This window comes from Parabacteroides sp. D25 (assembly GCF_000307475.1).
Lineage (GTDB): Bacteria > Bacteroidota > Bacteroidia > Bacteroidales > Tannerellaceae > Parabacteroides > Parabacteroides distasonis.
This window is the reverse complement of the sequence record NZ_JH976504.1, coordinates 301157-358827: the sequence shown is the minus strand read 5'-3', so window position 1 is coordinate 358827 and position 57671 is coordinate 301157. Positions and strand designations below refer to the sequence as shown.

At 42.8% G+C, this 57671-nt stretch carries 60 protein-coding genes (1 of these 60 cut by a window edge); 48 read left to right on the top strand and 12 right to left on the bottom strand.

Annotation, left to right across the window (positions count from 1 at the left end; genetic code table 11):
- The 11 genes from HMPREF0999_RS14300 to HMPREF0999_RS14250 form a co-directional block, all read left to right on the top strand.
- Positions 1-634, top strand: partial view of a RagB/SusD family nutrient uptake outer membrane protein gene (locus tag HMPREF0999_RS14300; RefSeq protein ID WP_005859287.1) — the final stretch only. Its footprint begins 1241 nt before the window's first position; only the last 634 of its 1875 coding nucleotides appear in the window; its start codon lies beyond the left edge, outside the window; it ends in the stop codon at positions 632-634.
- Between the two features lie 126 nt (positions 635-760).
- Complete coding sequence (locus tag HMPREF0999_RS14295) at positions 761-1483, top strand: MBL fold metallo-hydrolase (protein WP_008779243.1); 723 nt, start codon at positions 761-763, stop codon at positions 1481-1483.
- 47 nt (positions 1484-1530) lie between these two features.
- The gene (locus HMPREF0999_RS14290; protein WP_005859283.1) at positions 1531-1908 is read left to right on the top strand and encodes a VOC family protein; all 378 of its coding nucleotides are present in this window, start codon (positions 1531-1533) and stop codon (positions 1906-1908) included.
- Between the two features lie 168 nt (positions 1909-2076).
- Positions 2077-3063 (top strand): ROK family protein, encoded by a 987-nt coding sequence (locus tag HMPREF0999_RS14285; RefSeq protein WP_005867650.1) that lies wholly within the window; start codon positions 2077-2079, stop codon positions 3061-3063.
- A gap of 103 nt (positions 3064-3166) precedes the next feature.
- Positions 3167-3685, top strand: coding sequence for an NUDIX domain-containing protein (locus tag HMPREF0999_RS14280; protein WP_005859279.1), 519 nt, complete (start codon positions 3167-3169; stop codon positions 3683-3685).
- A 246-nt stretch (positions 3686-3931) separates the two neighbouring features.
- Entirely contained in the window at positions 3932-6931 is a 3000-nt protein-coding gene (locus tag HMPREF0999_RS14275; protein WP_009276215.1) for a tetratricopeptide repeat protein, read from the top strand.
- A gap of 9 nt (positions 6932-6940) precedes the next feature.
- Positions 6941-8725 (top strand): TonB-dependent receptor, encoded by a 1785-nt coding sequence (locus HMPREF0999_RS14270; RefSeq protein ID WP_008772738.1) that lies wholly within the window; start codon positions 6941-6943, stop codon positions 8723-8725.
- A 19-nt stretch (positions 8726-8744) separates the two neighbouring features.
- Positions 8745-9845 (top strand): sensor histidine kinase, encoded by a 1101-nt coding sequence (locus tag HMPREF0999_RS14265; protein ID WP_008779246.1) that lies wholly within the window; start codon positions 8745-8747, stop codon positions 9843-9845.
- Positions 9846-9860: 15 nt separating this feature from the next.
- Positions 9861-10991: a sensor histidine kinase gene (locus HMPREF0999_RS14260; RefSeq protein ID WP_009276213.1), complete on the top strand. Its 1131-nt coding sequence runs from the start codon at positions 9861-9863 to the stop codon at positions 10989-10991.
- Positions 10992-10993: 2 nt separating this feature from the next.
- On the top strand, positions 10994-11845 hold the full coding sequence (locus HMPREF0999_RS14255) for a sensor histidine kinase (RefSeq protein WP_005867658.1): 852 nt from the start codon (positions 10994-10996) through the stop codon (positions 11843-11845).
- Between the two features lie 11 nt (positions 11846-11856).
- A complete protein-coding gene (locus tag HMPREF0999_RS14250; protein WP_008772735.1) occupies positions 11857-13029 on the top strand; it encodes a PP2C family protein-serine/threonine phosphatase in 1173 nt (390 codons plus the stop codon).
- A gap of 149 nt (positions 13030-13178) precedes the next feature.
- On the opposite strand, the gene HMPREF0999_RS14245 is transcribed toward HMPREF0999_RS14250, so the two are convergent.
- From HMPREF0999_RS14245 to HMPREF0999_RS14230, 4 genes are all read right to left on the bottom strand, one after another.
- A complete protein-coding gene (locus HMPREF0999_RS14245) occupies positions 13179-13823 on the bottom strand; it encodes a hypothetical protein (RefSeq protein ID WP_008772734.1) in 645 nt (214 codons plus the stop codon).
- An 11-nt stretch (positions 13824-13834) separates the two neighbouring features.
- Complete coding sequence (locus HMPREF0999_RS14240) at positions 13835-14248, bottom strand: hypothetical protein (protein ID WP_009276212.1); 414 nt, start codon at positions 14246-14248, stop codon at positions 13835-13837.
- 50 nt (positions 14249-14298) lie between these two features.
- Positions 14299-15087, bottom strand: coding sequence for a DUF6261 family protein (locus HMPREF0999_RS14235; protein ID WP_009276211.1), 789 nt, complete (start codon positions 15085-15087; stop codon positions 14299-14301).
- Positions 15088-15361: 274 nt separating this feature from the next.
- A complete protein-coding gene (locus HMPREF0999_RS14230) occupies positions 15362-15625 on the bottom strand; it encodes a tetratricopeptide repeat protein (RefSeq protein ID WP_005859264.1) in 264 nt (87 codons plus the stop codon).
- A gap of 161 nt (positions 15626-15786) precedes the next feature.
- Here HMPREF0999_RS14230 and topA point away from each other — a divergent pair, with 161 nt between their 5' ends.
- Positions 15787-18135, top strand: a complete 2349-nt coding sequence (topA, locus tag HMPREF0999_RS14225; protein WP_008772731.1) for a type I DNA topoisomerase — start codon at positions 15787-15789, stop codon at positions 18133-18135.
- Between the two features lie 76 nt (positions 18136-18211).
- On the opposite strand, the gene HMPREF0999_RS14220 is transcribed toward topA, so the two are convergent.
- The 3 genes from HMPREF0999_RS14220 to HMPREF0999_RS14210 form a co-directional block, all read right to left on the bottom strand.
- Entirely contained in the window at positions 18212-19090 is an 879-nt protein-coding gene (locus tag HMPREF0999_RS14220) for a VIT1/CCC1 transporter family protein (protein WP_005867660.1), read from the bottom strand.
- 9 nt (positions 19091-19099) lie between these two features.
- Positions 19100-20893: an arginine--tRNA ligase gene (gene argS / locus HMPREF0999_RS14215; RefSeq protein WP_009276209.1), complete on the bottom strand. Its 1794-nt coding sequence runs from the start codon at positions 20891-20893 to the stop codon at positions 19100-19102.
- Positions 20894-20995: 102 nt separating this feature from the next.
- Positions 20996-21268, bottom strand: a complete 273-nt coding sequence (locus HMPREF0999_RS14210) for an HU family DNA-binding protein (RefSeq protein WP_005859256.1) — start codon at positions 21266-21268, stop codon at positions 20996-20998.
- 186 nt (positions 21269-21454) lie between these two features.
- On the opposite strand from HMPREF0999_RS14210, the gene HMPREF0999_RS14205 reads away from it, so the two are divergent.
- The 3 genes from HMPREF0999_RS14205 to HMPREF0999_RS14195 are packed head-to-tail and all read left to right on the top strand — an operon-like array spanning position 21455 to position 24143.
- The gene (locus HMPREF0999_RS14205; protein ID WP_005859254.1) at positions 21455-22177 is read left to right on the top strand and encodes a rhomboid family intramembrane serine protease; all 723 of its coding nucleotides are present in this window, start codon (positions 21455-21457) and stop codon (positions 22175-22177) included.
- On the top strand, positions 22158-23036 hold the full coding sequence (locus HMPREF0999_RS14200; RefSeq protein WP_008777894.1) for a rhomboid family intramembrane serine protease: 879 nt from the start codon (positions 22158-22160) through the stop codon (positions 23034-23036). Before HMPREF0999_RS14205 ends, HMPREF0999_RS14200 begins: the two co-directional genes overlap by 20 nt.
- 9 nt (positions 23037-23045) lie before the next feature.
- Positions 23046-24143 (top strand): endonuclease/exonuclease/phosphatase family protein, encoded by a 1098-nt coding sequence (locus HMPREF0999_RS14195; RefSeq protein WP_009276208.1) that lies wholly within the window; start codon positions 23046-23048, stop codon positions 24141-24143.
- Between the two features lie 10 nt (positions 24144-24153).
- Here the strand turns inward: HMPREF0999_RS14195 and HMPREF0999_RS14190 are convergent, their stop codons facing one another.
- A complete protein-coding gene (locus HMPREF0999_RS14190) occupies positions 24154-24708 on the bottom strand; it encodes a DUF4468 domain-containing protein (protein WP_005859247.1) in 555 nt (184 codons plus the stop codon).
- Between the two features lie 20 nt (positions 24709-24728).
- Entirely contained in the window at positions 24729-25703 is a 975-nt protein-coding gene (locus tag HMPREF0999_RS14185) for a DUF4468 domain-containing protein (RefSeq protein WP_009276207.1), read from the bottom strand.
- 172 nt (positions 25704-25875) lie between these two features.
- Here HMPREF0999_RS14185 and secDF point away from each other — a divergent pair, with 172 nt between their 5' ends.
- The 4 genes from secDF (at position 25876) to HMPREF0999_RS14165 (ending at position 31909) form a co-directional block, all read left to right on the top strand.
- The gene (secDF, locus tag HMPREF0999_RS14180; RefSeq protein ID WP_005859243.1) at positions 25876-28875 is read left to right on the top strand and encodes a protein translocase subunit SecDF; all 3000 of its coding nucleotides are present in this window, start codon (positions 25876-25878) and stop codon (positions 28873-28875) included.
- 97 nt (positions 28876-28972) lie between these two features.
- Complete coding sequence (locus tag HMPREF0999_RS14175; protein WP_005859241.1) at positions 28973-29905, top strand: tyrosine-type recombinase/integrase; 933 nt, start codon at positions 28973-28975, stop codon at positions 29903-29905.
- A 503-nt stretch (positions 29906-30408) separates the two neighbouring features.
- On the top strand, positions 30409-31506 hold the full coding sequence (locus tag HMPREF0999_RS14170; protein WP_005859239.1) for a hypothetical protein: 1098 nt from the start codon (positions 30409-30411) through the stop codon (positions 31504-31506).
- A 13-nt stretch (positions 31507-31519) separates the two neighbouring features.
- Complete coding sequence (locus HMPREF0999_RS14165) at positions 31520-31909, top strand: hypothetical protein (RefSeq protein WP_008779262.1); 390 nt, start codon at positions 31520-31522, stop codon at positions 31907-31909.
- On the opposite strand, the gene HMPREF0999_RS14160 is transcribed toward HMPREF0999_RS14165, so the two are convergent.
- The 3 genes from HMPREF0999_RS14160 to HMPREF0999_RS14155 are packed head-to-tail and all read right to left on the bottom strand — an operon-like array spanning position 31906 to position 32976.
- On the bottom strand, positions 31906-32316 hold the full coding sequence (locus HMPREF0999_RS14160) for an N-acetylmuramoyl-L-alanine amidase (RefSeq protein ID WP_008779263.1): 411 nt from the start codon (positions 32314-32316) through the stop codon (positions 31906-31908). The genes HMPREF0999_RS14165 and HMPREF0999_RS14160 overlap by 4 nt on opposite strands.
- Entirely contained in the window at positions 32313-32456 is a 144-nt protein-coding gene (locus HMPREF0999_RS22750) for a hypothetical protein (protein ID WP_010182156.1), read from the bottom strand. Before HMPREF0999_RS22750 ends, HMPREF0999_RS14160 begins: the two co-directional genes overlap by 4 nt.
- A gap of 31 nt (positions 32457-32487) precedes the next feature.
- On the bottom strand, positions 32488-32976 hold the full coding sequence (locus tag HMPREF0999_RS14155) for a hypothetical protein (protein ID WP_005859232.1): 489 nt from the start codon (positions 32974-32976) through the stop codon (positions 32488-32490).
- Between the two features lie 133 nt (positions 32977-33109).
- On the opposite strand from HMPREF0999_RS14155, the gene HMPREF0999_RS14150 reads away from it, so the two are divergent.
- The 29 genes from HMPREF0999_RS14150 to HMPREF0999_RS14010 form a co-directional block, all read left to right on the top strand.
- Positions 33110-33541, top strand: a complete 432-nt coding sequence (locus tag HMPREF0999_RS14150; RefSeq protein WP_009276205.1) for a hypothetical protein — start codon at positions 33110-33112, stop codon at positions 33539-33541.
- 131 nt (positions 33542-33672) lie between these two features.
- Complete coding sequence (locus HMPREF0999_RS14145; RefSeq protein WP_008779265.1) at positions 33673-33909, top strand: hypothetical protein; 237 nt, start codon at positions 33673-33675, stop codon at positions 33907-33909.
- The gene (locus HMPREF0999_RS14140; protein ID WP_008779266.1) at positions 33906-35840 is read left to right on the top strand and encodes a polysaccharide biosynthesis protein; all 1935 of its coding nucleotides are present in this window, start codon (positions 33906-33908) and stop codon (positions 35838-35840) included. Before HMPREF0999_RS14145 ends, HMPREF0999_RS14140 begins: the two co-directional genes overlap by 4 nt.
- Before the next feature lie 108 nt (positions 35841-35948).
- A complete protein-coding gene (locus HMPREF0999_RS14135) occupies positions 35949-36173 on the top strand; it encodes a hypothetical protein (RefSeq protein WP_009276204.1) in 225 nt (74 codons plus the stop codon).
- 159 nt (positions 36174-36332) lie between these two features.
- Positions 36333-36566 carry a nucleotide-binding protein gene (locus HMPREF0999_RS23350; RefSeq protein ID WP_009276203.1) on the top strand — a complete coding sequence of 78 codons (234 nt, stop codon included), beginning with the start codon at positions 36333-36335 and terminating at the stop codon, positions 36564-36566.
- Positions 36567-36706: 140 nt separating this feature from the next.
- Complete coding sequence (locus tag HMPREF0999_RS14125; RefSeq protein ID WP_008779268.1) at positions 36707-38524, top strand: Coenzyme F420 hydrogenase/dehydrogenase, beta subunit C-terminal domain; 1818 nt, start codon at positions 36707-36709, stop codon at positions 38522-38524.
- An 18-nt stretch (positions 38525-38542) separates the two neighbouring features.
- Positions 38543-38776 (top strand): acyl carrier protein, encoded by a 234-nt coding sequence (locus HMPREF0999_RS14120; RefSeq protein WP_005859218.1) that lies wholly within the window; start codon positions 38543-38545, stop codon positions 38774-38776.
- Positions 38773-39750: a 3-oxoacyl-ACP synthase III family protein gene (locus HMPREF0999_RS14115; protein WP_009276202.1), complete on the top strand. Its 978-nt coding sequence runs from the start codon at positions 38773-38775 to the stop codon at positions 39748-39750. The genes HMPREF0999_RS14120 and HMPREF0999_RS14115 overlap by 4 nt, the downstream gene beginning before the upstream one ends.
- 41 nt (positions 39751-39791) lie before the next feature.
- Positions 39792-41306: an amino acid adenylation domain-containing protein gene (locus HMPREF0999_RS14110; protein ID WP_009276201.1), complete on the top strand. Its 1515-nt coding sequence runs from the start codon at positions 39792-39794 to the stop codon at positions 41304-41306.
- A complete protein-coding gene (locus HMPREF0999_RS14105; RefSeq protein ID WP_005859211.1) occupies positions 41299-42105 on the top strand; it encodes a GNAT family N-acetyltransferase in 807 nt (268 codons plus the stop codon). Before HMPREF0999_RS14110 ends, HMPREF0999_RS14105 begins: the two co-directional genes overlap by 8 nt.
- 37 nt (positions 42106-42142) lie before the next feature.
- The gene (locus tag HMPREF0999_RS14100) at positions 42143-42376 is read left to right on the top strand and encodes a hypothetical protein (RefSeq protein ID WP_008779271.1); all 234 of its coding nucleotides are present in this window, start codon (positions 42143-42145) and stop codon (positions 42374-42376) included.
- Between the two features lie 41 nt (positions 42377-42417).
- On the top strand, positions 42418-43959 hold the full coding sequence (locus HMPREF0999_RS14095) for a membrane protein (protein WP_005859206.1): 1542 nt from the start codon (positions 42418-42420) through the stop codon (positions 43957-43959).
- A 29-nt stretch (positions 43960-43988) separates the two neighbouring features.
- Complete coding sequence (locus tag HMPREF0999_RS14090) at positions 43989-44894, top strand: hypothetical protein (protein ID WP_009276200.1); 906 nt, start codon at positions 43989-43991, stop codon at positions 44892-44894.
- Between the two features lie 2 nt (positions 44895-44896).
- Positions 44897-45730 carry an SDR family NAD(P)-dependent oxidoreductase gene (locus tag HMPREF0999_RS14085; protein WP_008779273.1) on the top strand — a complete coding sequence of 278 codons (834 nt, stop codon included), beginning with the start codon at positions 44897-44899 and terminating at the stop codon, positions 45728-45730.
- A gap of 103 nt (positions 45731-45833) precedes the next feature.
- Positions 45834-46157 carry an acyltransferase family protein gene (locus tag HMPREF0999_RS14080; RefSeq protein ID WP_009276199.1) on the top strand — a complete coding sequence of 108 codons (324 nt, stop codon included), beginning with the start codon at positions 45834-45836 and terminating at the stop codon, positions 46155-46157.
- A 407-nt stretch (positions 46158-46564) separates the two neighbouring features.
- Complete coding sequence (locus HMPREF0999_RS14075; protein ID WP_008779275.1) at positions 46565-47569, top strand: polysaccharide pyruvyl transferase family protein; 1005 nt, start codon at positions 46565-46567, stop codon at positions 47567-47569.
- Positions 47570-47634: 65 nt separating this feature from the next.
- The gene (locus HMPREF0999_RS14070) at positions 47635-48732 is read left to right on the top strand and encodes an EpsG family protein (protein ID WP_232306309.1); all 1098 of its coding nucleotides are present in this window, start codon (positions 47635-47637) and stop codon (positions 48730-48732) included.
- 12 nt (positions 48733-48744) lie between these two features.
- Positions 48745-49710, top strand: coding sequence for a glycosyltransferase family 2 protein (locus tag HMPREF0999_RS14065; protein ID WP_198286129.1), 966 nt, complete (start codon positions 48745-48747; stop codon positions 49708-49710).
- Between the two features lie 48 nt (positions 49711-49758).
- Complete coding sequence (locus HMPREF0999_RS14060; RefSeq protein ID WP_009276196.1) at positions 49759-50388, top strand: acetyltransferase; 630 nt, start codon at positions 49759-49761, stop codon at positions 50386-50388.
- A 19-nt stretch (positions 50389-50407) separates the two neighbouring features.
- A complete protein-coding gene (locus tag HMPREF0999_RS14055; protein ID WP_008779279.1) occupies positions 50408-50638 on the top strand; it encodes an acyl carrier protein in 231 nt (76 codons plus the stop codon).
- Positions 50638-51387 carry an SDR family NAD(P)-dependent oxidoreductase gene (locus HMPREF0999_RS14050; RefSeq protein WP_008779280.1) on the top strand — a complete coding sequence of 250 codons (750 nt, stop codon included), beginning with the start codon at positions 50638-50640 and terminating at the stop codon, positions 51385-51387. Before HMPREF0999_RS14055 ends, HMPREF0999_RS14050 begins: the two co-directional genes overlap by 1 nt.
- A gap of 5 nt (positions 51388-51392) precedes the next feature.
- Positions 51393-52151 carry an SDR family NAD(P)-dependent oxidoreductase gene (locus HMPREF0999_RS14045; protein ID WP_008779281.1) on the top strand — a complete coding sequence of 253 codons (759 nt, stop codon included), beginning with the start codon at positions 51393-51395 and terminating at the stop codon, positions 52149-52151.
- A 14-nt stretch (positions 52152-52165) separates the two neighbouring features.
- A complete protein-coding gene (locus HMPREF0999_RS14040) occupies positions 52166-53563 on the top strand; it encodes an AMP-binding protein (protein ID WP_009276195.1) in 1398 nt (465 codons plus the stop codon).
- 12 nt (positions 53564-53575) lie between these two features.
- Positions 53576-53815, top strand: coding sequence for an acyl carrier protein (locus HMPREF0999_RS14035; protein WP_008779283.1), 240 nt, complete (start codon positions 53576-53578; stop codon positions 53813-53815).
- 11 nt (positions 53816-53826) lie between these two features.
- On the top strand, positions 53827-54885 hold the full coding sequence (locus HMPREF0999_RS14030; RefSeq protein ID WP_009276194.1) for a 3-oxoacyl-ACP synthase III family protein: 1059 nt from the start codon (positions 53827-53829) through the stop codon (positions 54883-54885).
- A gap of 38 nt (positions 54886-54923) precedes the next feature.
- Entirely contained in the window at positions 54924-55391 is a 468-nt protein-coding gene (locus tag HMPREF0999_RS14025; RefSeq protein ID WP_008779285.1) for an acyltransferase, read from the top strand.
- A 27-nt stretch (positions 55392-55418) separates the two neighbouring features.
- Positions 55419-56063 (top strand): sugar transferase, encoded by a 645-nt coding sequence (locus tag HMPREF0999_RS14020; protein WP_008779286.1) that lies wholly within the window; start codon positions 55419-55421, stop codon positions 56061-56063.
- The gene (locus HMPREF0999_RS14015; protein ID WP_009276193.1) at positions 56038-56736 is read left to right on the top strand and encodes a WbqC family protein; all 699 of its coding nucleotides are present in this window, start codon (positions 56038-56040) and stop codon (positions 56734-56736) included. Before HMPREF0999_RS14020 ends, HMPREF0999_RS14015 begins: the two co-directional genes overlap by 26 nt.
- Before the next feature lie 4 nt (positions 56737-56740).
- Positions 56741-57671, top strand: a 931-nt coding sequence (locus tag HMPREF0999_RS14010) for a hypothetical protein (protein WP_232306308.1), incomplete at its 3' end; no start/stop codon positions are given.

Below are 57671 nucleotides of genomic sequence, written 5' to 3'. Positions count from 1 at the left end.
TCGTGATTTGGCGAATGGCGGTCCGTTCTTGAATAAGAAGAACCTGCCGAAAAAGGCGGATAAGGGAGGCTTGAGCTTGACTACAACCGGTGGCTCAACTGCCAAGAACTTCCACTTGATGCGTGTAGCTGAGCTTTACCTGCTTTATGCTGAGGCTTGTATAGAAACGGGTGATATCAATACTGCCAGAGAATATATCAACAAAGTTCGCGCACGTGCCGCACAAAGTTGTATCATGGCTGCCGACGCGAATAACAATATGGCTTTAACTTCTTCTCCATATGTATTGGAGGATAAGGTGAGCGGAAATACCATTGCTAATACGGCGGCTAATTATCGCATCGGCTTGTATCCTGCGAGTGGCTGGACAGTGGATAAGGCGATAAAAGCCTTGCGTTTCGAGCGTAGGATCGAGTTGGCGATGGAGGGGCATCATTGGTATGATCTTGTGCGCTGGAATGCGGCTTCTGAGGAGCTGGGTAATAAAGGTTCGGGCTTCTTGGCTTATGAAAAGAGATATTTGCTGAAGTACCAATCGGCTACGTATCCGGATAGATTAGTGACACTTCCGATCCCTAACGATGAAATTGTCACCATGGAAGGCGTATTAGTCCAGAATGAGAACTGGAAATAAATTGTAAGTTGATAATCATTGTGGGCCGGGCATGTGATATGTCCGGCCTTTTGTATATTTGTACCGTGAATTCAACAACCCGGTGAGGTTCGGTGTTCTTAAGATAAACAATAAATGAGGATCATTATGAGATTGGTGTATATTTATCATAGCGGATTCGCTTTGGAAGCGGATGGCTTTTCGATCTTGATCGATTATTTCAAGGATAGCGATCCGGACCCGGCCAAGGGATACGTGCGTAGCGAACTCTTGAAGCGTGCGGGCACATTATATATATTAGCGTCGCATTTTCATCCGGATCATTTTCATCCGGAAGTATTGAAATGGAAAGAGCAGAAGCCGGATATCAAATATATCTTTTCCAAGGATATATTGAAGCGTCGGAGGGCCAAGGCTGATGATGCTATTTATTTGAAGAAGGGGGATGCCTATCAAGATGAACTTCTGACCATCAAGGCATTTGGTTCCACGGATGTGGGGATCTCTTTCCTGATAGAGACAGAAGGCAGACGGATCTTCCATGCCGGCGACTTGAATAATTGGCATTGGAAAGACGAGTCCACCCCGCAAGAGGTAGCCGAGGCTGAGGGTAATTACTTGAAGGAACTGGATATAATAGCGAAAGAAACCTCTGTGATGGATCTCGTCATGTTCCCGGTCGATCCTCGTTTGGGTACCGATTTCATGAGGGGCGCCCAGCAATTTATCGATCGTATAAAAACAAGCGTATTTGTCCCGATGCACTTTTGGGAACGTCCGGCGGAGGTTATGGCTTTCGGCCCTTACGCCGAATCGAAAGGATGTCGTTATATCGTATTGTCTGTTCCGGGAGAAGGGACGGATATATAATATATTATTAATGTATAGGTTATTTTAAACGCATAAATTTATTAGGTATGGAAGTTAAAGGTAGATTTGACCATTTCAATATTAATGTATTGGATTTGGATAAGAGTATCGCTTTTTATAATAAAGCGTTGGGATTGAAAGAGCACCATCGTAAGGTAGCGGAAGACGGTTCGTTTATCTTGGTTTATCTAACGGATGAGCAAACCGGTTTCTTGATGGAGCTGACTTGGCTGCGTGACCGGAAAGAACCTTATGAGCTAGGCGACAATGAGAGCCATCTTTGTTTCCGGGTAGCCGGCGATTATGAGGAGGTACGTAAATACCACAAGGAAATGGGAGCGGTTTGCTTCGAGAATACCAAGATGGGATTGTATTTTATTAATGATCCGGATGACTATTGGATCGAGATATTACCGTTGCGATAATTCTCCATTATTATATAACAATGTTGCTTAACATAAGTTTTCGAAAAAAGAAGATAAAATGACAGGAATCTGTAAAATTTTCTTCAAATCGTATTGCAACTTGTGTTAAACCTCTTATATTTGCTACCTAGAAAGAGGAAAATCATTATTAATCCTAAATATAAAATCATGGAGAAGCCTTATGTAGTAGGTATCGATATAGGTGGTACCAACACTGTTTTTGGTGTAGTTGACGCAAGAGGAACAATCTTGTATAGTGGATCAATTAAGACTGGTAAATATGCAGACGTTAATGACTATGTAGCGGAATTAGCTAAAGGTCTGAAGTCTGTTATTGATCAGGCTGGTGGTCCGGATAAGATTAAAGGTGTGGGTGTAGGTGCTCCGAACGGAAACTTTTTCAACGGATGTATCGAATTCGCTCCGAACTTGCCTTGGAAAGGTAAGATTCCTTTGGCTCAATTGATCAGCGAACAGATCGATGGTATTCCTGTTGCTTTAACAAACGACGCCAACGCTGCCGCTATCGGTGAGATGACTTATGGAGCCGCTCGCGGTATGAAAGATTTTATCGTGATCACTTTGGGTACTGGCGTGGGTAGCGGTATCGTAATCGGTGGTAACTTGGTATACGGACATGACGGTTTTGCCGGTGAGTTGGGCCACGTTATCATGCGTCGTAACAACGGTCGTCAGTGTGGTTGCGGTCGCCAAGGATGTCTGGAGGCTTATGCTTCAGCTACCGGTGTGGCTCGTACGGCTCGTGAATATCTGGAAATCCGTAAGGACGAGAGTGTTCTTCGCGACTTGGATCCGGATGAAATCACTTCAAAAGACGTATACGACGCAGCTATGAAGAATGATAAGATCGCTCTTGAGATTTTCGAGGCTACCGGCTCTATGTTGGGAGAGGCTTTCGCTGATTTCGTAGCATTCTCTAGCCCGGAGGCTATCATTTTGTTTGGCGGTCTTACGAAAGCTGGCGATTTGATCATGAACCCGATTAAACGTTCAATGGAGAAAAATATGTTGAAGGTTTACGCAGGTAAGACTAAATTATTATTCTCTCAATTGAAAGAGAGCGACGCTGCCGTATTAGGAGCAAGTGCTTTGGGTTGGGAAGTAAGAGACCAAAGCGCTGGTTTGGAAGTCTAAATCCGGTTTTACGTATAACGAAAAGACATTTGCGAAATAAGGCAAGCCGCATCTATATTTAGGTGCGGCTTGTTGTTTTTAATTGAATTATAAATCATAAAGTATGAGACATCCGTTGTATCAATTTCAGTTTTGCCCGGTTTGCGGGGCAAAAGCTTTCGTGGAACATAACGAGAAAGCGAAAAAATGTATGGCGTGCGGTTTTGTTTATTATTTCAACCCGTCGTCGGCTGTCGCTTGTTTCATAAAGAACGCTAAGGGGGAGTTATTGCTGGTTCGCCGAGGAAAAGAGCCGGCTAAAGGTACATTGGATTTGCCCGGTGGCTTCGTCGATATGTTTGAGTCGGGGGAGGAGGCCGCTCGCCGGGAAGTAAGGGAGGAGACGGGGTTGCATATCCAGAATTGCCGTTATTTGTTTTCCTTGCCTAATTTATATATGTATTCCGGCTTTGAGGTGCATACGCTGGATATGTTTTATGAGTGCTTGGTAGATGATTTCAATAACGTGCATGCGGAAGATGATGCCGCCGAGATCGTGATCCTTCGCCCGGAGAATGTGAATCCGGAAGACTTCGGTTTAGACTCTATCCGAAAGGCGGTACCAGCCTATCTTAGAAAATAACAATTAGGAAAATTGTACGAAAATGAAAGATGATATATCTTATCGTTGCAACATGATACATCTTGTCGTTGTAAGATAATACATCTTCTCCCTATAAGGTGTATCATCTTCCATAGAGATAATTTTAGAACGTGTTGTCCTAAATATTAATAGAACTTGCCTTCTGTTTGGCGCATATTACTTATATTTGCGAATTAGAACGAATAGGCACTGAAGTAAGTGCTTGTATTAAAAAGCAAATGAGTGATGAAAAGAATACTTATTCCGCTGTGTCTGGTAGTAGGCAGCCACATGGCAAGCGGGCAGAGATCGTATCAATTTGATGCGCCGAACCGTTTGTTTGTCGAAGGCAAGGAGTTGTTTAGTTTGAAGAATTATTCAGGTTGCATCGATAAGCTGGAGGCGTATAAACAGCATTCCACGGATGCCGACTTGATTCAAGAAGCCGATTATATGTTGGTCTACTCCGCTTATGAGCAAGGCCGTCCCAATGCCGTTGAGTTATTGAAAGATTATCTGGATGTGTACCCGGCTTCCCGTCATGCGGACGAGGTGAACTTCTTGATCGGTTCCGCCCATTTCGGACAGGGAGAGTATCAGAAAGCTATCTTTTGGTTTAACGAATCGAACATTGATATGCTAAGTCCGGAACAACAGGAGGCTTATTGTTTCCGTCTGGCTTATTCCTTGTTGCAAATCGGGGATATGGAGAAGGCCCGTGGTTATTTCGCACGGATCGAGCAGATTGGAACGAAGTACCGGGAAGCGTCTACCTATTATGTCGCTTATATCGATTACGCAACCGGTAAATACAACAATGCCTTGGTGGAATTTACCCGCTTGAAGGACTTGCCTGATTATAAAGAGCGATCCTTGTACTATATCACGCAAATTTATTTTATCCAGAATAAATACGAGAAAGTGATCAGCGAAGGTAAGGAATTGCTAGCCTCTTATCCGGATAGCGAGAACAATAGCGAGGTTTACCGTATCATGGGTAACGCCTACTATCATCTGGGAAATGAGGATCAGGCGATTAATATGCTGAGTAAATATGTATCCTCGACGGATAGCCCGTTGAGGGGCGATTTATATATCTTGGGCGTATGTTATTACAATAAGGGTAATTACAGTAGCGCCGTGAACGCTTTGGGGCGGACCGTACGTGAGAACGATGCCCTTTCGCAGAACGCTTATCTGTATCTGGGGCAAAGTTATCTGAAATTAAAAGATAAGAATAACGCCCGTATGGCCTTCGAGGCTGCCGCGACTTCTTCTTTCGATAAGCAAGTGAAAGAGGCGGCTATGTATAATTACGCTTTATTGATCCACGAGACCGCTTTCACGGGCTTTGGCGAGTCGGTGACAATCTTCGAGGATTTCTTGAATGATTTTCCGAATTCCAAATATGCCGATAAGGTAAACGATTATCTGGTGGAGGTTTATTTGACTACCAAGAACTATCAAGCGGCTCTGAACTCTATCGATAAGATCAAGCATCCGAGCACGAAGATCTTGGAGGCGAAGCAAGATATCTTATTCCAGTTGGGAACGCAGGCGTTCACGAATATGGAATTGGATAAGGCGGTCGATCTTTTCAGCCGTGCGATCTCGTTGGGCGCTTATAATCTGGAATCTCGTAACGACGCTTATTTCTGGCGTGGGGAATCTTATTATCGCCAAGGTGAGTATAACAAGGCGATTTCCGATTATCGTACCTATTTGAATAATACCCGCCAACGTAATACGGATATGTATGCCTTGGCACATTATAACTTAGGTTACAGCTACTTCAAATTGAAAGAGTATGGCGAGGCGTTGAACCGTTTCCGTCAATACGTGAATTTGGAAAGCAATCAGCAGACTCCGGCTTATGCGGACGCTTATAATCGTATCGGCGATTGTTTATTCCACAACCGTCAGTTCGCTATGGCGGAAGAGAATTATACCCGTGCGGCGCAATTGCAACCGTCCGCCGGAGATTATTCGGTGTATCAGAAGGGCTTCTTGCTGGGATTGCAGAAAGATTATAAGGGAAAGATCAGCGTGATGGATCGCTTGATCCGTGAGTTCCCGGAATCACAATATGTGGATGATGCCTTGTTCGAGAAAGGACGTTCTTACGTGTTATTGGATAACAATCAAACGGCTGCGGCAAGCTTTGAGCAATTGATGCGTGATTTCCCGCAAAGCAGTCTGGCTCGTAAGGCCGGCGTACAGCTTGGTTTGATTTACTTCAACGACAATCAGCCGGAGAAAGCGGCCGACGCTTATAAGAGCGTGATTAGCAATTATCCGGGTAGCGAGGAGGCGAAAGTGGCCTTGCAAGATTTGAAGTCCGTATATATCGAGCTGAACGATATCAATTCGTTTGCCGCCTATGCGAATTCGTTAGGTGGAAATGTTCGTTTCGAGGTGAGTGAGCAAGACTCCTTGACCTATCTGGCGGCCGAGAAGTTATTTATGCGAGGCGATAATGAGGGCGCTCGTCGTAGCTTGACGAATTATTTGCAAACCTTCCCGCAGGGAGCGTTTAGCTCGAACGCTAATTTCTATTTGGCAAGTATCGCTTTTGCCAAGAAAGATCTGGAGGAGGCGAAACGTCTGTTCTCGTTGGTATTGGAGAGCGGTGATACGAAATTCAGGGAAGAGTCTTGGGCTCGTAAGGCTGAGATCGAGTATCTGGATAAGGATTACGCCGCCGCTATGGAAAGTTTCAAGCATCTACAGGCGGTAGCGGAGAATCCGGAGAATAAGGAGGCCGCTAAATTGGGCTTGATGCGTTGCGCCGAGTTGACCGGTCAGCCGCAAGAGGCTTTGCTTGCCGCCAACGATTTGCTGAAGGAACCGAAGCTATCTCCCGAGATTATGTCCGAGGCCCGTTATGTCCGTGCGAAGGCTTATATCAGCTTGAAGCAGGAGAACAAGGCGTTGGCCGACTTGAAGGAGATCAGCAAGGATACCCGTACGATACACGGGGCGGAGGCTAAATATCTATTGGCTCAATTGTATTATGATAATAAGGATGATAAGAATGCCGAGACTGTCTTGATGAACTTCATCGAGAACGGTACGCCTCACCAATATTGGTTGGCACGGGGCTTTATCTTGTTGGCTGATATTTATATCCGCCAAGGTGATGATTTCCAAGCTCGTCAATATCTGACCAGTTTGCAAAACAACTACAAGGGCGATGATGAGATCGCCGCGATGATCGAAGACAGATTGGGTAAACTAAAGAAATAAAAGAAAGCGATGAAGACTATATATAATGTAAAGGCGTTGTGTGTGGTAGCTTTGCTGGGTTCGGCTGCTGCTGCGAGTGCGCAAGAGGATGTTACGAAAGAAAAGAACCTGAACCGAGAGATGACGCTTGAACGGGAGTATGATCCTTCCGTGCAGGACGCTAGCAAGGTAAATACGCTTCCCGTGGTGAAAGAGCCGGAGGTTCGTAAGATCCCGATCGATTACTCGAATTATACGATCGCCGCCGATCCGCAGAAAGAGATTAGTTTGTTGCCTTCCGGAAATATCATGACGCAGATGGATTACAACAAGCGTCGGGGATATTTTAACTTTGGTATGGGTACGCGCATGAATATCAACGGAGACTTGGGCTATCATATCCTGAGTACTGAGAAGGATCAGCTGAATCTATGGTATTCGCATCGCTCCACGAACGGAAAGCCAAAGGATTATGATGTCAAGGCGAAAATCAATGACAACTTGGGAGGCATCAACTACAAGCACGCTTTCGAGAAGACGATATTCAGTATCGGAGCGAAGTACGGCTACTCCGCATTCAATTATTATGGGGCGGCATTGTCTGATCCTACATCCAGTTATGCCCCTTCGGAGGATTTGTTACAGAGAGATCGCGAAACCAACCAAGTGAACCAGACGATCGCTGCTACGATAGGTTTCGAGTCGAAGGAGGAGGCTGAGGTTGGCTATTTGTTGGACTTAGGTTATACTAATTTCTCGCATAAATATGGATTAAGTAGGGTGATGGACGGCCCTACGGAGCATACTCTAGAGGCAAAGTTTGATCTGAACGCTGGTTTCAATGGGAATATGCGAGTAGGCTTGGGCGGTTTGGTCGAATATTTCAATTACAGTTTGCCGGAGGTAGGAGGTTATGAATATGAGTTCAAGAACCATGTCGAGGCGATGTTGTCGCCTTATTATAAGGTAGAGGGTGATAATTGGAATTTAAAGCTGGGTGCGAACGTGATGCTGGCTACGGGCGACGAGACAAAATTCATGGCCTCTCCGAATGTAGCCGCCGATGTGGAGGTGGCCGACAAGACGGAGCTATACGTGAACGCTGGCGGCAAGATGTACTCCAACAGCATGTACGAGATGTCGCGTGTGAACCGCTACCTCTACCCGATGGCAGAACTATTGCCCTCGCGCAATTGGCTGGACGCTGTCTTGGGTATCCGGAGCGGCGTGGCACCGGGCTTTTGGTTTGATGTGTTCGCCGGATATAAGATAACGAGCGATGATGTGCTGTTTACTCAGTCTGATGTTTGGTCAGCGAATTATTTCGGCAGTTTCAGTGTTGCGGAGCCGGGTATCGACACGAAGCAACTTTTCGTGGGAGCCAACTTGAAGTATAGTTATCAACAATGGTTCGATATTGCTTTGAAAGGTGTATATAATAATTGGAAAGCGGAAACGGATGAAGGCGAGTTGCCTCATGCGTGGGGGAAGCCGGAAATGGAACTGAATGCGAACCTGACCGTCCGCCCGATTGAGAAATTATCTATCGCTTTGGATTATTATTTGGCTACCGGACGTTATGCGAATGTACGGACTTGGGGTGTCAATGGGAACACTGGTATGACGTACGATAAAATGAATGAGTTTAAGATGGATAACATCAACGAGCTAAACCTAACAGGTACCTATACCTTCAACGATACCTTTGGTGTTTATGCCAAGTTGACCAATATTCTTTGCCAGAAGTACGAACTGTATTACGGTTATCCGATGCAGAGTTTTAATGCGATGTTGGGCGTGAATATCAATTTCTGATATCCGGAGGACAGGAAGGATGGGCGACATAAATATCAAACAACTGGAAAGCCTTCGCTGGAGGATGCGGGTGATCGAGACGCTGACCGTGATCGGGACGGCGTGGATCGCCTTGGCGGTTTACCAGAAGAAGGAAGAACTGGTTTATTATTTGGTGGGAGCCGTAGTCCTTCTATTCCTGTTAAAGTATTATACGCAATTCCGTCTGCGAAAAAGACAGTTCGTCTCTAATCTCGTTGAACAGCGGACGATGGAATTGCGTTTCCAGCGGGATGCGATGCAAGCGGAGTCGGAGAAACTATCCCGTGCCCTTTCTGCCTTGGCGGACGCTCAAGACGAGTTGGTTCGTAAGGAACGTCTGGCATCGATCGGCCAATTAACGAAAGGTCTGGTAGACCGTATCTTGAATCCCTTGAATTATATCAATAACTTCGCTCATTTGTCTGCTGCATTAGCGAAAGATATCAAGCAGAATATCGATGAGGACGAAGAGACCGGTAAACACGATAATTATAATGATACGCAAGAACTGCTGGTTCTTTTGACTGGCAATCTGGATAAGATAGCCAAGCATGGTGATAACACGGTGCGGATCGTAAAAGCGATGGAAGAATTGCTGAAAGATCATTCGGCGAATCGAACCTGCGTGGATATTAATGATTTATGTAAGGTCAATCTGGATATCTTGCGAAAGAATTATGCGAAGGAGATCGAGAAGAATCAAGTAGATCTATCATTCTCCGGGCTTTCCGTACCGTTGACAATCGAGGTGAATATCGATCAGATGGGAAAAGCCTTGTTGCAGATATTGGATAATAGTATATATGCGGTCTTGAAAAAGCTCGGGGAACCGGGATATCAGCCTTCTGTCTCGTTGGTATTGCGTATTCAAGCGGATAAGTTGCAAGTGGTTATCCGTGATAATGGCGTCGGTATAGAAGAAACGATAAAGACGAAAGTCTTTTCTCCGTTCTTTACCACCAAACCGACCGCGGAAGCGGCAGGAACAGGTCTTTACTTGAGTCGGGAGGTCGTGTTGAACCATAAGGGTACGATCGCTATCGAGTCGGAGAAAGATAAATATACGGAAGTTACGATTACGTTGCCTATTTATAGTTAGGAAAGGAGGTTCATCATGATACAGGATTTACATACCGAGATCGATCGGTTAAAAAGGCGGATTAAACTTTGCGAGCGGGTTACGCTGGGTAGCTTGGTCGGTATTTGTGTATCTGTGAAGTTCGGTCATCAAGAATGGATCGGATTGCTTTTCTTGATTCTGTTTTGCCAGATCTCTAAGTTGGTTTTCAAGCGGAAACTCAAACAAAAAGAGTATTTGGTAAAAGAGGTAGAGGAGCGTACGCAGGAGATCCGTTCGGAGAAAGACGCGATCCAAGAGGAATCCGAGAAATTGGCGGCCGCTTTGAAAGCCTTGGGTGAGGCGCAGGACGAGCTGGTCCGTAAGGAACGGATGGCTACCGTAGGACAATTGACTCAAGGTTTGGTGGACCGCATTTTGAACCCTCTGAATTATATCAATAACTTTGCGAATTTGACATCGGGGCTGGCCAAGGATCTCCGGGAAAATCTGGATAGTCAGAAAGAGCATCTGAAACCGGATGTGTATGACGACTCGGTTGATTTGTTGAATATGATGACCAGTAATTTGGAGAAGATCTCCGAGCATGGTTTCAATACGGTCCGTATCGTTAAGGCGATGGAGGAATTGCTGAAAGACCGAAGAGGTAATCTTACGCTTACCAACATAAACGGATTATGCCGGATCGCCTTGGATAAATTGAAGAAAACGTATGAGCAGGATATTCAAGAGAAGAATATCCGGATTATTTTCGATAATTTGACGCTGTCTTTGATGATGGAGGTAAACGTGGAGCAGTTCAGTAAGGTTCTGGCCGGGATATTGAAAAATTCCATGTATGCCCTGTTGAAGAAATCGGAGACCGTGACTTTTAGTCCGGAGATATTCCTTGGATTGAAGGTCAATAAGGATATGCTGGAAATAACGATCCGGGATAACGGGTCCGGTATTGACGAGAATATAAAAGATAAGATATTCGCTCCTTTCTTCACGACAAAGACAACGGGGGAAGCGGCTGGCGTAGGGCTTTACCTATGCCGTGAGATCGTGCAAAACCATCGGGGAACCATCGAGGTGGAGAGTAAGAAAGGAGAATATACCCAGTTTCTAATTACGATCCCTGTATATCAACCGAAAACAATTACACCGCCTAAAGAGGAGGAATAGATATGGAAGACCAGAGTAAGGAAATAGAACGGCTACGTTTGCAAGTGAAGAACTTAGAGAAATTATCTTCTTTAGGTATGTTGAGTGCCGGGATCGCACATGAGATCCAGAATCCGCTCAACTTTGTCATCAATTTCAGTAAGCTGTCCTCTAAGTTAGTGGATGACTTGGAAGATATATTAGAAGAAGAGAAAGATGTCTTGCCTCCGGAATCTTGGGAGAAGCTGACCGCCTTGCATGAGGAGTTTAGCGAGATCGTTAACGATTTGCATGGTAACTTGAAGAAGATCGAGGAACATGGAAACCGGGCGACAAGTATCATCCGGGGTATCTTGCTTTATTCCAGAGGGAAGGATGACGAGTACATCCCTACGGATATCAAGAATCTGGTGAAGGAATATGTTTGGCTGGCTTATCATTCGATGCGAGCGAACTATAAAGGTTTCAATATTGCGATCCGGGAGCATTACGAGGAGGGACTTCCGATGCTGAAAGTGATCCCGCAGGATTTGAGCCGTGCGGTATTGAATGTCATGAATAACGCTTGCTATGCGGTCTATAGTAAATCCAAGCTCTCGCCGATCGGGTATGAGCCGGTTATATCCGTGGATCTACGGAAGGAGGGAGATTCTTTAAGATTAAGTATCGAGGATAATGGTATCGGTATGCCGGAGGATATCCGGGAGCAGATATTCTCCGCGTTTTTCACCACGAAACCGGTGGGAGAGGGAACTGGCTTGGGGCTATCTATCACTCGATCCATTATAGAGGAGAAGCATGACGGGAAGATAGAGGTGGAATCGAAAGAAGGTGAGTTTACCCGTTTCATATTCCTTATTCCATTAACGAAATAAACAGAAGAATTATGGCGATCAAGATATTAAGCGTAGACGACGAACAGGATCTGGAAGCGTTGCTAACCCAATATTTCCGTCGGAAGATCCGTAAGGGAGAGTATGAGTTCTCCTTTGCCCATAACGGTTTGGAGGCGTTGAGGATGATGTTGGACCATCCGGACTTTGATATCATATTGAGCGATATCAATATGCCGGAGATGGATGGCTTGACATTGCTGACGAAGATTAACGAGATGCGTAACCCGGCCTTGAAATGTATCATCGTATCGGCTTACGGGGATATGGAGAATATTCGTACCGCCATGAACCATGGTGCTTTCGACTTCGCTACCAAGCCGATCGATATGGAGGATCTGGAACGTACGATCGAGAAGGCGGTCGAGCAGATCTCTTTTATCAAGGAGGCCCAAAAGGAACATCATCAGCTAGAGGAGATACAATACGATTTGAACGTGGCACGTGAGATACAGCAATCGATCTTGCCGAAGCAGTTCCCTCCGTTCCCGCAATATAAGCAATTCGATCTCTATGCGACCATGAGCGCGGCGAAGGCCGTGGGGGGTGATTTCTATGATTTCTTCTTGGTGGACGATAATCATCTGGGCTTTACGATCGCCGACGTGTCGGATAAAGGGATTCCCGCCGCTATTTTCATGGCGATCAGCCGTACGGTGATCCGTGCTACGGCGCTTAGGCAGCTTTCCCCGGCGGTCTGCATGAAGGAATCGAATGATCTATTGTGCCGTGAGAGTGTCAACGGGATGTTTGTCACTACTTTTTACGCGATCTTGAATATCCATACGGGCGACGTGGTGTATTGCAATGGCGGGCACAACCGTCCGGTTTGGATTCGTAAGAACGATAAGGTATCTCTTTTGCCAATGACTGGTGGGATGGCCTTGGGAGTCGTGCCGGGATTAGCTTATAAAGAACAATCCTTGAAACTGGAAGCGGGAGACAGCTTGTTCCTCTATACGGATGGAATCAGTGAGGCGATGAACCTGCGGAACGAGCAATATGGAGATATCCGTTTGGTAGAGGCTTGTAGCTCCGTGAAGAACCAATCTCCCAAAGCCATGATCGAAGGTATATCCGAATCCGTCCAATCATTCGTGAACGGCGCTACGCAGAGCGATGATATTACGATGTTGGCGCTGACTTATAAAGGGCAGATTTTATGAGAACGAGGGTGTGACGGATTTAGAAGTGACTATTCGGAAATGTTACTGATTGTAACTACTAAATTTAAAAGAGAGCCGTGTCAAACTCTATTCTTGAGTAATGACACGGCTCTTTTTGTTCTGATCATCGGATGAGAGGCTGATTAGCATCATTCGGAAGGCTTCCAGTCCTTCATTTGTTCTATGATATAGGCTATTGCTTCCTCGTCTGAGTCGTAAACATGATATTCTAAGCTGACGTTTTTATCAGGTGATAGCTCTTCTTGATAATAGAACTCACTTTTTGGGAAGATTGTATCATCGTCAGCGATATCATCCGGATAAAGGATCGTTGCGTGTAATAGATTGTCTCCATCCGTTTTTAAATAAAAACGACCACCTAGCTGCTCATGTACCAATAGCTGATCGGGGGTGATTAATCCATTTCCTTGAGATTCATACATGTATTTATGTCCGACAAGTAATAGTATGTTCCCTAGTCCTTTCTCTCGTTGATAAGCGTTCCATTTCTGCCATAGAGTGTCTTTGCTACTTATCTGTATTGGAATATATAGCTTACTGTCATGGAACCAAATAGTTGAGGGCGAATCAGCAAGATAGGATTTCCCTTCTTGCATTATTTCTGTCGAGCCATCTTTCTTTGTAAATGTCTTGGATGTCTTTATTGAGAAGAATCGGTTTTCCATTGTTACTCGAAATTCTTCTCCACTCAGTTCATCGTCTTTATCGCATGTACAGAAAAAGACCAAGGAGAACATAGATAGCATGAGGTATTTAAATAGTGATGTATTCATAATTAAAAGGATTATTTTAACATATAACGTTCTGTGTCATAAGTGGTATTTGATACCCAATCGCTATAGGAGCTAGCCTCGAGCCATAAATAATCATACGAGCCATCGTATCCCCAGTTGATTCCTAATTGATGTGTCTCCCAACCATCCTCGTAATTAGCAATATACATGATAGTATCCTCTTTGTATATGTAAGGAGTCAATGTATAACTTGTCAGGACACGGGCCTGCTTTCCTTGAAGTTTAATTTGGGAAATATAATTTCTTAAATCTTTGACAATTGCAGGTTCATTTTCGTTTATGGATAAATTCCCGGATTTTGTTTGAGTAATATTTTGCGTACCGATCATGTCCAAATCTTCCGATAAGTTAGTACATGAAGATAAGCCTGCTAATAATGTGAAGGTTAATAATGTTTTTTTCATGATGATTTAATTTAAAAGATTAATCTTATAGCCTTTTACATAAATGGAGTTTATTCTTTCCTCTTGGCTGCCGCCTTCGCCGCGCCGACGCGCTGGTTGTAGAGGGCGGTGGTCTCGTCGATAAGGGCGTTCAGCTCGTTGACGAAGCGGGCGGTCTCGGCGGTGGGAGCCGCTACGCTCTGCACGAAGGCGATCGTGGTCATATCATCGTAAAGGTCGTCCATACGTAGGCGTACGACCGCGCTCGCCTCTTTGATGGAGGCTGCCCTGTTGCCGGTGCGCTGGGCGGTCAGTTTCGCGTATTCGTCGTTCGCCGCACGGAGGCTATCTAGTATCTCTTTCAGCCCCAATGTCTGTATCAGCGCCGGAACCCCCTCCTTGTCGAGATCTAGCAAAAGACCCTGTATCTGCGCCGTCTCTTGCTGGTTGGCCGATTTATAGATGCCGATATAGGGTTTGATAATATTGTAGACAGTCTGTGCCGCCGTGCGTTGCGCCTCGATGGGGCTTTTCCTCATTTGCGACACCGAGGTGGTGAGATAGACCACGAGGTCGTCGCGTTGTTTGTCCAAGTCTAGCAACTGGGCGGTCTCGTCGCTGATGTGGGATTGGTTCACGAGGTCGGTCATTAGGGGCAGCTCCTTCTCGAAGGCCGTCTTTTGCGCGTCGGTGATGCCTAGCGGGTTATTGTCCAGACTGATCTCGTCGGGGCTTTCGGAGTCACCACCTCCCCCTCCGGCAGCGAACGCCAGCCGGTAGAAGGCGTTCATGAAGTTTGTGTACTCTGCGTTGTTCAATTTAGTCAGGCCCGCGGGTTTGATTTTCGTGTATGTTCCCATTTTTTTTTATTTAAGGTTTAACTTATTGTTTGTCCTCAGTGGCTAAAGGTAGGAATTAATTTGGATACTATGCTTATTTGGTAAATAATAGTCGCCGCCGGAGTCGGAACGGTAGCGAAGTGGGGGGCGAGGGGCGCCATACGTTTCGCTTTGCTTTGGAGTCGTGCGGCGGGGGTCGCCGTGCGTTTCGCTTAGCTTTGGGGTTATGCGGCTAGGGTCGCCATGTGCTTCGATACCGTTCCGACTCCGGCGGCGGGGGCCGTTCATCATCTTCTTAATGGTTGTACATATCCTTATTATAAAAATCCAGCACCTTGATCGCCATATCGTAGGCCGCTTGTGCCGGGCTTTCCGGATTGATCTCTATCGCTTGCAGGTAGCTGTTGAGGGCTAGGCGTACGTTGCCTAGTTTATAATGAGCTTTTCCGAGGAGAAACCAAGCCTCGTCGGATCTCGGTTGCTCCGTGAGGTAAGCGTCCAAGAGCCGGATCGCTTCTTCTAGTTTATTCTCTGAAATAAGTCGCTTTATCTCTTCCATATTTTTGAATAGCTTTTTGATTTTGTCCCGCGAAGGTAAATAGAAACGCATGACTATATATATAATGTATAGGAAAAAACGCTTTTTTAGTGATCGATATACTGCGTACGTTAATTATTTGTGTAAGTTTGCACCCGATTTCTAACCAGCAAAAAATAGATATGCAAAAGAATTTGGTAATAGTGGAGTCACCCGCCAAGGCAAAAACCATCGAGAAGTTCCTCGGAAAGGACTATAAGGTTATGTCTAGCTATGGTCATATCCGCGACTTGAAAACGAAAGATTTCAGTATAGACCTCGAACACAATTATGCCCCGGAATACGTGATTCCCTCTGATAAGAAGAAACTCGTGACCGAATTGAAGAACGAAGCCAAGAAAGCCGAGCAGGTTTGGTTGGCTTCCGATGAGGACCGGGAGGGAGAGGCCATCTCTTGGCATTTATATGAGGTATTAGGATTGAAACCTGAGAATACGAAACGTATCGTTTTTCATGAAATTACCAAGAACGCTATATTACATGCGATCGAGACGCCGAGAGATATCAATATCGATTTGGTGAACGCGCAGCAAGCCCGTCGTATCTTAGACCGTATCGTGGGTTTCGAGCTATCCCCCATTCTTTGGCGTAAGGTGAAGCCGGCTTTATCCGCAGGGCGCGTGCAATCGGTTGCCGTACGTCTGATCGTAGAGCGGGAGCGAGAGATCAACGAGTTTGTCTCGGAGGCCGCCTACCGTGTGATCGCTAGCTTTATCTTGCCGGATGGTACGACAATCCTCAAGGCGGAGCTGAACCGTCGTTTGAAAGATAAGGAAGAGGTGGAGGCATTCCTTGAATCTTGCAAGGACGCTTCTTTCACGATCGATGATATCTCGAAAAAGCCGGTGCGTAAAACACCAGCCCCTCCTTTTACGACATCTACCTTGCAGCAGGAGGCCGCCCGTAAGTTGGGTTATTCGGTCTCGCAGACCATGATGATCGCCCAACGCCTGTATGAGTCCGGATTGATCACGTATATGCGTACTGACTCCGTGAACTTAAGTGATTTGGCTTTGGGGACGGCAAAAGAAGCTATCTTGGATACCTACGGTGAGAAATATTATAAATTCCGTCAATATCATACCAAGAGCAAGGGAGCGCAAGAAGCGCACGAGGCGATTCGTCCGACCTATATCAGCAATGATGAGATAAGCGGGACCGCTCAGGAAAAGAGATTATACGAATTGATCCGCAAACGTACGATCGCTTGCCAGATGGCGGACGCCGAGTTGGAGCGTACGACGATCTCCGTAGGCATCGGCGGCAAGAAAGAGAAGTTCGTGGCTACCGGTGAGGTCATTACTTTCGACGGTTTCCTTCAGGTGTACCGCGAGAGTTTTGATGACGAGAATGAGAAGGAACAGGAAAACGGCCTTCTTCCTCCGGTTACCTTGAACGAGGTATTGAGTATGAAGGATATAGTCGCTACCGAACGTTTCACGCAACGTCCTCCCCGCTATACGGAAGCAAGTTTGGTTCGCCGTTTGGAGGAATTGGGAATCGGTCGTCCTTCTACCTATGCGCCTACGATCCAGACGATTCAGAATCGAGAGTATGTCGTGAAAGGGGATAAGGAAGGAACGGAGCGTACTTATAATATCATAACCTTGGCTCAGCATACGATCAAGGAAGTCCAAAAGACGGAGATCGTAGGGGCGGACCGGAATAAGTTGATGCCAACCGATATCGGTACGGTCGTGAATGATTTCTTGATGGAGTATTTCCCAGGCGTTATGGATTATAACTTCACGGCGAGCGTGGAGAAGGAATTCGATGCCGTAGCGGAAGGCGAGATGGTATGGACGGATGCGATCGATAAATTCTATAAACTATTCCATCCGATCGTGGAAGAGGCAGCCTCTGTCCGTACGGAGCATAAAGTGGGTGAGCGTGAATTGGGTATCGATCCGAAGAGCGGCAAACCTGTTTTCGTGAAGATCGGTCGTTATGGCCCAGTCGTACAGATCGGGCAGGCGCACCCAGAGGATAAAGAGGCTCCTAAACCTCAGTTCGCAACCTTGATGAAGGGGCAGTCTATCGAGACGATTACTTTGGAAGAAGCCTTGAAATTGTTTGATCTACCCCGTACGATTGGTGAATATGAAGGTAAGGTCATGGTTGCCGCTGTCGGACGTTTTGGCCCGTTTATCCGTCATGACGGAAAGTTCGTATCCATACCGAAGGGCTTGAATCCTTTGTCGATAACAGCCGAGGAAGCTATCGAGTTGATCGAGGCAAAAAAACAAAAAGATGAGCAACGATTTATCAAGAAGTTCGATGAGGATCCGGAAATGGAGATCTTGAATGGTCGCTTCGGCCCTTATATCTCTTATAAGAAAAAGAATTACAGAATCCCTAAGACGATAGAGAAACCAGAGAACTTGACCTTGGAGGAATGCCAGAAGATAATCGCCGAGGCGGGAGAAAAACCTGCTGCGACGAAGAAACGTACGACACGGAAAAAGGCTTGATTATAGCTCTAAAAATTCATAGTTATGATTTACTAAACTCATAACTATGAATTTTTCAAAACATAACTATGATTTTTTAGACATCGATGCCCGTAAATTCTTTTAACGCATATCCGATCAAGAAGCTTAATGCGGCCACGCTAAAACTAAGTACTGCCATCTCGGTAAAACGCTTCCGGAAACTCTCGCTTCTCGCTATGGAATAATAATAGTTGAAAAGGGCGATGATACTCAACGCTATGATGAGCATAAGCCCTAAAGCCATTAATACGTTCGATATAAAGATAAATGGAGCGACCAAGGCGACTACCGTAAAGATATAAGCTATTCCCGTATAGATCGATGCCTTGACGGGATGTTTCCCGTTTTCATTTCCATTCTCGGACTTGGTAGATAGATATTCGGAGGAAGCCATGGATAATGCGGCGGCTATTCCAGTGATGCTTCCGGTCAAAGCTATTAATCTAGAGTCGCTCAAGGCAAGGGTAAAGCCAGCTAAAGCACCTGTAAATTCTACCAAAGCGTCATTTAGCCCCAGTACGACAGAACCCATATATTCCAACCGTTCCTCATTGATCAAGGCGATCAACCTCTGCTCATGCTCATCCTCGTCACGTGCGATTTGTTGCAAATCCGGATACTCATCATAAGAGGCGTAATCATTCTTGGCGCTTTCCTCGCTACCTTCCATTAGCTTAATGGCGAAAGTAATCCCCAAGATACGTGCCAACCAGTAGTATTTGGTGACACGTAATTTATTCGGGGAGATCTCTTGCCCCGTATACTTTTTCAGGATCGTATAATGTCCTTTCTCGTCATTCGCTATCTGTAGTAATACTTCCTTGTTGCTTGGATCTTTCTCGATAGCGGCGAGTTGCGTATAGAGAAGGCTCTCCGTGATTTCATTTTGTTGAAATCGAAGGAGAGCCTTTCTTGTTTTCTCGTTTATGTTCATCTTCTATCGTTACATTCTTTCCGGAACCTCGATGCCTAATAAATCCATACCGGATTTCACGATCTTAGCTACATTGGCGGATAAGACTAAACGGAAGTTCTTCAATTCCGGATTCTCTTCGCGAAGGATGGAGAAATCGTGATAGAATTGATTGTATTCCTTTACCAGATCATAAATATAGTTGGCGACACAGGCCGGGCTGTATAGCTTACCTGCCTCTTTCACGATCTCCGCATAATCGGCGATCATTTGGATCAGGTTCTCTTCTTTCTCGGAAATGGCGAAAGTAAGCGGTAACTGCTCCGGTAATACGATGCCCTGTTCCGCCGCTTTGCGCAATACGGAACGGATACGGGCGTAGGTATATTGGATGAATGGTCCCGTATTCCCATTGAAGTCGATAGACTCTTTCGGGTTGAACGTCATATTCTTGCGAGGGTCTACCTTTAATATGAAATATTTCAAGGAGCCAAGACCTACGATTCGGGCGATATTCTCAGCCTCTTCCGGAGTCATCTCGTCCAATTTCCCTAATTCTTGGGAAATCTCACGTGCGGTACTGATCATCTCGGCCATCAAATCATCGGCATCTACGACCGTTCCCTCACGGCTCTTCATCTTACCTTCCGGTAGCTCTACCATTCCGTAGGAGAAGTGGACCAATCCTTTGCCGAACTCGAAGCCTAACTTATCCAATAAGATCGATAATACTTGGAAGTGATAATTCTGCTCGTTCCCTACCACATAGATCATCTTATTGATCGGGTAATCGTCGAAGCGCAGCTTGGCGGTACCGATATCCTGCGTCATATAGACGGAAGTTCCATCCGCACGAAGCAATAATTTCTCATCCAGCCCGTCTTTCGTCAAATCAGCCCATACGGAGCCGTCTTCACGGCGATAGAAAATCCCTTTCTCTAGGCCTTCCATCACCTTACCTTTTCCTTCCAGATACGTTTGAGACTCGTAATAAATCTTATCGAAATCTACGCCCATCATCTTATAAGTCTCGTTGAACCCGGCGTATACCCAATTATTCATCATTTCCCAAAGCGCACGCACCTCTTGGTCTCCGGCTTCCCATTTACGAAGCATCTCACGGGCTTCCGCCATCAAGGTGGATTGAGCCTCGGCTTCTTCCTTGGTAAGGCCTTTCGCTTCTAACGCATGGGTCTCCTCTTTTAATTTGTTGCTGAATAATACGTAAAAGTCACCGATCAGATGGTCGCCCTTTTTTCCGGTAGACTCTGGGGTAGCTCCATTTCCCCATTTCTGCCAAGCCAACATGGATTTACAGATATGGATACCACGATCGTTTACGATATTCGTCTTTACGATCTGGTTACCGTTCGCTTTCATGATCTTCGATAAGCTGTATCCTAATAAGTTATTGCGGACATGGCCCAAGTGAAGCGGTTTATTTGTATTGGGAGAAGAATATTCGATCATAACCAAAGGCGACTGCTCGGTAACCGGAATGATACCGTAAGCGGGCTGCTCATTGATCGAGTTCAGTAAATCGATCCAGCAAGAGCAAGCGACCGTCAGGTTAAGGAATCCTTTGATTACATTGAATTCAGCTACCGCTGGCTCGTTTCTCAACAAGTACTCACCGATTTCCTGAGCGGTCTGCTCCGGAGATTTCTTCGACATGCGAAGGAATGGGAATACGACTAGGGTCAAGTGCCCCTTGAATTCTTTTTTCGTTTTTTGTAACTGCACTTGGCTAGCGGTGACATCCGCTCCGTACAGCTCTTTGATGCCGGCTATGATAGCTCCGGTAATCTGTTGTTCGATAACCATATTCGTCTAACTATAATTCGGATTTTATTTGCACGCGAAGGTACACAAAAAAAGGATACAATTTGCATCGTATCCTTCTTCTATAGAGAATAATGGTGTTTCTTATTTGATTAGCTCGTTCAATTCAGCACCAGCCTTGAACTTCACGGCCTTGCGAGCTGCGATTTCAATGGTTTCTTTAGTTTTCGGGTTAACACCTTTACGAGCGGCCTTCTCTGACACAGAGAATGAACCGAAGCCAAGTAGAGCGACTTTACCGCCTTCTTTTAATTCGTTAGAAACTGTGTCAACAAAAGCTTCTACTGCCTTTTTAGCATCCACTTTGCTGAGACCTGATTTTTCAGCGACTGCACTAATAAATTCTGATTTGTTCATGATGGTTTGACTGTTAATATATTAAACAAAACTATGATAACCGATAGACGGCTCCAAATGTAGTTTTATTTTGAAATATCACAAAAGAAAAACCTACTTTTTTTACCGATTTACATATGTTTTAGTATTATTATGGGCAAAAACGGCTAAAATATATTTACCTTTGCCGCTAAATTAACGTAGTATATGATGAATCAGACAAATTCGGGATTCTTGAATAGTATCCCGCCGGTAACGAAAAATCTTATCATTATAAACTTGCTATTTTGGGTAGCCAGCCTTGCACTGCCGAAAGTCGGCATCGATTTGGTGGATTTATTAGGGCTTCACTTCCCGGGTGCTACCGACTTCAAGGCTTATCAGATCGTTTCTTATATGTTCATGCACGATACCCATTCGTTCGCGCATGTGTTTTTTAATATGTTCGCCGTTTATATGTTCGGCCGGGTATTGGAGAACGTATGGGGCCCCAAACGTTTCTTGATTTTTTACTTCGTGACGGGTATAGGCGCCGGTTTGGTACAAGAGGTGGTATGGTTCTTTAATTTGCGGGATGTGATCTTCGCTAGCCAAGACATGATAAACTTGAATGGAGCCCAGATTATCAGCAAAAGCGAGTTCTTGAATTATTTCGTGACCATTGGCGCTTCGGGTGCCGTATTCGGAATCTTGTTGGCATTCGCGATGATCTTCCCGAATGTTCCTTTGTACTTGATGTTCATACCGATCCCGATTAAAGCCAAATATTTCGTAATATTTTATGGTCTTGCCGAACTATTTATGGGTGTGGCTAGTTTTGGTGGCGATACGGTAGCGCATTTCGCTCATTTGGGGGGTATGTTATTCGGTTATTTCCTAATTCGTTATTGGAAAAAGAAAGATGCAGACAATGGACGGTATTTTTACTAATTTGAAGCGTATGTTTCAGTCGGGTAATATCCTGTCGAAACTGATATATATAAATGTAGGCTTGTTTATCTTGATACGTTTGGCCAGCGTATTGTTTATGCTCTTTAATGTGCAAGGGGTACCTTTTTTGCAGTATTTGCAGTTACCGGCTTCTCCGGAACTTTTGCTCTTCCGTCCGTGGACGTTGTTTACTTATATGTTCACTCATTTTGACTTCTTGCATATCTTGTTCAATATGCTTTGGTTGTATTGGTTCGGGGGATTGTTCTTGAATTTCTTCAGTGAGCGGCAGTTGGGAGGCTTGTATATATTGGGAGGTCTTGCCGGTGCGGTATTGTTTGTCCTTGCTTATAATATTTTCCCTTATTTCCAGAACGTGGCTTCTTTTAGCTATTTGATGGGGGCTTCGGCATCTGTTATGGCGATCGTTTTCGCCGTGTCGTTTTACCGGAAGGATTTGGAGATTAATTTATTCTTGATCGGAAGGATCAAATTAATTTATTTGGCTATCTTTACGCTGGTGATCGATTTGTTGGCGATGACTTCTGATAATGCGGGAGGACATATCGCCCATATCGGCGGGGCTTTGTTTGGTATGTGGTTCGCTTCCCGTATTCGTAATGGAAAGGACTTGACCGCTCCGATGAATCGGTTGATCGACTGGTTCGTGAATTTGGGCAAACGGAAACCGAAGATGCGTGTGACTTATAAACGTAACGAAACGGATTATGAGTATAACGCACGCAAACATCAGGAGTCGGTGGATCTAGATACTATACTGGATAAATTGAAACGTTCCGGTTATGAGAGCCTTTCCGCTGAAGAGAAAAAGCGACTTTTCGACGCCAGTAAGAAATAACAGATACTTATGAAAACTCTACGGATTTTTCTTCAATTCTTATTTGTCGTAGCGAATGTGGTGGCTGTCGTGTTGTTGATAGTCTCGGCTTACTCGGATCGGGTGTCTCCTGAGACGAGTATGACGTTATCTTATCTGGGATTAGCCTTTCCAGTCTTATGTGTAGTCAATCTTTGCTTTATTATCTATTGGCTGTTCTTATGGGAATGGAAGTTCTTATTGATCGGCATATTCTCCTTCTTGTTATGTTGGGGTCCCGTGAAACGCTATTTTCCGTTTCACTCGCATAAGGATGTCCCTCGGGAAGAGGTACTGAAGGTGCTGACTTATAATGTGATGGCTTTTGGGTACAAGAATCATACGAAGATAGCTCCGAACAAGATTATCCAATATATCGCTAACTCGGACGCGGATATTGTTTGTTTGCAGGAATATGCCACGGCTAAATCAGAGAAGAGCCTTACTGCCTCTAAGATCTATGATGCGTTGAGCATGTATCCTTATCGTTCTGTATTTTATCAAAGCTCCACGAAATTCCAGAGTTTCGGCATCGCTGTGTTCTCCAAATATCCGCTGTCGAATTCCCGGATGGTGAAATACGATTCGGATTATAACGGCTCTTCCGTACATGAAGTGAACATCAAGGGAAAGAAGTTGACCTTGATTAATAACCATTTGGAATCGTTTAAACTGACGATGGAGGATCGGACCCGTTATTCATCCCTTATAAAGAGCTTTAGCTCGGATGGGTTGGACGATTTGAAAGGAGCGTTCGAGCAAAAGCTAGGACCTGCTTTCCGGATTCGGGCTAAGCAAGCGGAAGCGGTATCAAAAGAGATTAAGAACGCGAAAGGAGATTATGTCTTAGTATGCGGTGACTTTAATGATACGCCTATTTCTTATGCGCACCGTACGATCCAAGGGGATTTGACGGATGCCTTTGCCGAGTCTGGCCGGGGAATGGGCATTACCTATAATCAAAATTTCTTCTGGTTCCGTATCGATAATATCCTGCATTCCCCGAACATGACCTCTATGAATTGTTCCGTGGATAAGGTCGCTTATTCAGACCACTACCCGTTATGGTGTTATTTGAAACTTGAATAAAAGGGTTTCATCACTCGGATTCTGCGTTCTGCGCAGCGTCAAATACGTCGGCGAACAAGTTCTCGACAAAGAAGAAGGTAGCGTTACAGAATAGCTTAGGATCTTTGATCAGCGCTATCGTATTGCTATCCCCATTATTGGCGATTACATCTTCCGCTTTATAGGTCTTGTACTTTTTATCGTTTAGCGGATCATATTGATATACGATATCGCTCGCCTCGATCGTGTACCGGTTGTCGAAGCAGGTGATACGCATTTTATATTTAATGATAGTCTTGTCTGTATCATTCAACAATAATTCAACCTTAGAGCTTACGAAGATGGTCCCTTTGTTCTTGTTCGAGTTTACGTTGGATAAGAAGACATCTTTTCCATAAGATTTCTTAGCCCATGCGTTAATAGCGTTGAATATTTCTAGTTTAGAGGTATTCTCGATCTCTACATCATCGCTATAGCATACCTTCCCGTTTTTCATGGGGGCGCATTCGTCTACCTCGCCTTTATGCCCCTGCGCCATGACTAGCACAGGGAACATCATATATATTAATAATAGAATCTTTTTCATAAATGCAACTCTCTTTTTCGTTATTTGATCCATACATTCGTAATCTCGCCGATTAACATCGTTTGCTGTCCTTCGGAGGTCTCGCCTTGTTTACGGCACTCGATAATAATCCATGGCGCATCGGCAGATGTGCCGGGCTTGGAGAAGGATAATCGATATACATCGTTATTGCCAATCGCTTTATAAGCAGGACTATCTTTGGATATGGAGATTGTACTGATCGTTTTACCGAACATATTGCCTATGCCTTTCCATTCAACGTTTGCGTCGGTCGTATTTCCTTTTACGGCTTTGATTTGTAAAGCGTTGTCCGGTAACATTTGGAGGATCGTGCTAGGTATTTTGTCAGCTTGGAACGCTACGAAACCTTCCATCGGTGCCACAGCTCGTGTTTCCCGTTGCGGAGCGGATACTGGTTCTATCGGTGCGGTTGTCAGCAACTGTGCGCCTAATGTGTTGGTTGCGCTATCGAACGTCTTGTCCGCGAAGTCAATCGTGGCCTTACGGAACTTACCGCTGATACGGTTCAATTTCGTCTTGCTCTTATTCAAGGCATACTCGTCCGTGATCCATTCCTCGGCTAGGTATTTCTCCGGCTCGTTCTGGTAAGACACGTTATATTCATATCGGATGCCCGCAAGTTGCAGGGTACAAGCATGTTCCTTACATTCAATGATAATACGGTATTTCATCATCGCCCGATCGAGGGATAAGGCTGTGCTGGAGAATACTATATATTCTTCTCCGATAATGGCGATCTCGCCTTTTGCCTCATTTTGATAAGCTACTCTACTTTCCTTTGTGTTAAAATTTTCTTGTCCCCATTTTAATAGTTGTTGGTAGATTTGTGCCTTGCTTAAAGAGGGGGCATTAATCTCTCGGGTAAAAACGACTTTACCGTCTGCAACCGGAACGGCCCCTGCCAGATAGTGTTGATCCTCTTGTGCGAATAGCAGGGCGGGGATAAATAACAGAGCGAATAATAACTGTTTCATGGTATATTTTCCTTATTATTTTAGCCCCAAAGATATACATTTGCGTTTGAAATAAACTATGAGCGTGACAAATAATTATACTAATTGCTCTTTATCAAAGAAAAAAAGTCTATATTTGCACCCTGTGAAAAAACGAATATAAATAATGTAATAACATAAACCTAAGATTCAGATGCAAAACAAAGGATTTGTAAAGGTCTTCGCGGTGTTACTTACGCTTGTCTGTTTGTTCTATTTGTCGTTCTCGTTCGTGACGCAACATTACAACAGTAAAGCCGCTGAGTATGCGGGTGGAGATCCTGCGAAAGAGAGTGCTTATTTAGACTCACTATCTACTCAGAAGGTATGGTTAGGCTATACGCTTAAGCAATGCCGTGAAATGGAAATTAGTTTAGGTCTTGACTTAAAGGGCGGTATGAACGTTGTCCTTGAGTTGAACGTGGCGGATGTAATCCGTTCGTTGTCTAACAACAACCAAGACGAGAATTTCAACAAGGCGTTGGATTTAGCTTATGCGCATCAAGCGACTAGCCAAAAAGATTTCATCGACCTTTTCGCTGAGGAGTATAAGAAGTTGGATAGCGGCGCACGTCTTTCCGCTATTTTCAGTACATTCGAGTTAAAAGATAAAATCACGCCCCAGAGCTCAGACGCTCAGGTTGTTTCTGTTTTGAAACAAGAGTTGCAGAGTGCGATTGATAACTCATTCAACGTATTGCGTACTCGTATCGACCGTTTCGGTGTGGTTTCTCCGAACATCCAACGTTTGGAGACAGCGGGTCGTATCTTGGTTGAGTTGCCGGGTGTGAAAGAACCGGAACGTGTTCGTAAGTTGCTTCAAGGTAGCGCTAACTTGGAATTCTGGGAAACTTATAAGTTGCCGGAAATCTATCAACAATTGGTTGCCGCTGATAATGTATTGGCTACTATCCTAAGTAAGGAGGCTTCCGCTGATTCTGTTGCTACCGATAATGTTGAGAAAATCGCTGATGCCGCTGATGCGAATGTAAGTGAGGCCGATTCTTTGTTGGCTGAGCTCGGTCAAGATAAAAAAGATACGGAAGCTAATCAAAGCATGGAAGAGTTCGCTAAGCAACATCCATTATTTGCTTTATTGCAGATTAGCCAGTACAACGGTCAGTTGTCTCCGGGTTCGACGGTAGGTATCGCTCAAGCAAAAGATATGGAGAAGATCAGCGAATACCTGAACATGAAACAAGTGAAAGAGGTATTGCCTCGTAACTTGGCTTTAAAATGGGGTGTAAAGGCGATCGATGATAAAGAGCAGTTCTTTGAGTTATATGCCTTGAAGGTAACGAACCGTGACGGAAGTCCCGCTTTAGGTGGTGACGTAGTAACAGATGCTAACGCTGACTTTATGCAACAAGCCGGTCGTTCAGAGCAAATGGTTAACATGGTTATGAATGCCGAAGGCTCTAAGGCTTGGGCTCGTTTGACGAAAGAGAATATCGGTCGCCAGATCGCTATCGTTTTGGATGAGATGGTTTATTCCGCTCCGAACGTAAACGATGAGATCACGGGAGGTCGTTCACAAATCACCGGTCACTTTACACCGGAAGAGGCGAAGGACTTAGCGAACGTATTGAAATCGGGTAAGATGGCTGCTTCCGTACATATCGTTCAAGAAGACGTCGTTGGTCCGTCTTTGGGACAAGAGGCTATCAATGCCGGTGTGATTTCTTTCGTTTTGGCATTGGTGCTGTTGATGGTTTATATGTGCGCATTCTACGGATTGATTCCGGGATTGATCGCCGACGGTGCTTTGGTATTGAACATCTTCTTCACGATGGGTATCCTTGCTTCTTTCCAAGCCGTTCTTACCTTGCCGGGTATTGCCGGTATGGTGTTGACGCTGGGTATGGCAGTCGATGCTAACGTATTGATATATGAGCGTACGAAAGAGGAACTTCGTGCCGGTAAGTCTTTAGGAAAGGCTATCGCCGACGGTTACAGCAATGCGTTCTCCGCTATCTTCGACTCAAACTTGACATCTATCATTACCGGTATCGTATTGTTCTATTTCGGTACGGGTCCTATCCGTGGTTTCGCTACGACGATGATCATCGGTTTGTTCGCTTCATTCCTTACAGCCGTGTTCTTGACTCGTATCGTTTATGAGGCATTGTTAGCGAAAGATAAATTGAAGAACGTGACATTCACGACTTCTATTACGAAAGACTTGTTGACAAACCCGAAGATCAATTTCTTGGGTGCTCGCAAAGTCGGTTATTTAATTCCGGCGGCAATCATCGTTTTAGGTGCTATCTCTTTTATGACGATCGGCTTGAATAATGGTATCGATTTCACGGGTGGACGTAATTACGTGATCCGTTTCAATCAAGAGGTGAAGACTGACGATGTTCGTAATATGCTGGACGCTCAGTTAGACGGTTCTGTTAGTGTTATCCAGATCGGTACAGCTGATCAAGTACGTGTGTCTACCAACTATAAGATCAATGATAACGATCCTACGGTAGATCAAGAGATCGAGAATAAATTGTTTGAGGGCGTGAAATCCTTACTTCCGGAAGGAACTACATTAGATGAGTTCACGACTACTTTCATACAGAGTTCGCAGAAGGTGGGTCCTAGCATGGCAGACGATATCAAGAATAGCGCTATCTTAGCGGTAATCTTCGCCATGATCTGTATGGCCGCTTATATCCTGCTTCGTTTCCGTGATGTGTCATTCTCTGTGGGTGCGTTCGCCTCTGTTGCTACGACTACATTGTGTATCATTTCTTTCTATACCTTGTTATGGAAGGTTCTTCCGTTCTCAATGGAGGTAGACCAGACGTTTATCGCAGCTATCTTGACGATTATCGGTTACTCTATCAATGATACCGTGGTTGTATTCGACCGTATCCGCGAGACGATCGCTTTGTATCCGAAGCGTGATCGTTATCAAGTGATCAATGATGCGTTGAACTCTACCTTGTGTCGTACATTTAATACATCATTGACTACGTTGGTGGTTGTATTGTGTATCTTCATCTTGGGCGGTAGCACGATCCGAAGCTTTACGTTCGCTATCTTATTAGGTATCATTATCGGTACATACTCTACTTTGTTCGTCGCTACTCCGATCGCTTACGAGTTGCAGAAGAAGAAGATCAATAAGAAAGCTGCTGCTGAGAAAGCCGGAAAATAATATATTTCTTTAAGGATTTTATGAAGATCCTCTATCTTTCCTGTGTAAACGAGAGATAGAGGATTTTTTTATGTATTAATTCTTAAGGAGATAAAGTATGAATGAGAATGATTTTGTGGTGGGTGTACTTACGTATATCACCTGCCTGCGTGAGAAAAAGCGTTATTCCACGGCGAAGAGTTATCAAGATGCGTTGAGGTCGTTTAAATGTTTTTGTGGCCGGGAAGAGATTCCTTATGCGTATATTAATCGGGATACACTTTTGCGTTATCAATCTTGGCTGTTGGCCAAGGGATGTGCTCGTAACACGGTATCTACTTATATGCGCCGGATTCGTCACATCTATAATTTAGCGGTAGAGGTGGGTGAGGCTGCCTATATTCCTCATTTGTTTAAGCATGTGTTTACGGGGGTTGAGAGTAAACGTAAAAAGGCGTTGCCTTCGGAAAGCTTACGCTTGCTGATGACAAGCCCGGTGACAGATCCGCAACAGAAGAGGACCCAATCAGCCTTTTGCCTGATGTTTTTGTTTTGCGGGATGGCTTTCGTAGATTTGGCGCATTTGCGAAAGGAGGATATCAAGGAAGGGATCTTGTCTTATTATCGGCAGAAAAGCGGATCCCTTATACAGGTGGAGATCCCAGCGGAGGCACAAGGGCTGCTGAATGAGTTGGCAGCCGATACAACCGAGGATTCGCCCTATCTGTTTCCTTTTTTAGAGGGAATGAAGACCGGTGAGGATGCCTACAAGGAATATAATACCGTATTAGGAGGTTTTAACCGCAGATTGAAAATACTGTCGGAATCCATTGGCATTCATACTCGGGTTACCTCATACACGATTCGTCACTCTTTCGCCACGACCTTGAAGGAGCAAAACGTACCGATTGAGATGATCAGTGAACTGTTAGGGCATAAATCTATCAAGACTACGCAAATATACTTGAAGAGTTTCTCTTTAGAAAAACTCTCAACCGTAAACAAACTTTGTTTCGAGAGTGTGTATAATTATGCGCCGAAAGTAGGGTGAAGAAAAGTACGCTACTTGGCGAGTAGCCAAACTGACTGCTACTTGGCGAGTAGCGTTCATTTCATGCCGCAAATGTAGTAAAAAATAACATAACACAAGCAAACATTAGGCTTTGTTTGTGTTTCAACCTTAATTCTCTTTAAATCTTCGTTCTTATTTCTGATGTATAGACATGGCAATAGAAACGAAATGGCCTCGTTATTTCCGAAATCATCACGTTATCCGAAGTAAATTCCATATAACATCATGTAGAGATGGAGCGTGCTCCGTCTCCCACCGCCTGATAGTAACTAAAATACCATTGTAAGGGGATGAAACGGGACACGCTCCGTCTCTACAACTAAGGAATATCCTTTCACTCCTCTTGTTAAGGCTACTCGCCAAGTAGCATGAGTATTGAAGGGATGCAAATTTTCAGTAATTCCTTTTTTGTTTTCACATAAGTATTTATTTATCAGGGTATTACAAGAATATCTTGATAAGGCTCTGAATTATCTTCCTCAATGAATATCGTGACAAGTAATAGCTCTGATAGAGCTATGGTGCATATACGCAATCGCCGTAGTCAGGAGGCTGTACGCTGGTACGTACTGACGCTTCCTACCGCTGTTGGGGGACGTGATAATATCTATTCGTCAAAAGGATTAGATGCCGAGCTTTCCCGTCGTAAACGTTGTGGGGAACCCTTGTTCGAGTACTTTGCCCCCTCGTATGTCGAGGCTCGCAAGGTGGGAGGCAAGATGGTCAATACGAGGAAGCCTCTTTTATACAACTATGTGTTTATCCATGCTTCGGAGAATGAGATTTTCCGTTTGAAACGTATCATGCCCTTATATAATCTTCTTCCTCGGGTATCCGTGGGCGAACACTCTTATTTTCCTTACCTGTCAGATCATGAGATGGAGACCTTACGCTGGATGGCTGAATCTTATTCCAATGAGCTTCCGGTGTACGTACCGGATAGCGGTCGCTTGCTGAAAGGTGACCGTGTACGTATCACCTCGGGTTCTTTCATGGGGATGGAGGCTGAGGTGGTGGTGCAACCGGGTGGAGGTCATAAGGATGTCATGGTACGTATCCTTGACTGTATGTGGGTTCCTCTATTTGAGGTAAGGCAAGGCGAGTATGAGCTGATCGAGTTGAATACGAAAGGCAAGCATGTTTATACCCATTTGGATAACGATCGTTTATCGGAAGGTATGCACAAGGCGTTGGGGCGTTATTATCTCTCGGGCAAATTGGGAAAGGAAGACGAACTTTTGGTTCGTGAGGTGCTGAAGGGCTATGCTTCCCTTCGTGTGGAGACCGACGTGATGCGTTGCAAGGTTTACTCATTACTCCTTCCGGCCTATAAGCTGTTGGATCAGGAAGAGGAGTTTGAACGCTTGTATTCCACCCTACGCAATATGCTTCCATTGGTTAAGGCAGTGAATTCTCGTGCCTTGCTGCTCGTCACGCTTTACGGCTGCACGAATAGCAACCTGTATTACCGTATGGCGCATGAGCTGGTAGATCCCTGGCGGGATGACCCTTCGCCTAAGAGAAGCAAGGCCTTGTTGATACAGCGTTTACACGATTACGATATTTGGCTAAAACATTAAATAGTAGACTGTCATGAGAAAGGAAAGCGAAACTCCCTCCGGTATCCGTTTGATGCTATTGCTGAAAGGGCATTTGAGAGAGATCATGAATCGTGAGTGTGCGAATCAGACCTCGATCCATTTATATTGTACGGGATCTTATTGGGTCGCGTTCGAACGTTCCGCTTATCAATTGCGTCGTGCCTTTCCGGATAGTGAGATCACGCCGATGCGCCTGTACGCTTATCCTTTTCCGGTTGTCATGGTTTCCGTAACGGATCGTTCCCTTCGTTTGTATGAACGAAAACATATAGCTAAGCAGAACGGGGCGGATTACAAGTTATTGACTGTACCTGAACTCTCCGCTCCCGCCTACCAAGCGTGGCATACGAGGGAGGTGAAGGGACTCCCTGCGTTAAACTAATCGGAAAACTCGTTCACGACATTAAAACAGGGACAGGATTTCGACGGGTCCAAGTCTTGATGTCCCACGATTAGGGCTTTGGGGAATCGCTGATGCAATTCACGAAACAAACCCTGTAGGGCTTCTCGTTGGGCTTCCGTTCGGGTATCCATGGGAGTCTTTCCATCGTTGGCGAGTCCTCCGATATAGCAAACCCCGATACTGTACCGATTGTGGTTCTTACAGTGAGCGCCCACTTGTTCAAGGGGTCTACCGGTCTCGATCGTACCATCGGTCGGGATAACGAAGTGATATCCGCAGCCATTCCAGCCGAGAGAGCGATGCAGACGGTCGATGTCCATCATCCGTAAAGTGCTGCCCTGCCTATTGGCAGAGCAATGCACGATAATCAGCGTGATGGTTCTCATCCGATCCAACCGCTAGTGGCTCCACCGGCGGCACCGGTGATGACCAGTTCGACAATGCGGATGATGTAGAGCAAGACGCTCTTCCAATTTGTTTTTTTCATACTTGTAGTCTTTAAATAAATGAATAAAATAAGCTTCATGGTTAAGAGCCGTATTTCTCAATGGCAGGATTTAGATCTCATCGGGAGATTCTGAGTCTCCTTTCTTCAACGCAGCCAAGTCTACCGTGTCTTTATTCTCCTTTACCGCCTTCAGCGAGGCGGCTTGGATCGCACGGCTGGTTACTAGGTTGAATTCAGCCTTAGAACGTAGGTTCTCGAAGTCTATACCCGGATTGAATAGAATGTTCACTGCCTTGATATTATCGCTGGAGAAGTCCTTGAGTGTAGCGGCCGGCTCGCAGGTGATGGAGATGCTAAAGATTCCCAGTTCGCCGAATTGTACCTTGTAGCCGTTCAGCAATTGTTCCACTAGGCATGAGCAGGTGTCGCTTACCACGCCTTTTACCGTGCCGCGTGTGAAAACACCGTTGTGATCTGAGATGTGCTTCACGAAATCATCGAAACTCATCACTTTCGTCACTTGGTTCTTGGCGTACGCCTGTTCCTTTGCGGTCTCATCCAGTGGACTTTTCCACATGTAAGTTGAATAATTAATCATACTTCTTTTTTTAAAAAGATTAAACTTATTGTTGACAATGCGAAAGTACAACCCCCGGATAGCGAAATCAAATCCGCTGATAACCGTTGACAAACTGTTTACTTTTCATTGACAAACGATTCATATATACCTTATGTCTGATATAACGATTACCATACACGGCGGCAATAACCAGATACTCCCCAACGCTACGGAAGCCATCCAGAACTTCTATGTGGGGGAATATTGCGGGGAGACCTCCCAAGAAGAGGGGGACGGTAGATCCGGTCTCATGCCTGAAACGATCCGTTTTCGTGCCTATATAAATAAAGAAGAGGATCTGGAACGCTATCTTGCGCAGATCGTCGAGTGCCGGACGGTTACCGAGTTGGCCCAAGTCATTCTGGTCATGCAAGAGAACGAGCCGAAAATAACCCCCGAGGAGATGGTCAAAGAGCGTTTCATCCGCCTCTTTCTACCCATCACCCCCCGAATCACGAAGGGTAAAAGCGTCAGCAACATCCGTGCCCGTATTAACGATGCGTGGAGCAGCCGTCTCAGACACCGCTCAACTGGCCGTTTTTGAGAAGATATACTGCATATGCCCGAGGATATATACTGTGTTAGGCAATTGATATATACTTCACAGGGCAATTCATATATACCTCGTTTTCCAAGGGAAACGAAAAGTGATAACCTTACTGAAAAAATTACGATATGACAGAAAACTATGAGCGGGCGGAACAAGCACGTTTCGTCTTCCATATCTACGGTTGCAATGTGCAGATCGTGCCCAATGCAACCCATGCGATCCAAATCATCCACCATGGTGATGGTACGATCTTGCGGACGGAAAGCTGTATTACGCCCGCCGCTTCGGGACGCCACGAGTCACAGGCACCGCCGTTGGGAAAAGTTAGGGCATTGAATATAAAACAAACAAAATACAAATGATGGATTTTCATAAGGGCAGATGGCGATTGGCCTTAGGCCGTCTGGTGAATTTGCGGTATATCAACCGTTGGATCATTTTTAGTGCGGACCTTTTCGTCTCGCTTTCCGTATCGTTGCTGGGCGTACTAGGAATGTTCTCCATTCTGCATATACGTATTGGAGAGCCGGATGTGCTGAAAGTGGGCCTCTCCTCATTTGTGGCCAGTATCGTTTCGTTCTTGTTGTTCAAAGCATATCATGGGGTTATTCGCCATTCCACGCTGCGTGGCTTGTGGCGGATCGGTGGTGCTGCGATCGGCAAGTCGCTCTTGATGTTCCTGCTGCTTTGGCTATTGAAAGCCCGTTTCAGCCCTTCTATCTATTGGTTGGGTGGAATCATGGACAGTACGTTGACGATCGTGATGTTGGTCACGTTGCGTGTCTTCGTGATCAATGTCTATAACAGCGTCCTCCTGCAACTTGGTAAGAAACGCAAGCGGGTACTGGTCTTTGGCACGGAGGAGGAAAGCGTGATGATCGCCACATCGGCTAACCGTCAGGTATTCATGCAGAATTATAGCATCATGGGCTTCCTTTCCTTTGGTAATTCCAAGAAAAGCATCCGGATTGCGGAGTTGCCGGTCTACCAGATCGAGAACGTGGAGGATCTGTATCGCTTGATCCCTCGCAACAGTTTGGATGGCGTTCTCTTCCCCAATATAAAGGTTGCCCATCAGGAGCGTGACCGTTTGATCCGTTATTGCGAGCAGGCCTCTTTGAAGACATTGGTAGTCCCGGAGATGGAGGAGCTACGTGGAGGTGAGGCGAAACGTTCCGTCCGAGAGATCCGTATCGAGGATTTGTTGGGTCGTGAGGAGATCCATATTAATCTGGACGAAATCGGCAATCTGTTGGAAGGGAAGACCGTGCTTGTCACGGGAGCCGCCGGCAGTATCGGTAGCGAGATCTGTCGCCAGCTGGCTCATTTCCCGATTAAGAAGTTGGTTTGCTTCGACTCCGCTGAGACCCCGATGCATAATCTCCGTCTGGAATTGGAAGAGAAATACAAGGGACTAAACTTTGTCCCAGTAATCGGCGATGTCCGTAGCCCGGACCGTGTGGATTATGTGTTCCGCAACTGGCACCCCCAAGTGGTGTTCCATGCGGCGGCCTACAAGCATGTCCCCTTGATGGAAGAGAACCCCTGCGAGGCGATTCGAACAAACGTGTTCGGTACCCGTGTGATGGCAGATGCCGCTGTAAGTTATGGTGTGGAGAAGTTTGTGATGATCAGTACAGATAAGGCGGTGAACCCCACGAACATCATGGGCTGTAGCAAGCGCTTGGCTGAAATCTACGTACAGAGCTTGAGCCTTGCGATCGAGCGAGGAGAGGTGAAAGGCGAGACGCGTTTCATTACGACCCGTTTTGGAAACGTATTGGGTAGCAACGGTTCGGTTATCCCCCGTTTCCGGGAACAAATCGCTCAGGGAGGTCCAGTGACGGTCACCCATCCCGATATCATCCGTTACTTTATGACTATCCCGGAGGCTTGTCGCCTGGTGTTAGAGGCCGGTACAATGGGCAAGGGTGGTGAGATCTTTATTTTCGATATGGGTGAGCCGGTGAAGATAGCGGATTTGGCGAAGCGTATGATCGAGCTGTCCGGATTACAGGTAGACAAAGACATCGAGATCAAGTACACTGGTCTCCGCCCCGGCGAGAAACTATATGAGGAGCTATTGAACAACAAGGAGAATACGAAAGAGACTCCTCACGAGAAAATTCGGGTGGCGGCGGTTCGTGAGTATGACTATAAGGATGTGATAACACATATCCATGTATTAATCGAATTATCCCTTCGTGTCCAGATCCTCCCGATGGTGAGGGAGATGAAAGTATTCGTGCCTGAGTTCAAGAGCCAGAATTCTCGGTTTGAGGAGTTGGATTGAGGAGGGAATATTTCAAGGAGAAATGTTTGTGGTAAAAGGAATTGACTATATTTTCATACAATCAATTTGATATGCAAGCATCTATTTTGGATGAATAAACAAAAGAATATGGAAGTGACAGTATTTAATCCCGTGCAACAACATTTGTTGAAGTTTTTTGCTTTTGATGGCTCGGAGGAAAAGCTATTAGAGATGAAAGCGGTTTTGACGAAATATTTCTCGCAAAAATTGGACAAACGTTTGGATGAGTTATGGGATTCGAGAGGTCTCAATCAGGAGAAGCTTGACGAGCTGAGGACAATACACTTTCGTATAGATTTGAACGATGAGTAAAATCGTATTGGATACGAACAGTTTGATTCAAAGTCTTCTGAGTAGAAACCGATATCATTGAATATGGCAGTCGTTCTTAGATGACGCAAATGAATTATGTGCATCTGAAAGATCCTTAATGAAAATGAAGAAATATTAGAGCAACTGACGGGAAAAGAGATGACTAAACTAACCTTAGATGTTATTTTGAACAATCTATATATCAGCTTCCTTACTCCTTATTATAAGTTTAATTTGATAAAATCAGATCCGAATGACAATAAATTCTTGAATTATGCTGTTATCGCAAATGCAAAGTTTATTATGACGGAGGATCGTCATTTTGTCGCCGACACTGTCTGGAAGAACAAACAATCACAACTTAAGGCAATCAATACCATCTTGTCGTTATAGGATGACAATGTACCATGTCTTTGTTATTGCTGAATAGTTACATATAACCCCTTTATTGTGAAATAAAATTAAAAATATTTCATTTTAGGTTTTTGCAGGTTTAAAATGACTGTTTACGTTCGATATAAATTATATTATAAATGATTCAAATTACAGATAAAAGTAAATGCTGTGGCTGCAATGCTTGTGGTGATGTATGTACCCATAAGGCTATTACTTTCAAGACCGATATAGAGGGATTTTGGTACCCGGAAGTTGATAAAAATAAATGTACAGATTGTGGTCTTTGTGAAAAGGTCTGCCCCAATCTGCACTCTGAAGAGCTAAAGAAAAATGATTTTGAGATTCCTGTTTGCTATGCCGCCATACATAAGAATATCGAGGTACGTTTCGACAGCACTTCTGGTGGAGCGTTCACAGCCCTTGCCGAATACGTTTACAAGCAAGGCGGCTACGTGGGTGGTGCGGTCTATAATGAAGACTGGTCAGTGTCTCAGTTCCTTTCAGCAGATAAGACCGACTTGCCTCGTTTGCGCTCTAGCAAATATCTTCAGAGCCGTTTCGATGGATTTTATATCGCTGTTCGTGAAGCCTTGAAGACTGGCAAGCCCGTGCTTGTTTGTGGAGGTCCATGTCAGATGGCAGCCCTGCGCGGCTTCCTGCACAAAACTTATGACAACTTGATTTTGGTGGATTATATCTGTAGGGGTATAGCCTCGCCATTGCTTTTCCGGAAGTACATAGAATATCTGGAAAACAAGCATCATTCAAAGGTTGTCTATTTTAAAGCTAAAAACAAGGAGTTGGGATGGCGTAAGCATACTTTTAAAATTCTCTTTGAAAATAGAGATGTCGAATATCAAACGTTGGAGAACAATCCGTGGCGTATTCTGAATTATATCGTTCCTGAGGTATGTCGGCCGAGTTGTTTTGAATGCCCCTTCAAGGGTTTCCCTAGAGCTACAGACATTACCATTGGTGATTTATGGGCTGATAAAAAGTATATACCTAAAGAGCTTGACAATGATTTGGGAACGTCCGTAGTCTTTGTGCATAGCAAAAAAGGCGCTGACTTGATACAGAATATTAAAACTCTGAAAAAGCAGGACTTCCCTCTAGACAAGGCCATAGCAGGAAATCGCCTTTTAATGAAGCCTTTGTGCCATTCTAGTCACGACAGGGATGCGTTCTATGCTACCCTCAATGAATCACTGGATGCCTGCATCAAGAAGTACCTGCCCCATTTTGGGAAGAAGGGGTTTAGCGTCAAGGAAAAGCTTAAGAACGTAGCCCGTTTCTTATTTAGCGTAAAAAAAGCCTCAGGATGGAGTCTTGGTACATGGACAAAAAACTTTCGATATAACTTCTTTTGCGGACAAGTAAAAGGAAATGTTTTGGAAGGAAAATTCTTCATCATAAATAAGTACTGTACTATAGTCATGGGATCCAAAGCCCAGCTGATACTGAATGCGCCCTTCTATTTTGGAAGTAAGCGTGTCAAAGGATCTCGCCTGGACAGCAGGCTCTTGATTGAGAACGGAGGGAGGATGGAGATTAAATATGAACCTTATAGTGTTGCGTATGGTGCCGACATTGAGGTGTTCAGGAACGCTACTTTGGAAATAGGAGGTGGTTTAGGTGCGAATATTGGCTTGACGATCATATGCGCTGACCATATTTCTATCGGACGGTATACCGGATGTGGACGTAATGTCACTATCCGCGATAACAACGGGGAACACTTTATATCTATTCGCGGATATAAAACCTCTTCTCCCGTCACCATCAAAGAACATGTATGGTTAACGGAAAGCTGTACGGTGATGCCTGGGGCGGTAATCGAACCAGGTGCCATAATCTCTGCTCGTTCGGTGGTTTCCGGTCACATACCTGCTTTCAGTATAGTGAAAGGTGATCCTGCCGTGGTGGTGGAGAAAAATATTCTTTGGAAGGCTTAGATAAAAAATACTTGATATATGGAATTAAAAGATTTTATTGGCAAATTTGTTTCCCAATTCGAAGAGGAAGATCCTGCTATTTTTGAAGCTGATTTGGATTTTCATGAACTGGATAGTTGGTCATCGCTAACAAGTCTTAGTGTCGTAGCGATGGTCTATCAAGAATATGGTGTGGAGCTGGACACCCAAGACGTGCGTAATGCCGATACAATTGAAGATCTTTTCAATATCGTAAAAGAAAGAAAGGCATGAAAACAATCATACCAGATGTCTCTATCCGCAGTATTGCAAGCTGGCTACCGAGTAATAAGATTTCCTTATCTTCTTTCGCCGAGCAATATGGTGAAAAAGAAACAAGAGATGTTATCCGTACGACAGGAGTTGAATGGGTTTACAGAACCGATGCGAATCAGAAATCATCCGATTTATGCTTCAACGCTGCTGAATATCTAATCAGTAAGGATAACATCGACAGAGAGAGCATAGACGGCTTGGTTGTATTGACTGTGACTCGTGATTGGGCGCTCCCTGATACTTCTGTCTATCTCCAGCATAAATTAGGATTGAAGAATGAGACCGTTTGCTTGGATATTAATTATGGTTGTACCGGTTATATCTATGGTTTGATGCAAGCAGCCATGTGGATACATAGTGGATTATGTCAGAATGTTTTAGTTCTTGGAGGTGATATGCTGAAGAATTGTCTTGACCCTAAAGCTGTTGGTAGTATTGATGCGAGCGATATAGGTACTGCTTCACTGATTTCAAAAGGAACAACAGGCATGGCCTTCCATCTCTGTTCAGATGGTGCGAGATACGATCGGATCATGATGCCCCATGGTGGGTATATATACCAAGATGGAATGGGGGTTTTCTCATTTAGTATAGTAAACGGCCCTAAGAGCATCCGCACTGTGATGGATTTGATGCAATGGGAGGATTCTGATGTGGATATATATGCGTTGCATCAATCCAGTCAGTTGATTATTAAGAATGTTAGAATGGCATTGAAGTCAAGTCAAGAGAAATTTCCAGTGAACATGAAGGACTTTGGTAACTCAAGTAGCTCCACTATCCCCAATTTGTTATGTGATCTTTATGGATTGAACAAGGCAAACCGTCCGAGGCATGCCGTTTTTTGTTCCTATGGCGCTGGCCTTACGTGTGGAAGTGTTGCTCTGGATCTTTCCAAAACTCATTTCTATGAACCGCTGAATAAACAGTGACCGATCCATTACTCGTAAGAATCGAAAAATATTTATTAGATATGCAAAAATCTGTTATTGAATATCTCCAGTCTACTGTTAGTCGCTTTCCTGCGAAAATAGCTGTTAAAGATTCGGAAATGTCTATCACATTTGGTGATTTGTGGAGAAATGCGCAAAAGATTTCGGCTGCTCTCGTGAATACGAATATCGGGTTAAATAACCCAATTGGTGTTTACATTCCGAAAGGGGGCAAGATGATTGAGTCTTTTGCAGGTATTAATATGAGTGGAAACTTTTATGTGCCTCTTGATACAAAGTCTCCCGTTTCTCGTGTCAGCAGTATTATCAAGACTCTTGAATCTAAAGTGCTCATAACTGATCGTTCTCATATTGAAACCCTTAGGGATTTTACCCATGTACGGATTCTTGTGGCTGAAGATATAATTGAGGGTGATATAAATATAGAAAATGCTTTTTCACAGTTCACTCATCAGATTGATACTGATCCTGTTTACAGCATTTTTACCAGTGGTTCAACGGGAATTCCCAAGGGTGTGGTTGTCTCGCATCGTGGTGTAATTGACTATATCGATTGGGCGAAAGATACGTTTCACTTTATGAGTGATGCAGTAATTGGTAATCAAGCCCCTTTCTATTTTGACAACTCAACACTTGATATTTACCTTATGTATTCCACTGGTGCGACGCTTAATATTATTCCAGAAAGTAATTTCGCATTCCCAGCCAAGTTGGTTGACTATCTCAATGAGGAGAAAATTACGTTCGTGTTTTGGGTTCCTTTTGTGCTCATCAATGTAGCCAATCTCAATATTTTCGAAACAAAAAAGCCTATATACATGAAGGATGTGTTCTTTGCCGGTGAAGTAATGCCAAATAAGCACCTTAATTACTGGCGTAAGCACCTCCCCAACTGCCGTTATGCTAACCTTTATGGGCCTACGGAAATTACTGTTGACTGTACCTTCTATGAAGTGAAACGAGAGTTTTCTGATAGTGAACCTCTGCCTATAGGTTTCCCGTGTCGCAACAGTGACGTGTTGATTCTCGTTGATCGCAAACGTCGGGCGGCAAAGGGTGAACAAGGAGAACTCTGTGTACGAGGTTCTTCGCTAGCTCTTGGTTATTATAACAGTCCCCAAAAGACTGCTTCAGCCTTTATACAGAATCCTCTACATAATTATTATCCGGAGACAATCTATTGTACGGGTGATGTCGTTTATGAGAATGAGTATGGAGAAATTATGTATGTGGGTCGTGTAGATTCTCAAATTAAGCACAATGGTTATCGTATCGAACTCGGCGAGATAGAGACTGCAATTCTTGGTAGTCACATGGTGGATAGCTGTTGCGTCGTTTATGACTTTGCAAACAAGAAGATTGTGATGTTCTATCAGGCTACAGAGGAACTTGACATGGCAACTTTCCGCAAGGTTATCTCTACTAGCATTCCTCGTTATATGCAGCCCACTGTGTATCATCATATCAGAGAGTTACAGCGTAATACGAACGGTAAGATTGACCGCCTGTTCTATAATAACCAAGTCAATGGATAAGATAGATTCACTTGATAAGATTAATGGCTTTGTGAGCGATATTCGTTCTTTGCGTAAGGGCTATCTGTCCAATTTCTTCTTGGATAGGAAGAAGCACTCCATATGGATAGAGAAAGGAGAGTTGTTTTACGTTTCTTTCCCTGACGGTTATTTTCTGCTCCATTTAACCGATTCGGTCAACAACCTGTTTTTTCTTACCACTACCTTGCAACAACTGGTCGGGGGATTGAAGGCTGTTTTACCTATATTGTCTGAGCAACTGGTCGTTGACATAGTGGGTGATGGAAAGATTGCGAGTCTGAAAGATGTGTTTGTGGAGCAAGGCTTCAGCGTGTATGAACAGCTCTACCGTATGAGTCGCCTCGGAGCCTTGGAGTATAAAGTGAGCGATGTCCCCAATGTATGTCTCGCTGAAGAGGCTGATGCATGTGTGGTACAGGATATGCTCCATACCAACTTTGACCCCTTGTCTGAACAGCTGCCTTGTTACGAGGAAATACTGGACTTCATATCCCGAAAGGGTGTGCTCGTATATAAGGAAAAAGGAAAGGTTTACGGTTTTATCATCTTTGAACTGAACGGGCAGACCTTATATCTGCGTTATTGGTTTGTCTTGCCCGAATACCGGGATTTAAAGATTGGTTCCCGATTGTTCAATGAATTTATGCGAGCTGGCCACGCCACCAAGCGTCAACTCTTTTGGGTGATAGCTAGTAACGAAAATGCCATTAAACGTTACCGTCATTACGGCTTTGAAGTAGAGAGACTTTATGATTATGTATTAATTAGAAATAAATAAAGGTATATAATTGCCAAGATTAAAGGAGAAAAAGATTATGAGAGAGAAAATTATTTCGATTTTGAGTGAGTTACGCCCCGAGTTCGATTTCAGCGAGCCTGTAAACTTTATAGAGGAAGGTATGCTTGATTCCTTCGATATAGTGACGCTGGTCGATACTCTCGACACCGAATACGATATCGTCATTGATGGTATTGACATCATTCCCGAAAATTTTGACAGCCTAGATAGTATTGTGAGGCTGCTGCAGAAGAACGGGGTGAACGAATGATAATCGTGTGAATGCTATTTAAATAAAAGGGGCAGTCTGAAATGAGTCAGGAAGTATCTTCAACAAATAAGCGTATAGCAAAAAATACACTTTTTCTATATGTGCGTATGTTACTTGTCATGGGGGTAAGCATATTTACTTCCCGTGTGATACTTCAAACGCTTGGTGTAGAGGATTACGGTATTTATAATGCGGTAGGTGGAATTGTGGCCGTAATAGGAGTGCTTAACGGTGCCCTGTCTTCATCAACCAGTCGTTTTCTGGCTTACGAATTGGGAATGAAGGACGCAGAGATGCTGAAGAGAACTTTCTCGGTTTCATTGAATTTGCATATGGCTGTGGCTTTTATTGTCTTGCTGTTGGCTGAGACTATAGGCCTCTGGTTCTTTTACGAGAAAATGGTTATACCGGTGGAACGACTATCGGCTGCGTGGTGGGTCTATCAGTTTTCTATTGTTACGGTGATGGTTAACTTCACCCAAGTACCTTACAATGCTTCACTGATAGCCCATGAAAATATGTCTATTTATGCCTATGTAGGCTTATATGATGCGTTTTCGCGATTAGCTATCGCTTACCTCCTTTCCTTATCTCCCATGGATGACTTAGTGTTTTATGCTTTGTTGTTAATGCTGAATACTTTTTTGATTCAGTTTTTTTATAGGTTTTATACGTATCGGCGTTATCAGGAGTGCCGTTTCAGATGGATTACGGATAAGACTTTATATAAAAGGCAGCTGGCTTATTCAGGGTGGGAGATGTTTGGCGGATTGGCATCAATAAGCCAAGGGCAAGGTATTAATATCCTTCTCAACTTATTTTTCGGTCCCATGGTCAATGCGGCACGTGCGGTGGCTTATCAAATCCAAACGGCTGTCAACCATTTTGTGATTAATTTTCTTATGGCCACGAGGCCGCAGGTAATTAAAAGTTTTGCCGAACACAATTATGAGAGGATGTACTCGCTTACGTTTAAGTCCGCACGTTATTCGTTCTTCTTGATGTTGGCATTAATCTTGCCCATCTGTTTTGAGTTGAGGTTCATATTAAACTTATGGCTGGGCAAAGCCACTCCTCCTGATACGTATGTATTCACTTTGATCATACTTTTACTCAGTCTTGCCGAGGTTTTCCGTGCGTCCATGATTATGGCCTTTCACGCTATCGGCAAGATGAAGCTGGGGAATTCGCTCAATGGAACCATAATGATATTGTCCTTACCTATTAGTTATGCCATATTGAAAATGGGTGCTCCTGCCTATGCGGTGTTCATAGTTCTCGTCATCATTAATATAACTGTTATGATTGATGCTTATTTCATTGTCTATTCTTATGTACATTTCAACATACGTGAACTTTTAGTTGGCGCTGTTCTCCCATGTGTCTTAGTTGGTGCCTGTTCTGTAATTGTGCCTACGGCCATCGTATATTTGATGGAGGATGGATGGCAAAGGTTCATTATTCTATCCTTGCTTACAGAGGTCGTATTGATGATTCTTATCTTATACGTAGGAATAACACGTGCCGAAAGAAAAAAAATAGTCAGTTGGATTCAGACTAAGATGAGCAAGACTAAACAATGATCAGAGAATTTGTTAATACAGAAGATCTCATGAAACATTATATAAAGAACAAAATCAATACATTCATTAAGTCTTCTCATTGGTACAACGAGGTCCTTTTCAAAGACTGCGTGAAATTTTGGGAAATGAAAGAGGAGCCATTGGACGTTGTGAATCTAGGCAGCAGTTCCGGCGTATATGATTTCGATTACAGCGATATGAGATGTAAGGGAATGAACTGGGCTGTGGCGCCGCAGACGATGGTAGGCGACTTTTTGATACTCAAGCGGTACCGCAAGTTCCTAAAGGATAATGCTATTGTGTTTTATCCGCTTTGTCCGTTTACGTCGATCAGTGGAGCGGTGGATTACATAGAAGACCGTTGCTATAGTTTTTTGGACTATCGAACGATTCCCGGTGGACACTATATCCGGAATAGTAAAATAAAGGGCTATAAAAATAGCCCTATATCCATATACCCATTGGTGGAATTTATCCGTGACATAAGGACACGAGTCTTTTCGTCCAAAGACGTGATAATGAGAGATAGGCAACTGGAGCGTGATGCTGAGAATTGGATAAAGGGATGGACTGTTCAGTTTAATATCAATAACTTGAATGATAAATTCGTGGAGAGTCATAGAACGGTATATGATAGGACTATATCAATGTTAAAAGATATGATTGAGTATTGCAAAGAGGAGAAGTTAAGGCTGGTCCTGGTCATACCACCTATGCATAGATCTTTGTGCCGTAAATTTCCCGCTGCTGCCAAAGAACAACTGATAGACTCTTTCATTACAGAAGCCAACGGGGGGGAGACATGGTATTTCGACTGTATGGAAGAGCCTGGATTTTCGGATGACAAATCCTTGTTTCGCAACTGCTATTATCTTAACAAGAGAGGAGCCCTATTATTCACTAAATACATAATGGAAAAAATAGATAATAAGTAATTATGGGAATAAAGTCTTACATCGTGAATTTCTTGAAATCCCTTAAACACGGGGGAGTAAAATATGTCTCTGTTACATTTACCAATCCTGATGCCAGATATGCCAATAAGAAGGTATTTATTTCTGGCGGTAGCGAGGGATTGGGCAGAGCTATGGCTAAGGCGTACTTGGCAGAGGGTGCTGAGGTTATAGTGACTGGAAGAAGTAAAGAAAAACTGTCAAACTTCCAGCTTTCCGAAAGTAATGCCAAGCTTTATACGTTGGTATGGGACGCCTTGGATTTTGACTCTTATAAGCAGAAGTTCGATGAAGCCGTTTCTATGATGGGTAGAATCGACATATTCGTGAACAATGTAGGAGGTGGGATGTCTAAGTATGAACCGTGGAATGCATATACTGCGGAAGTACTGGACAGGACATATGATATCAATACGAAAAGTATGTTTTTGATGTGCCAAATGGAAGGGCTGTATATGATAGACAATAAAATCAAGGGGAATATACTCAACATTACCTCTATCGCCGGCTACCAAAGACTTTTCGACCCTTATGCCGTGGCCAAGTGGGGCGCTCATAGCTTGACTGGTGGAATCGCAAGAAAACTTATTGCTTATGATATCGTGGTGAATGGTATTGCGCCTGGCACATGCCTTACCTCCAATCCAGCGTTGCCTCATAATAGGAACTTTGAAGACAACGCTTATTTCCAAGGACAGCCGAGTAAACGTTTTACAATGCCTGAGGAAATAGCTAAAACCGCTCTCTTTCTCACTAGTGGCGAAGCAAGGCAAATTGTTGGCTATATAATCCCTGTAGATGGGGGTGTCTTGATTTGAACGTACTGATTGGCTATTGGATATCCGGTAAAGTATATTAATTGAAAGAATGTGTTTTTGAATGTTCATATTCGTTGTTATGTATGATTAAAATCCAAGAACAATGGTGAGAGACTATTCTATTGATTCGGTAAAAGGTGTATGCTTATTGCATATGTTCGTCCTGCATATTTTTATAATATATGGTTTTTTTGATGCAAAAGGTGCCGCATCCGAATTCTATTTTAATGCCCTAAGTTTTTTTATGTCCTCTTTTTATTTTTTTAGCGGCTTTTTCTTCAAAAGCCCTGAGAATGGAAATGAGATGAAGTATATTAGGAGTAAGGTTAAGAAGTTTATCATACCGCTGATAACATGGTCTGTCATTTCTTTGCCCTTTGTTTATTGTAAGGATTATTCATTAATAGATATTAACATGGAGGGGTAAAATGGTTTGAGCTTTTCACGTTCGTTCTTCCATTGGGATGTTTACGTTCAAATGATGCTTTGTGGTTTCTTTCGTCACTGTTTTTAGTGAATGTTAGTTGCTAAATTTGTGCCCAAGACGAAGATGAGACACTTTACTCATCTGTCAGCAAATGTTGTAAAGCCATTTAGTTTACCCAAGGCTAAATGTAAAGCTGTTTAGTTCACCTAACGGAAGTTGTATAGCATCTTAGTGAACCAACCTAAAGAGTGTAAAACGTATTAGTTAATCACATTCAAATCTGACAAGCATTTCTAGAGACAGTCAGTATGAAAGTCCCTCTACTTACTTGACCTGATAAGACTGAGAAAGAAGAACTTGTTTATCCTGTTTTAACTAAAATAAGAAAGAAGATAAAAATATGGATCATGAAAATAGGAATATTGACACAACCTCTTAGAGGTAATTATGGCGGAGTTTTACAGAATTGGGCCTTGCAGCATATCTTGATTCGGTTGGGGCATGAGCCGATTACTATTGACATCCTTCCTCGTCCTTCGATTGGAAGATTTATTCTTTCTACGATCAAATCCTTGCTTCTTTGGTTTATTCCTTCACGCAGGAGAAGATTTAAGAGATGGAGAGAGAGAAGGATGCCGCTATTTGAGGAATTTGTGAGTAAAAATATTATCAAGACTCCTACTTGTAGAAATTATTCGATGGAGATGATTAGAGAATATGGTTTAGAAGCATTGTTGGTAGGTAGTGATCAAACGTGGCGTCCGATATATAATGTGAATCGTTTGTCGGATATGTTTTTGCATTTTGCGGGGAATTTTTCGGGAAAAAGGGTTGCCTATGCTGCTTCTTTTGGCGTAGACTATTGGGAATATTCAGAAAAACAAACCTCCGTTTGTTCCTCTTTAGCTCAGCTTTTTGATGCCGTATCTGTGCGAGAGACAAGTGGAGTGGCTCTTTGCGAGAGATATTTGGGAATAGATGCTGTGGCAGTACTCGATCCCACGTTACTTGTTAGAAAGGAGACATATGCGGAGTTGTGTATGAAAGTTCCTGTTTTTAAGAAGAGATATCTTGCTGCTTATGTGCTAGATTCCGCAAAGGAAGTAGATCTGATAATCACAGAAGAGGCGAAAAAAAGAGGATTGCCTATCCTTCGTTATTCCGCTTATGGACAGGCCAAGCTGACAATAGAGGAATGGATCGCTATTTTTCGTGATGCTAGTTTTGTAATTACGGATTCATTTCATGGAACAGTATTCTCTATTATTTTCGAAAAACCTTTCCGTTGTGTTGTGAATGAGAGAAGAGGTGGTGTTCGTTTTGCTGATTTGTTAGAAAAATATCATTCTGGTAAGCTGGTGGAGTGGCGTGAAAAGAGTCTTGATTTTTTGCGAGAGGCGTTGAATGGTTGACGGTATGGATGTAACGGTAAATGAAAATATTCTTAAGGATAACCTGTCTTTTATAATTTGATATCGTGCTTTCAGTATTTATTTATACATTTATAATGTGTTTTCTGTTTTGCTGTGCTTCTATTGCATCTTATAGAGAGCATGTAACTATACATAAAAATCTGTTTTTTAGATGGGAGATAATCCTTATGCTCCTTTCTTTTGCTGTTGTATTTGGGATGCGATACGATGTCGGTGAAGATCATTTAGGTTATTTAGATGGATATATAAATCCATTTCTTCATAAGGAATATGAACCTTTGTTCGCATTAATTCGTGATACGCTTAGTAATGCAGGTGTACATCCAATCGTTTTTTTTGCGGTTTGTGCTTTCATTCAAGTGTTTTGTCTTTTCTATTTTATGAAAGACTGTAAATTCTTGTATCCTGCTTTGATTGTATCTCTTTTTATGGGTCAATTCTTTATTCATTGGATGAATGGTATTCGACAAGATATTGCAGGTTGTATATTCTTATGTGCTATTACTTGTGTTATAGATAAGAGGATTGTAGGATTCTTTACTCTTGTGTTGATTTCTGTTGGTTTTCATTATTCTGCTGTTATATTATTCCCATTTTATTTTCTATATCTGAAAAAAGATCACTATTTTAATAGTATTAATGTTCAATATTTATTGCTTTTTGTTGTGTCTTATGTTGCTATATATAATGTTGATTTGTTGACAAATATAAATGATACTATATTCTATTTAGCTACACTTTCTGGATATGAAATGTATACTGAAGATGTGCTTTATCGATTTGCGGATATTACGAAAACAGGTGTAAGTATGTATGTTTTTATTTTATTGGATCTGATTATTGTATCATATTGTAAAAAAATGAAATGCTATTATTATGGGAGGAAATTTAATATAATATATGATTTGTATTTTTTTGGAACTTTGGCTCAGATTGTTTTTGTTAATAATTTGGTTTTAGCTAGGCCGTTTCGTTATTTTAGAGGATTTAAACTTGTAGTTATAGCGTGTTTGATATTCTTCTTGTATAAGAAATCAAGACAGAGTATTAATGCCGCTGTTCTTTTTATGGTTGTTGTATTATTGCTAATATTATTTGCTGCTACAATTAAGAATGAACCCTTTCATTTTATGCCTGTATGAAAAAAAAATAGTATTGTTATTCCATGTTATAATTCGGAGAATTATATTTCTATATGTATAGATGGCTTAAAAAAACAATTGTTTGATGACGTTGAATTCATATTTGTAAATGATGGATCTACAGATCATACGTTAAATTATATAAAGAAATTTGAACGAGAAGATGATAGAGTTGTTGTTATAGATAAACCTAATGAAGGTGTATCTAAAGCAAGGAATGATGCCCTTGATGTTGCCCGTGGTGAATATGTGTATTTTTTGGATCCGGATGATTTTATTGATGCTTCTTGGTGCGAAGAGATGTATGTGCTAGCAAGTAAATATCATGCTGATATTTTGATTTTTAATTTTTACAATATAGTGAATGGAATCAAACATTTTTGTTTGACTAATATTCCTGTTGGGGTATATAATCTTGAAAATATTTTGATGTTTGTAGATTATCTTCCAATTACACCTAAGTTGTATAGGCGAGAAATAATTAAAAATGTTAGATTTAATACAAATATAAAAGTAGGTGAGGTCTTTGATTTTTTTATAGGAGTATTGCTTAATACGCATAGAATATATGTTACTGATAGATTTTATTATAATTATGTTCGACATATAGATTCTGCTACTAAAAATCTAAATATGAATGTGGATTTATCAATTGTTGATACATTATATAGTATAGATGAACGAGTCCGTAAATCCGAATGTAAAATAGTAACTAGCAAATGTTTTGTATATTCTGTTTGTAAGTTGCTTAATGGATTTGTTTTTAATAAGTATGTGAAAGTTGTAGCACTAGGTAAGGCTCGTGATTTAGTTGATTATGTATATACAGATTCTTTAGTGCGAAAGTATATAAAGGAAAGGGTACGGATGACTTCGTGGAGTAGTCCTGCTAAATATTATTTTATGTTATTGTATGTTTCTCCTAAACTATTGTATTTTATTTTGAGGAGTTGTTTGAGGTTGAAATTTATTAAGTGAGTTATAGATGATTTTGATCAAAGAATATTGATTTATAAGCTAAGCGTTATGAAAAATCTCATAATCATTGCCGCTGGAGGCATGGGACGTACTTTATATGACATGTCTCGTGAGAGTAGGGGGTATGGCGAGGAGTTTGTTGTGAAAGGATTTATAGATGACAACCTCTATGCTTTAGATGGTTTTACAAACTATCCTCCTATTTTAGATAGAATAAGTACTTATATTCCACAAAAAGATGATGTTTTTGTATGTTCTATAGGTGGGGCAATTCGCAAGAAATGTATGGAAGAGCTTATAAATAAGGGTGCTTTATTTATAAGTCTAATTCATCGCACGGCACGTATTGGAACAAATGTGAAATTAGGTGTAGGAAATATAGTTGGAGCGTACACCAGTATTGGGGCAGATGCAAAGATTGGTAGTTATAATTTGATACAATCTTATACGGTAATAGGACATGATGTACAGATGGGAGACTGGAACCGGGTTGATACCCATGTTACCTGTGTGGGAGGAACGGTAATAGGGAATGAAGCGGATATTTATACTTCTTCTGTCTTGAATCATGGAGTTGTAGTTGAAGATAGGGCACATGTGGGTGCATGTAGCTTTGTTATAAGGCGTGTAAAAGAAGGTACAACTGTAATGGGGAATCCGGCTAAGAAATTAATGTAAAAGCTAAATAAATAAGAATATGGAAATGACTGATTTTATCGAGAAATTGGCTGAACAATTTGATGATGTAGATGCTGGTTTATTGACTACTGAAACTAAGTTTCATGAGTTGGATGATTATACTTCCTTGGTGGCTCTGATGATTATCTCCATGATTGATGAAGAATATAATGTGACGGTTACGGGTGATGACATGAAGAAACAGGTAACCATTGGCGATTTGTATAATTTGGTATCTTCTCGTCTGTAATGTATAATCCTTTTTCTTTAGAAGGTAAGACGATACTTGTAACGGGTGCTTCTTCCGGCATCGGTAGGGCAACGGCTATAGAGTGCGCTAAATTGGGTGCAACTCTAATACTGACAGGCCGGAACGTACAAAATTTGCATGAAACGCTTCAAACTCTTGAAGGAGGAAAGGAACATCGGTTCATTGTCGCTGATTTGTCTAAGGAGGACGAATGTGGTGAATTGATTGCTTCTTTGCCTATGTTGGATGGCTTTGTCTGTAATGCCGGTATAGGAAAGATGATTCCTGTACAGTTCTATTCGTCTGAAGTATTGGAGGAAGTATTTGGAGTCAATGTATTTGCACCCATGCTTCTCATGAAATTATTGGTACGAAAAAGAAAGATGAAGAATCCATCTTCGGTAGTTTTTACGGCTTCTATTTCCGCTTATGGTAATGTGGCTCCTGCCAATGGAATTTATGGGGCTTCAAAGAGCGCTTTGAGTACTTATATGAAGTATGCGGCTTTAGAATTGGCCGGTAAGGGTATTCGTTGCAATGCTGTGCATCCCGGAAGGATTCAGACACCATTGATAGAAAATAAACTTTTGACAATGGAAGATGTAGCTAAAGATATCGACGTGTACCCGTTAAAACGCTATGGAAAGCCCGAAGAGGTGGCTCATGCTATTATCTATTTATTGTCGGATGCTTCATTATGGGTTACAGGTACCCATTTAGTGATTGATGGAGGACGTAGCTTGAAATAATAGAGATGGGAAGATTTTTAGAGAATAAAGTATGTATCATTACCGGTGCTGCACAGGGTATCGGAAAATCGATAGCAGAACGTTTTGTCGGTGATGGTGCTATTGTATATGCTTGTGACCTACAAGAAGGAAGTATGGATGTATGGGCGGAACAATGTGTGGCTGTACAAGGAATCGGTGTAATACCGTTGTATTTTGATGTGACGGATGCTGCAGCTGTCAAGTCTGCTTTTATGTCGATATTCAAACGAGAAGGTCGTATTGATGTACTGGTTAATAATGCCGGTGTGGTGTTTAATAAGAAAATCGGCATGATTGTTCGACCGGAAACAGAACAGATGTTCCGGGTAAATGTGATTGCAGTCATAGAAATGGTACAGTTGGTATCTCGTTTAATGGCTCGTAATGGTGGTGGATCGATTGTGAATATCGCATCTGTTACGGCAGTATTGGGGTCTCCCGGTCAGTCTGCCTACTCGGCTACCAAAGGGGCTATTATGTCGTTTACCAAATCAGCTGCTAAGGAATTAGCTCCTTTGGGAATTAGAGTCAATGCCGTAGCGCCGGGTATCGTGAAGACGGAACGATTCTCTGAATTGTATGAGGAGAGTGGTGAGAAGATTGATACACGTATTCAGAAAATAGCTTTGGGACGTTTGGGTACACCGGAAGATGTGGCGAACGCTTGTGCTTTTCTTGCCTCTGACAGGGCTTCCTATATTTCCGGTCAGATATTGGGCGTGGATGGTTGCGCTTCCATTTAGAATAAAATAATCAGATGATATTAGGTTTGAATGAGCGACCGCAGGATGCGGTTGCCGCAATAGATGCTTCGGGGGCTGTCTTGAGGTATGGGGAATTGTTATCCTTTTCAGAGAGGATCGGCTCTTTGCTTCCAGTACGTTCCTTATTGTTTCTGTTGACAGAAAACAATGTGGGGGGAATAGCGTGGGGCATGGGGTCTATTCATTCGGGTAATGTGCCTTTGATATTGAACGCTCATATCGAGGAGGGGCTTTATCATAATTTGTTTGAAATATACCGTCCCTCTTATGTGTGTCTTCCTACAAGAATGGCATCCGCATTGCGATATGAGATCGTGTGTGAGTGCTATGGCTATACATTGTTGCATACAGGTATGGAGCCTTGTACGCTACATGCCGACTTGTCTCACTTGTTACCTACTTCCGGCTCTACGGGAAGTCCTAAGTTGGTACGCCATAAGTATGAGAATATAGAGGCGGCAGCTTTGAATATATCGACTTTCTTTGGACTTACGTCTGATGACAGGCCCTTACTGGTGTTGCCTTTGTATTATACGATGGGATTGTCAGTCGTATTCAGTCATTTGTATGTGGGCTCTACTGTATTGATAACGAATCAGAGCATGACGGACAAGGCTTTTTGGAACTTTATGAAGGAACAACGGGCAACTAGTTTTACGGGAGTGCCTTACAGTTTTGAGATATTGAACTTAATGCGCTTTTTCCGGATGGATTTGCCGGATCTGACCTTACTTACTCAAGGTGGTGGTAAAATGTCTCGTCAGTTGAATTTGAAGTTTGCCGAATATTGTCGTGACAACGGGAAACGCTGGATCGCGACTTATGGACAATCGGAGGGGACTGCTCGTATGGCTTATTTACCTGCGGAATGGGCCATTGAGAAAGTCGGCAGTATAGGCCGGGCTGTACCTAATGCGGAGTTGTCGTTGATAGATAGTGAGGGAAATCGTATAGAGGGGGCCAATACCGAAGGTGAGATGTGTTATCGAGGTAAAAATGTGACGATGGGATATGCCCGTAGTCGGGAAGACCTGTCGCTGGGTGATGAACGCAATGGTTTTATGCGTACCGGTGATTTGGCTTATCGGGATGAGGATGGCTGTTACTACATAGTGGGGCGCATGGGACGTTTCTTGAAACTGTTCGGTATGCGCATCGGATTGGATGAGTGCGAGCAGATAATCAAAGGAAAATATCCGATAGAATGTGCTTGCGTAGGTACGGATGAGAAGATGACCGTTTACTTGACTGATGAGCGATATGCGATGGTGGTAAAAGAGGTGTTGGTAGAAAAAACCAAATTGGTGGCCTCGGCATTTGAGATAAAAGTGATTGATGAAATTCCCAAGAATGAGGCGGGAAAGATATTGTATAGTAAGTTAAATTCATAAAAGTAAATAGCTATGACAAATATAGAGAAGTATAATAATGCTTTTGTAGAAGTGTTTGGTGTGGAGATCGCGGTGTTGGATGATGGCTTTTCAAAAGACAGCGTGGATGCGTGGGATTCTGTTCATCAATTGAATATAATCGCTTTATTGGAAGAGTCTTTGGATATTATGTTTGACCCGGAAGATATCATGGAATTTACCTCATATGGTAAAGGACGTGAGATCTTGAAGAAGTACGATGTTGAGCTTTAACGGTTGGACTTATGGCAAGGTGGGAAATTAAGAATGTTGGCATGAAAGGAGTGGCTATGGCTGTTCCTAAGAATGTGGTAACAACTTCCGAATTAGGACTTCTTTCTCAAGAGGAAGCGGATGTGTTCGACAATACGGTTGGTATAAAACGTAGGCATATAGCCCCGGATACCATGTGCGCTTCGGATATGTGTCAGGCTGCCGCTGAAAAACTGCTTGTAGAGTTAGGGTGGGAGAAAGATAGTATCGATGTATTGTTGTTAGAGTCTGTTACAGGCGATTATCGTACTCCCCCGACCTCTTGTGTGCTACAGGATAGGCTTGGCTTGTCGGAAAATTGTTTCTGTATGGACATACCCATGGGATGCTGTGGTTGTATGTATGCCATAACGGTTGCCGGTAATCTGTTGACGGCGGGTAATGTGAAGCGTGCGTTACTACTTATAGGGGATACGGCCTTGCGAATGGGTTCCATGAAAGACAAAAGCCGTGTACCTTTATTTGGAGATTGTGGTACGGCGATCGCATTGGAATATGATGAGGCCGCTAACGATATTGTAGTAGACTTCCATACCTACGGAAAAGGATATGAGGCTCTGATGACCCCTCATGGTGGTTTTCGTCATCCGGCTACTCCTGCCTCTTTTGAATATGAGGATTTTGGTAATGGTATTGTGCGTGCGCCTATTCATACGTTGATAAATGGTATGAATGTTTTCTCATTTGCCATATCTCGTCCTCCTAAATCCGTTGAGGCTTTCTTAGCGGATTATAATATCAATCGTGAAACAGATATAGATTATTTCTTGATTCATCAGGCGAACAAGATGATCGTGGATCGTATCGTGAAGAAATTGAAGTTGCCCAAAGAGAAAGTGCCTTACAATTTGGAAGAGTTTGGGAACTTAGGAGGTGCTTCTATTCCTTCATTGATGGTAACAAGGATCGCAGATCAACTTAGGACTAAAGAAACGACACTATTAATGTCTTCGTTTGGACTGGGATTGAGTTGGGGGACGATGTGGGTGAAGACGAAACCTATGATTGTGTCAACGCTTGTAAGCATTTAAGATTAAGTTGATAGGTGATAATTTAATATTAAAGTTATATGGAAAAGAAAACATTTCGGCAAAGAGTTAGTAAGGTAGTTCGTGGTATATATACCAATTATTTGAAATATGTCAAAAAAGTTGATATAGGAAAAGGCGTCTCTATTTCTCAGAGGATAGATATGGACAAAGTAAATCCTAGGGGTATTCATATTGGAGATGAGACAAGGGTGTCGGTTGGGGTTATGTTATTGGCTCATGATTATTTTAGGGGTAAAAATAAAGTTGATACATATATAGGAAAGAGATGTGTCATTGGTGGAAGAGCAATAATTACTCCAGGCGTAACATTAGGGGATCATGTGTTTGTGGGAGCTGGTAGTGTAGTTACGAAAAGTTTTCCTAGTCATTGTCTTATTGCGGGAAATCCAGCTCGGATTATTAGGACAGGAATAGAGATAAGCGAGAAAAGCCAGATTGTTAATTTTGGAACTTTGGTGAAAAATAAGGAAAGTGAAAAAAAATAATCTGAGTATGTTTTTATATATAGTAGTATGATGTATAGATATATAAAAAGGATAATAGATTTTATTTTATCATTGTTTGGCATTGTAGCTTTGATTCCCATATATTTAGTTCTAATAGTAGTGATTCGGTTTAAATTAGGATCTCCAATTTTCTTTATACAAGAGCGTTCAACTTTGAATGGACGTTCTTTTAGTTTATTGAAATTTAGGACAATGACTAATAAAACTGATTCAGATGGGAATCTTTTGCCGGATGAACTGAGAAAAACTTCATTTGGCAGTTGGTTGCGAAATACCAGTTTAGATGAGTTACCAGAGTTATTAAATATTTTGAAAGGAGACATGACTATCATAGGGCCAAGACCAATGCCTTCTAAATACAATATATATTTTTCTGATTATGAGAAAAAAAGATTTAAAGTAAGGGGAGGTTTGTTACCTCCTGAAGTTTTAAAGGATAATCCTACTCCAACTTGGGATGAACAACTACAGTGGGAAGCGGAGTATGGTGAAGATTGCTCCTTCTTTATTGATTTAAAAATATTGTTTAGAACGTTTAGACTTTTAATCCATAGGAAAAATGATAATTATGGCGAATATGTAAGAAAGTCTTTATCTGAAGAAAGAACAGAAAAAAATAATGCTTATGAAAGTAGCAATACATCAGCCTGATTATATTCCATATTTGGGATTCTTTTACAAGATGTATAAATCTGATTTGTTTATATACTTGGATGATGCTCAGTTCTCGAATGAGGCTGCTCACAATTTTAATAAGATCAAGACCCCTCAAGGTGTCTTGCGTGTAAAGTTTCCCGTAGAAATGAAATTTGGTGATCCTATTAATCATGTGAGACCGAAAGATGAATTGAAATGGAAGGAAAAGCATCTTAAGACAATAGAGATGAATTATAAGAAAGCTCCTTTCTTTTCTGATATTTATCCATCTTTAAAAGAGGTATATCTAAATGATTATTCCAATGTGGCAGATTTGAATATAGCATTAAATACATTTATCTCCAATCAATTTGGTATTAAACCTAAAATATTTAGATCCTCTGAATTGCTTTCTCATGCTAAAAAAGAGGAGCGTGTAATTGATTTGTCATTGGAAGTTGGAGCTACTGCATATATTTCGGGCAATGGTGCTAGAGTGTATCAAGATGAATCCCATTTTAATGAAAGAGGATTAAAATTAGAATATATGGATTATTCTCCTATTGAGTATCCTCAGTTATGGGGAGATTTTATAGAGAATATGTCTGTTCTTGATTATATTTTTAATTGTGGATTTGATTTTGAGTATGTAGTTGATAAGGTTGATGCTATAAATGGAAATAGGTAGTTTTTTGGAATTAGACTTACGTGATACTGGTGAGTTGTTTAATGGCTCTGAAGTCTGTAGGTTAAATCTTAATAGAGCTGGTATTTATCATTGTTGTAGACTTCTAAATGTAAATAAAGTCCTTTTGCCTTATTATGAGTGCTTTACGGTTCGTAATTTTCTTCTTGGTAAAGGTTTTAAAGTTGATTATTATCATATAGATAAGGATTTTATGCCTCTTGATATTTCTCAAGATGATGATACCGCAATAGTGTTTGTGAATTATTTTGGCCTTATGTCTACAGAGCACATGTTATCATTGATTGAGGGGTATAAAAATGTTATCATCGACAATGCCCAATCTCTATTCGCAAAACCTATAAATGGAGTCTATAATGTCTATTCTCCCAGAAAGTTTGTAGGCGTTCCTGATGGCTGTTATGTAGTAGGCCCAGATGCTGTAAGGTTTAGTGATGAATATGATCAAGATTTATCTTCTGAGACAGCAGGTTTCTTATTACAAAGAATAGAAGTGGGTTGCAATTCTGCTTATCAATATAGACAATTAAATGAGAAGCGTATAGATATGTCTAACATTTCTAGAATGTCTATTCTTTCTCGTGCTATACTTAAAAATGCTCCTTATGATTATATTAAAAATAAAAGATTTGAGAATTTTAATTTAGCATCTGATTTATATTCTTCTATGAATAAAATCAATCCTCATATATATTTCGATGATAATTGTGTTCCATTTGTTTATCCATTAGTTGTAGAGAAATCTGATATGGTGGATCTTTTAAGTAAAGAGAAAATTTATACCGGACGTTGGTGGAATTATTTGCTTAAGGAAACTGATTCTACATCTTTTGAGTATTATCTATCCTCTTATATGATCCCTATACCGATTGATCAGCGTTATGGGAAGAATGAGATTGAATATGTTTATAATATTA

Bases quoted from the DNA above. Each gene is read 5' to 3' on its own strand.
- HMPREF0999_RS14295 (WP_008779243.1), top strand. From the start codon at position 761: ATGAGATTGGTGTATATTTATCATAGCGGATTCGCTTTGGAAGCGGAT.
- HMPREF0999_RS14290 (WP_005859283.1), top strand. From the start codon at position 1,531: ATGGAAGTTAAAGGTAGATTTGACCATTTCAATATTAATGTATTGGAT.
- HMPREF0999_RS14285 (WP_005867650.1), top strand. From the start codon at position 2,077: ATGGAGAAGCCTTATGTAGTAGGTATCGATATAGGTGGTACCAACACT.
- HMPREF0999_RS14280 (WP_005859279.1), top strand. From the start codon at position 3,167: ATGAGACATCCGTTGTATCAATTTCAGTTTTGCCCGGTTTGCGGGGCA.
- HMPREF0999_RS14275 (WP_009276215.1), top strand. From the start codon at position 3,932: ATGAAAAGAATACTTATTCCGCTGTGTCTGGTAGTAGGCAGCCACATG.
- HMPREF0999_RS14270 (WP_008772738.1), top strand. From the start codon at position 6,941: ATGAAGACTATATATAATGTAAAGGCGTTGTGTGTGGTAGCTTTGCTG.
- HMPREF0999_RS14265 (WP_008779246.1), top strand. From the start codon at position 8,745: ATGGGCGACATAAATATCAAACAACTGGAAAGCCTTCGCTGGAGGATG.
- HMPREF0999_RS14260 (WP_009276213.1), top strand. From the start codon at position 9,861: ATGATACAGGATTTACATACCGAGATCGATCGGTTAAAAAGGCGGATT.
- HMPREF0999_RS14255 (WP_005867658.1), top strand. From the start codon at position 10,994: ATGGAAGACCAGAGTAAGGAAATAGAACGGCTACGTTTGCAAGTGAAG.
- HMPREF0999_RS14250 (WP_008772735.1), top strand. From the start codon at position 11,857: ATGGCGATCAAGATATTAAGCGTAGACGACGAACAGGATCTGGAAGCG.
- HMPREF0999_RS14245 (WP_008772734.1), bottom strand. From the start codon at position 13,823: ATGAATACATCACTATTTAAATACCTCATGCTATCTATGTTCTCCTTG.
- HMPREF0999_RS14240 (WP_009276212.1), bottom strand. From the start codon at position 14,248: ATGAAAAAAACATTATTAACCTTCACATTATTAGCAGGCTTATCTTCA.
- HMPREF0999_RS14235 (WP_009276211.1), bottom strand. From the start codon at position 15,087: ATGGGAACATACACGAAAATCAAACCCGCGGGCCTGACTAAATTGAAC.
- HMPREF0999_RS14230 (WP_005859264.1), bottom strand. From the start codon at position 15,625: ATGGAAGAGATAAAGCGACTTATTTCAGAGAATAAACTAGAAGAAGCG.
- topA (WP_008772731.1), top strand. From the start codon at position 15,787: ATGCAAAAGAATTTGGTAATAGTGGAGTCACCCGCCAAGGCAAAAACC.
- HMPREF0999_RS14220 (WP_005867660.1), bottom strand. From the start codon at position 19,090: ATGAACATAAACGAGAAAACAAGAAAGGCTCTCCTTCGATTTCAACAA.
- argS (WP_009276209.1), bottom strand. From the start codon at position 20,893: ATGGTTATCGAACAACAGATTACCGGAGCTATCATAGCCGGCATCAAA.
- HMPREF0999_RS14210 (WP_005859256.1), bottom strand. From the start codon at position 21,268: ATGAACAAATCAGAATTTATTAGTGCAGTCGCTGAAAAATCAGGTCTC.
- HMPREF0999_RS14205 (WP_005859254.1), top strand. From the start codon at position 21,455: ATGATGAATCAGACAAATTCGGGATTCTTGAATAGTATCCCGCCGGTA.
- HMPREF0999_RS14200 (WP_008777894.1), top strand. From the start codon at position 22,158: ATGGACGGTATTTTTACTAATTTGAAGCGTATGTTTCAGTCGGGTAAT.
- HMPREF0999_RS14195 (WP_009276208.1), top strand. From the start codon at position 23,046: ATGAAAACTCTACGGATTTTTCTTCAATTCTTATTTGTCGTAGCGAAT.
- HMPREF0999_RS14190 (WP_005859247.1), bottom strand. From the start codon at position 24,708: ATGAAAAAGATTCTATTATTAATATATATGATGTTCCCTGTGCTAGTC.
- HMPREF0999_RS14185 (WP_009276207.1), bottom strand. From the start codon at position 25,703: ATGAAACAGTTATTATTCGCTCTGTTATTTATCCCCGCCCTGCTATTC.
- secDF (WP_005859243.1), top strand. From the start codon at position 25,876: ATGCAAAACAAAGGATTTGTAAAGGTCTTCGCGGTGTTACTTACGCTT.
- HMPREF0999_RS14175 (WP_005859241.1), top strand. From the start codon at position 28,973: ATGAATGAGAATGATTTTGTGGTGGGTGTACTTACGTATATCACCTGC.
- HMPREF0999_RS14170 (WP_005859239.1), top strand. From the start codon at position 30,409: ATGAATATCGTGACAAGTAATAGCTCTGATAGAGCTATGGTGCATATA.
- HMPREF0999_RS14165 (WP_008779262.1), top strand. From the start codon at position 31,520: ATGAGAAAGGAAAGCGAAACTCCCTCCGGTATCCGTTTGATGCTATTG.
- HMPREF0999_RS14160 (WP_008779263.1), bottom strand. From the start codon at position 32,316: ATGAGAACCATCACGCTGATTATCGTGCATTGCTCTGCCAATAGGCAG.
- HMPREF0999_RS22750 (WP_010182156.1), bottom strand. From the start codon at position 32,456: ATGAAGCTTATTTTATTCATTTATTTAAAGACTACAAGTATGAAAAAA.
- HMPREF0999_RS14155 (WP_005859232.1), bottom strand. From the start codon at position 32,976: ATGATTAATTATTCAACTTACATGTGGAAAAGTCCACTGGATGAGACC.
- HMPREF0999_RS14150 (WP_009276205.1), top strand. From the start codon at position 33,110: ATGTCTGATATAACGATTACCATACACGGCGGCAATAACCAGATACTC.
- HMPREF0999_RS14145 (WP_008779265.1), top strand. From the start codon at position 33,673: ATGACAGAAAACTATGAGCGGGCGGAACAAGCACGTTTCGTCTTCCAT.
- HMPREF0999_RS14140 (WP_008779266.1), top strand. From the start codon at position 33,906: ATGATGGATTTTCATAAGGGCAGATGGCGATTGGCCTTAGGCCGTCTG.
- HMPREF0999_RS14135 (WP_009276204.1), top strand. From the start codon at position 35,949: ATGGAAGTGACAGTATTTAATCCCGTGCAACAACATTTGTTGAAGTTT.
- HMPREF0999_RS23350 (WP_009276203.1), top strand. From the start codon at position 36,333: ATGACTAAACTAACCTTAGATGTTATTTTGAACAATCTATATATCAGC.
- HMPREF0999_RS14125 (WP_008779268.1), top strand. From the start codon at position 36,707: ATGATTCAAATTACAGATAAAAGTAAATGCTGTGGCTGCAATGCTTGT.
- HMPREF0999_RS14120 (WP_005859218.1), top strand. From the start codon at position 38,543: ATGGAATTAAAAGATTTTATTGGCAAATTTGTTTCCCAATTCGAAGAG.
- HMPREF0999_RS14115 (WP_009276202.1), top strand. From the start codon at position 38,773: ATGAAAACAATCATACCAGATGTCTCTATCCGCAGTATTGCAAGCTGG.
- HMPREF0999_RS14110 (WP_009276201.1), top strand. From the start codon at position 39,792: ATGCAAAAATCTGTTATTGAATATCTCCAGTCTACTGTTAGTCGCTTT.
- HMPREF0999_RS14105 (WP_005859211.1), top strand. From the start codon at position 41,299: ATGGATAAGATAGATTCACTTGATAAGATTAATGGCTTTGTGAGCGAT.
- HMPREF0999_RS14100 (WP_008779271.1), top strand. From the start codon at position 42,143: ATGAGAGAGAAAATTATTTCGATTTTGAGTGAGTTACGCCCCGAGTTC.
- HMPREF0999_RS14095 (WP_005859206.1), top strand. From the start codon at position 42,418: ATGAGTCAGGAAGTATCTTCAACAAATAAGCGTATAGCAAAAAATACA.
- HMPREF0999_RS14090 (WP_009276200.1), top strand. From the start codon at position 43,989: ATGAAACATTATATAAAGAACAAAATCAATACATTCATTAAGTCTTCT.
- HMPREF0999_RS14085 (WP_008779273.1), top strand. From the start codon at position 44,897: ATGGGAATAAAGTCTTACATCGTGAATTTCTTGAAATCCCTTAAACAC.
- HMPREF0999_RS14080 (WP_009276199.1), top strand. From the start codon at position 45,834: ATGGTGAGAGACTATTCTATTGATTCGGTAAAAGGTGTATGCTTATTG.
- HMPREF0999_RS14075 (WP_008779275.1), top strand. From the start codon at position 46,565: ATGAAAATAGGAATATTGACACAACCTCTTAGAGGTAATTATGGCGGA.
- HMPREF0999_RS14060 (WP_009276196.1), top strand. From the start codon at position 49,759: ATGAAAAATCTCATAATCATTGCCGCTGGAGGCATGGGACGTACTTTA.
- HMPREF0999_RS14055 (WP_008779279.1), top strand. From the start codon at position 50,408: ATGGAAATGACTGATTTTATCGAGAAATTGGCTGAACAATTTGATGAT.
- HMPREF0999_RS14050 (WP_008779280.1), top strand. From the start codon at position 50,638: ATGTATAATCCTTTTTCTTTAGAAGGTAAGACGATACTTGTAACGGGT.
- HMPREF0999_RS14045 (WP_008779281.1), top strand. From the start codon at position 51,393: ATGGGAAGATTTTTAGAGAATAAAGTATGTATCATTACCGGTGCTGCA.
- HMPREF0999_RS14040 (WP_009276195.1), top strand. From the start codon at position 52,166: ATGATATTAGGTTTGAATGAGCGACCGCAGGATGCGGTTGCCGCAATA.
- HMPREF0999_RS14035 (WP_008779283.1), top strand. From the start codon at position 53,576: ATGACAAATATAGAGAAGTATAATAATGCTTTTGTAGAAGTGTTTGGT.
- HMPREF0999_RS14030 (WP_009276194.1), top strand. From the start codon at position 53,827: ATGGCAAGGTGGGAAATTAAGAATGTTGGCATGAAAGGAGTGGCTATG.
- HMPREF0999_RS14025 (WP_008779285.1), top strand. From the start codon at position 54,924: ATGGAAAAGAAAACATTTCGGCAAAGAGTTAGTAAGGTAGTTCGTGGT.
- HMPREF0999_RS14020 (WP_008779286.1), top strand. From the start codon at position 55,419: ATGATGTATAGATATATAAAAAGGATAATAGATTTTATTTTATCATTG.
- HMPREF0999_RS14015 (WP_009276193.1), top strand. From the start codon at position 56,038: ATGAAAGTAGCAATACATCAGCCTGATTATATTCCATATTTGGGATTC.